This window comes from Stenotrophomonas humi (genome assembly GCF_001431415.1).
Lineage (GTDB): Bacteria > Pseudomonadota > Gammaproteobacteria > Xanthomonadales > Xanthomonadaceae > Stenotrophomonas > Stenotrophomonas humi.
This window is the reverse complement of record NZ_LDJI01000010.1, coordinates 1-57,671: the sequence shown is the minus strand read 5'-3', so window position 1 is coordinate 57,671 and position 57,671 is coordinate 1. Positions and strand designations below refer to the sequence as shown.

46 protein-coding genes (1 of these 46 running past the window's edge) are annotated in these 57,671 nt (G+C 64.1%); 21 read left to right on the top strand and 25 right to left on the bottom strand.

The genetic code is table 11. The features are described from left to right. Window positions 1-78, bottom strand: the 5' portion of a protein-coding gene (locus ABB26_RS05615) for a glutamate--cysteine ligase (protein WP_057632695.1). Its footprint begins 1,287 nt before the window's first position; 78 of the gene's 1,365 nt are visible here — the first part of the coding sequence; its start codon is at window positions 76-78; its stop codon lies beyond the left edge, outside the window. Between the two features lie 208 nt (window positions 79-286). Here ABB26_RS05615 and ABB26_RS05610 point away from each other — a divergent pair, with 208 nt between their 5' ends. The 3 genes from ABB26_RS05610 to ABB26_RS05600 all read left to right on the top strand — a co-directional run bounded on the left by ABB26_RS05610 (window position 287) and on the right by ABB26_RS05600 (window position 2,902). Continuing rightward, entirely contained in the window at window positions 287-985 is a 699-nt protein-coding gene (locus ABB26_RS05610; protein WP_057632694.1) for a VIT1/CCC1 transporter family protein, read from the top strand. A gap of 4 nt (window positions 986-989) precedes the next feature. Then, window positions 990-1,823: a helix-turn-helix domain-containing protein gene (locus tag ABB26_RS05605; RefSeq protein WP_057632693.1), complete on the top strand. Its 834-nt coding sequence runs from the start codon at window positions 990-992 to the stop codon at window positions 1,821-1,823. Window positions 1,824-1,927: 104 nt separating this feature from the next. Next, window positions 1,928-2,902 carry an MBL fold metallo-hydrolase gene (locus tag ABB26_RS05600; protein ID WP_057632715.1) on the top strand — a complete coding sequence of 325 codons (975 nt, stop codon included), beginning with the start codon at window positions 1,928-1,930 and terminating at the stop codon, window positions 2,900-2,902. A gap of 292 nt (window positions 2,903-3,194) precedes the next feature. Here ABB26_RS05600 and yihA read toward each other — a convergent pair whose 3' ends face one another. Continuing rightward, window positions 3,195-3,830 carry a ribosome biogenesis GTP-binding protein YihA/YsxC gene (gene yihA / locus ABB26_RS05595; RefSeq protein ID WP_057632714.1) on the bottom strand — a complete coding sequence of 212 codons (636 nt, stop codon included), beginning with the start codon at window positions 3,828-3,830 and terminating at the stop codon, window positions 3,195-3,197. 215 nt (window positions 3,831-4,045) lie between these two features. On the opposite strand from yihA, the gene ABB26_RS05590 reads away from it, so the two are divergent. From ABB26_RS05590 to ABB26_RS05575, 4 genes are all read left to right on the top strand, one after another. After that, the gene (locus ABB26_RS05590; protein WP_057632692.1) at window positions 4,046-4,831 is read left to right on the top strand and encodes a c-type cytochrome; all 786 of its coding nucleotides are present in this window, start codon (window positions 4,046-4,048) and stop codon (window positions 4,829-4,831) included. Window positions 4,832-4,926: 95 nt separating this feature from the next. Next, window positions 4,927-5,571, top strand: coding sequence for a thiol:disulfide interchange protein DsbA/DsbL (locus ABB26_RS05585; protein ID WP_057632691.1), 645 nt, complete (start codon window positions 4,927-4,929; stop codon window positions 5,569-5,571). 126 nt (window positions 5,572-5,697) lie between these two features. Then, window positions 5,698-6,513 carry a thiol:disulfide interchange protein DsbA/DsbL gene (locus ABB26_RS05580; protein ID WP_057632690.1) on the top strand — a complete coding sequence of 272 codons (816 nt, stop codon included), beginning with the start codon at window positions 5,698-5,700 and terminating at the stop codon, window positions 6,511-6,513. A gap of 70 nt (window positions 6,514-6,583) precedes the next feature. Continuing rightward, on the top strand, window positions 6,584-7,321 hold the full coding sequence (locus tag ABB26_RS05575) for an endonuclease/exonuclease/phosphatase family protein (RefSeq protein WP_211261940.1): 738 nt from the start codon (window positions 6,584-6,586) through the stop codon (window positions 7,319-7,321). Window positions 7,322-7,327: 6 nt separating this feature from the next. On the opposite strand, the gene ABB26_RS05570 is transcribed toward ABB26_RS05575, so the two are convergent. Further along, window positions 7,328-8,206 (bottom strand): EamA family transporter, encoded by an 879-nt coding sequence (locus ABB26_RS05570; protein ID WP_057632689.1) that lies wholly within the window; start codon window positions 8,204-8,206, stop codon window positions 7,328-7,330. Between the two features lie 73 nt (window positions 8,207-8,279). Here ABB26_RS05570 and ABB26_RS05565 point away from each other — a divergent pair, with 73 nt between their 5' ends. Then, window positions 8,280-8,750, top strand: a complete 471-nt coding sequence (locus ABB26_RS05565) for an Lrp/AsnC family transcriptional regulator (RefSeq protein WP_057632688.1) — start codon at window positions 8,280-8,282, stop codon at window positions 8,748-8,750. Between the two features lie 52 nt (window positions 8,751-8,802). On the opposite strand, the gene ABB26_RS05560 is transcribed toward ABB26_RS05565, so the two are convergent. After that, window positions 8,803-9,213, bottom strand: coding sequence for an ExbD/TolR family protein (locus tag ABB26_RS05560; RefSeq protein ID WP_057632687.1), 411 nt, complete (start codon window positions 9,211-9,213; stop codon window positions 8,803-8,805). A gap of 350 nt (window positions 9,214-9,563) precedes the next feature. Between ABB26_RS05560 and ABB26_RS05555 the strand changes: the two genes are divergently transcribed. Together ABB26_RS05555 and ABB26_RS05550 are read left to right on the top strand one after the other, a co-directional pair. Beyond that, on the top strand, window positions 9,564-11,507 hold the full coding sequence (locus ABB26_RS05555; RefSeq protein ID WP_057632686.1) for a transglycosylase SLT domain-containing protein: 1,944 nt from the start codon (window positions 9,564-9,566) through the stop codon (window positions 11,505-11,507). Between the two features lie 94 nt (window positions 11,508-11,601). After that, window positions 11,602-12,822, top strand: coding sequence for a multifunctional CCA addition/repair protein (locus ABB26_RS05550; RefSeq protein WP_057632685.1), 1,221 nt, complete (start codon window positions 11,602-11,604; stop codon window positions 12,820-12,822). 127 nt (window positions 12,823-12,949) lie between these two features. On the opposite strand, the gene ABB26_RS05545 is transcribed toward ABB26_RS05550, so the two are convergent. The 6 genes from ABB26_RS05545 to ABB26_RS05520 all read right to left on the bottom strand — a co-directional run bounded on the left by ABB26_RS05545 (window position 12,950) and on the right by ABB26_RS05520 (window position 19,895). Beyond that, a complete protein-coding gene (locus tag ABB26_RS05545; protein ID WP_211261939.1) occupies window positions 12,950-14,008 on the bottom strand; it encodes a S41 family peptidase in 1,059 nt (352 codons plus the stop codon). Between the two features lie 218 nt (window positions 14,009-14,226). Further along, entirely contained in the window at window positions 14,227-15,294 is a 1,068-nt protein-coding gene (locus tag ABB26_RS05540) for an acyltransferase family protein (RefSeq protein WP_057632683.1), read from the bottom strand. 11 nt (window positions 15,295-15,305) lie between these two features. Continuing rightward, the gene (gene nagA / locus ABB26_RS05535) at window positions 15,306-16,448 is read right to left on the bottom strand and encodes an N-acetylglucosamine-6-phosphate deacetylase (RefSeq protein WP_057632682.1); all 1,143 of its coding nucleotides are present in this window, start codon (window positions 16,446-16,448) and stop codon (window positions 15,306-15,308) included. Then, window positions 16,448-17,476 carry an SIS domain-containing protein gene (locus tag ABB26_RS05530; protein ID WP_057632681.1) on the bottom strand — a complete coding sequence of 343 codons (1,029 nt, stop codon included), beginning with the start codon at window positions 17,474-17,476 and terminating at the stop codon, window positions 16,448-16,450. The genes nagA and ABB26_RS05530 overlap by 1 nt, the downstream gene beginning before the upstream one ends. Before the next feature lie 6 nt (window positions 17,477-17,482). After that, on the bottom strand, window positions 17,483-18,559 hold the full coding sequence (locus ABB26_RS05525) for a LacI family DNA-binding transcriptional regulator (protein WP_057632712.1): 1,077 nt from the start codon (window positions 18,557-18,559) through the stop codon (window positions 17,483-17,485). A 43-nt stretch (window positions 18,560-18,602) separates the two neighbouring features. Then, window positions 18,603-19,895 (bottom strand): sugar MFS transporter, encoded by a 1,293-nt coding sequence (locus tag ABB26_RS05520; RefSeq protein ID WP_057632680.1) that lies wholly within the window; start codon window positions 19,893-19,895, stop codon window positions 18,603-18,605. A 369-nt stretch (window positions 19,896-20,264) separates the two neighbouring features. Between ABB26_RS05520 and ABB26_RS05515 the strand changes: the two genes are divergently transcribed. The 8 genes from ABB26_RS05515 (at window position 20,265) to ABB26_RS05480 (ending at window position 38,508) form a co-directional block, all read left to right on the top strand. Further along, the gene (locus tag ABB26_RS05515; protein ID WP_245626141.1) at window positions 20,265-21,299 is read left to right on the top strand and encodes a glucokinase family protein; all 1,035 of its coding nucleotides are present in this window, start codon (window positions 20,265-20,267) and stop codon (window positions 21,297-21,299) included. Between the two features lie 89 nt (window positions 21,300-21,388). Beyond that, the gene (locus ABB26_RS05510) at window positions 21,389-24,082 is read left to right on the top strand and encodes a TonB-dependent receptor (RefSeq protein ID WP_057632679.1); all 2,694 of its coding nucleotides are present in this window, start codon (window positions 21,389-21,391) and stop codon (window positions 24,080-24,082) included. A gap of 177 nt (window positions 24,083-24,259) precedes the next feature. Next, on the top strand, window positions 24,260-26,566 hold the full coding sequence (locus ABB26_RS05505; protein ID WP_057632678.1) for a family 20 glycosylhydrolase: 2,307 nt from the start codon (window positions 24,260-24,262) through the stop codon (window positions 26,564-26,566). A 408-nt stretch (window positions 26,567-26,974) separates the two neighbouring features. Beyond that, window positions 26,975-28,075, top strand: coding sequence for a glucokinase family protein (locus ABB26_RS05500; protein ID WP_083490700.1), 1,101 nt, complete (start codon window positions 26,975-26,977; stop codon window positions 28,073-28,075). 74 nt (window positions 28,076-28,149) lie between these two features. Further along, window positions 28,150-30,876, top strand: a complete 2,727-nt coding sequence (locus ABB26_RS05495) for a TonB-dependent receptor (RefSeq protein WP_245626140.1) — start codon at window positions 28,150-28,152, stop codon at window positions 30,874-30,876. An 837-nt stretch (window positions 30,877-31,713) separates the two neighbouring features. Further along, window positions 31,714-34,362, top strand: coding sequence for a TonB-dependent receptor (locus ABB26_RS05490; RefSeq protein WP_057632676.1), 2,649 nt, complete (start codon window positions 31,714-31,716; stop codon window positions 34,360-34,362). Window positions 34,363-34,489: 127 nt separating this feature from the next. Further along, window positions 34,490-36,037 (top strand): outer membrane protein assembly factor BamB family protein, encoded by a 1,548-nt coding sequence (locus ABB26_RS05485; protein WP_057632675.1) that lies wholly within the window; start codon window positions 34,490-34,492, stop codon window positions 36,035-36,037. Window positions 36,038-36,153: 116 nt separating this feature from the next. Continuing rightward, window positions 36,154-38,508, top strand: coding sequence for a beta-N-acetylhexosaminidase (locus ABB26_RS05480; protein WP_057632674.1), 2,355 nt, complete (start codon window positions 36,154-36,156; stop codon window positions 38,506-38,508). A gap of 348 nt (window positions 38,509-38,856) precedes the next feature. Here ABB26_RS05480 and ABB26_RS05475 read toward each other — a convergent pair whose 3' ends face one another. Both ABB26_RS05475 and ABB26_RS05470 read right to left on the bottom strand, forming a co-directional pair. After that, window positions 38,857-39,240, bottom strand: coding sequence for a VanZ family protein (locus ABB26_RS05475; protein ID WP_425477244.1), 384 nt, complete (start codon window positions 39,238-39,240; stop codon window positions 38,857-38,859). Next, window positions 39,237-40,421 carry a class I SAM-dependent methyltransferase gene (locus ABB26_RS05470; protein ID WP_057632672.1) on the bottom strand — a complete coding sequence of 395 codons (1,185 nt, stop codon included), beginning with the start codon at window positions 40,419-40,421 and terminating at the stop codon, window positions 39,237-39,239. Before ABB26_RS05470 ends, ABB26_RS05475 begins: the two co-directional genes overlap by 4 nt. A 54-nt stretch (window positions 40,422-40,475) precedes the next feature. Between ABB26_RS05470 and ABB26_RS05465 the strand changes: the two genes are divergently transcribed. Further along, window positions 40,476-41,213: a pteridine reductase gene (locus ABB26_RS05465; RefSeq protein ID WP_057632671.1), complete on the top strand. Its 738-nt coding sequence runs from the start codon at window positions 40,476-40,478 to the stop codon at window positions 41,211-41,213. 19 nt (window positions 41,214-41,232) lie between these two features. Here the strand turns inward: ABB26_RS05465 and folK are convergent, their stop codons facing one another. The 11 genes from folK to ABB26_RS05410 form a co-directional block, all read right to left on the bottom strand. Further along, window positions 41,233-41,727 (bottom strand): 2-amino-4-hydroxy-6-hydroxymethyldihydropteridine diphosphokinase, encoded by a 495-nt coding sequence (gene folK / locus ABB26_RS05460; protein ID WP_057632670.1) that lies wholly within the window; start codon window positions 41,725-41,727, stop codon window positions 41,233-41,235. 122 nt (window positions 41,728-41,849) lie between these two features. After that, complete coding sequence (locus ABB26_RS05455) at window positions 41,850-43,376, bottom strand: response regulator (protein ID WP_057632669.1); 1,527 nt, start codon at window positions 43,374-43,376, stop codon at window positions 41,850-41,852. A 5-nt stretch (window positions 43,377-43,381) separates the two neighbouring features. Then, entirely contained in the window at window positions 43,382-43,822 is a 441-nt protein-coding gene (locus ABB26_RS05450) for a response regulator (protein ID WP_057632668.1), read from the bottom strand. Next, a complete protein-coding gene (locus ABB26_RS05445; RefSeq protein WP_057632667.1) occupies window positions 43,819-45,636 on the bottom strand; it encodes a sensor histidine kinase in 1,818 nt (605 codons plus the stop codon). Before ABB26_RS05445 ends, ABB26_RS05450 begins: the two co-directional genes overlap by 4 nt. A 202-nt stretch (window positions 45,637-45,838) precedes the next feature. Then, window positions 45,839-46,753: a phosphogluconate dehydrogenase (NAD(+)-dependent, decarboxylating) gene (gene gnd / locus ABB26_RS05440; protein WP_057632666.1), complete on the bottom strand. Its 915-nt coding sequence runs from the start codon at window positions 46,751-46,753 to the stop codon at window positions 45,839-45,841. Next, on the bottom strand, window positions 46,738-48,000 hold the full coding sequence (locus ABB26_RS05435; RefSeq protein WP_057632665.1) for a hypothetical protein: 1,263 nt from the start codon (window positions 47,998-48,000) through the stop codon (window positions 46,738-46,740). Before ABB26_RS05435 ends, gnd begins: the two co-directional genes overlap by 16 nt. A 26-nt stretch (window positions 48,001-48,026) precedes the next feature. After that, a complete protein-coding gene (locus ABB26_RS05430; protein ID WP_057632664.1) occupies window positions 48,027-48,581 on the bottom strand; it encodes a DUF2242 domain-containing protein in 555 nt (184 codons plus the stop codon). 112 nt (window positions 48,582-48,693) lie between these two features. After that, window positions 48,694-50,868: a carboxy terminal-processing peptidase gene (locus tag ABB26_RS05425; protein WP_057632663.1), complete on the bottom strand. Its 2,175-nt coding sequence runs from the start codon at window positions 50,866-50,868 to the stop codon at window positions 48,694-48,696. 207 nt (window positions 50,869-51,075) lie between these two features. Continuing rightward, on the bottom strand, window positions 51,076-52,086 hold the full coding sequence (lipA, locus tag ABB26_RS05420) for a lipoyl synthase (protein WP_057632662.1): 1,011 nt from the start codon (window positions 52,084-52,086) through the stop codon (window positions 51,076-51,078). Window positions 52,087-52,102: 16 nt separating this feature from the next. Continuing rightward, window positions 52,103-52,771, bottom strand: coding sequence for a lipoyl(octanoyl) transferase LipB (lipB, locus tag ABB26_RS05415; protein ID WP_275452812.1), 669 nt, complete (start codon window positions 52,769-52,771; stop codon window positions 52,103-52,105). 23 nt (window positions 52,772-52,794) lie between these two features. Next, complete coding sequence (locus ABB26_RS05410) at window positions 52,795-53,073, bottom strand: DUF493 family protein (RefSeq protein ID WP_057632710.1); 279 nt, start codon at window positions 53,071-53,073, stop codon at window positions 52,795-52,797. On the opposite strand from ABB26_RS05410, the gene ABB26_RS18910 reads away from it, so the two are divergent. Further along, the gene (locus ABB26_RS18910) at window positions 53,072-53,266 is read left to right on the top strand and encodes a hypothetical protein (protein WP_152982563.1); all 195 of its coding nucleotides are present in this window, start codon (window positions 53,072-53,074) and stop codon (window positions 53,264-53,266) included. The genes ABB26_RS05410 and ABB26_RS18910 overlap by 2 nt on opposite strands. Window positions 53,267-53,312: 46 nt before the next feature. Here the strand turns inward: ABB26_RS18910 and ABB26_RS05405 are convergent, their stop codons facing one another. Both ABB26_RS05405 and ABB26_RS05400 read right to left on the bottom strand, forming a co-directional pair. Continuing rightward, complete coding sequence (locus tag ABB26_RS05405; RefSeq protein ID WP_057632660.1) at window positions 53,313-54,290, bottom strand: CsgG/HfaB family protein; 978 nt, start codon at window positions 54,288-54,290, stop codon at window positions 53,313-53,315. A 288-nt stretch (window positions 54,291-54,578) separates the two neighbouring features. Next, window positions 54,579-56,186, bottom strand: a complete 1,608-nt coding sequence (locus ABB26_RS05400; protein ID WP_083490699.1) for a CsgG/HfaB family protein — start codon at window positions 56,184-56,186, stop codon at window positions 54,579-54,581. Between the two features lie 267 nt (window positions 56,187-56,453). On the opposite strand from ABB26_RS05400, the gene ABB26_RS05395 reads away from it, so the two are divergent. Beyond that, the gene (locus ABB26_RS05395; RefSeq protein WP_057632709.1) at window positions 56,454-57,512 is read left to right on the top strand and encodes a lipid A deacylase LpxR family protein; all 1,059 of its coding nucleotides are present in this window, start codon (window positions 56,454-56,456) and stop codon (window positions 57,510-57,512) included. Window positions 57,513-57,671 lie beyond the last annotated feature (159 nt).

Genomic DNA, 57,671 nt, shown 5'->3' with positions numbered 1-57,671 from the left:
TTCGCCCGAGGCAATGTTCTGGACCAGCTGGTCGCGGTCGGTGATGGGGGTATCGGCGACGTGGCTGGGGCTCGACAAGGGGAGGCTCGCAGGAATCTGGTTTGGGGTGGGATGTGGGGCCGGAGCCCGGCATCGCAAGGGCGCACTATATCGCGGCCCCCCTTGCCATCATGTCACCGTGGCGGGTTTCAGCATCCTACCGACGCTGGCTTGACTGGCCCGGCCGCTGCAACTGCGCCTGCGAGTCGTTCCGGCGCAGGCCGCCGAGCCGTCCTAAACTGCACGCATGAGCCGATCAAGACATCCGGAAGTCCACCGCTCCGACCGTGTAGGTTGGCTGCGCGCCGCGGTACTGGGCGCCAACGACGGCATCGTCTCGGTGGCCGGTCTGGTGGTGGGCATCGCCGCCAGTGGCGCGCCGGCCTCGACGGTCCTGGCCACGGGGGTTGCCGGTACCGTCGCCGGCGCCATGTCGATGGCCGCTGGCGAATATGTCTCCGTGCAGTCACAGGCCGATGCCGAGCACGCCGACCTGACGGTGGAACGCCGCGAACTGCACGAAGATCCACGCAGCGAACTGGACGAGCTCACCGCCATCTACCGCCACCGCGGCCTGTCGCCGGAACTGGCACGCGAAGTCGCAGTGCAACTCACCGCCCACGACGCACTCGCCGCACATGCACGCGATGAGCTGGGCATCACCGAGGAACTGCGCGCGCGCCCTGTCCAGGCAGCGGCTGCATCGGCGGCGGCGTTCATCGCGGGCGCCGCGCTGCCGGTGCTGACCGCGCTGCTCGCACCGCATGCGCATGTGGCGCAGATCACCACCGCTTCCACCCTGGTCGGCCTGTGCATCACCGGCGCGCTGGCCGCGTATGCCGGCGGAGCAGCCCCGGTACGTGGCGCGCTGCGGGTGATGTTCTGGGGCGCACTGGCGATGGCGGCAGCCGCGGCCATCGGCAGGCTGTTCAACACCGCGCTGTGAACCGATGAGCCGCCAGCCTCCCGCCAATGCCGCGTTGCTTGCACAGATGGCCACACTGGCTGACTGCCAGCGTGCCGATGGTTACGCCTGCATCACCGCGCGCCGCGAACACGGTGCATCGTCGGTGGAGATCCCACAGCCGCAGTTCGCCATCCTGCTGCAGGGACGCAAGCAGGTGCGTACCGCGCAGCAATCGCTGGAACTGGCGCCGGGCGATATCTTCCTGGTCAGCCGCCGCTGCCGCATCGACGTGGTCAACATCCCCGATCCGCACAGCGGCCTCTACCTCAGTGCGATCGTGCCGTTCTGCGCCGAGGCACTGAGCGCGGCACGCACCTTGTGGAACGAACCCCTGCCCGACGCCGGCGCTGCGCTGGCGCAGCTCGCGCTGGCCGACCACGGCGCCACGCTGCTGCAGTGGCGGCAGGCGCTGGAATCGGGCAACTACATCGAAGCACGGCTGGCACTGGCGGCATTGGCGCTCGCCTTCTGCCGGCGCGGCCACGGCAGCCTGTTGATTCCGCCGGAGCCCGGCCTGGGTGAACGCATCCGAGACCTCGTCGCGGCACAACCGGAACGCGATTGGCAATCACGCGACTTCGAGCAGCAGCTGGGCTTGAGCGGCGCGACGTTGCGGCGACGCCTGGCCAGTGAACGGCTTGGCCTGCGCGAGTTGATCAGCGATGCGCGGCTGGCCCATGCGATGCAGCTGCTCTACACCACGCAGCTGCCACTGAAGACCGTCGCCGCGCGGGTGGGCTATCGCTCGCTGGGCAGTTTCAACAAGCGTTTTTCCACGCGCTACGGCCTGGAACCCGCTGCCATCGGCAACAGTTGAACCGCACGCGAGCGGTTCGCGCGCCATTGTGAGCGGACTGCAACCCCCGTCACCGGCAGCATGAAGGTCCCGCGGCGACGCCGCCCCCCCCCATGGAACCCGTCATGCATTCTTCCGCCGTCCAACGTCTCGCTGTCGCACTGCTGCTGAGCGCCTGCGCCAGCACCACGCTTGCGGGCACCACGCACACACCGCAGCAAGTGCCTGGCGTCTATCACCAGCAGATCGGGCAGCTGCAGGTCACCGCGTTGTTCGACGGCACCGTCGCACTGGGCCGGCAGGAACTGGTGGGCATCGACCCTGGCGCCGTCACCCGGCTGCTCGACCATCGTTATGTGCCCGAAGACAACAAGGGCCTGCAGACCGCCGTCAACGCCTACCTGGTGCAGCGTGGCAATCACCTGACCCTGGTTGATGCCGGCACCGCGCAGTGCTTCGGCCCGGGTCTGGGCCAGGTGCTGACCAACCTGCGCGCCGCCGGATATACGCCCGACCAAGTCGATGATGTTCTGCTGACCCACGCCCATCCTGACCACCTGTGCGGCCTGCTCGACACACACGGCAAGCTCGCCTTCCCCAAGGCGACGGTGTGGCTGTCCAAAGCCGACGCCGATTACTGGCTGGACCCGGCCAGTGAGAGCACCGCACCGCAGCCGCTGCGCTTTGCATTCAAGCTGGCCCGCGATGCGGTGGCACCGTATGCCGCCACAGGTACGCTGCGCCGCTTCGCCCCCGGCGATGCATTGCCTGCCGGCGTCACCGCGCTGGACAGCCACGGCCACACGCCCGGGCATGTGTCGTATCTGGTGGACGGCGGCGCCGGCCAGCAACTGCTGGTGTGGGGCGACATCGTGCATTTCCATGCGGTGCAGTTCACCCGCCCGGATGCCTCTTACGAGGCCGACAGTGATCGCAATGCAGCCATCGCCAGCCGCCGCCACACGATGGCCGAGGCTGCCGGCAATGGTTGGTGGGTCGCCGGTGCGCACCTGCCGTTCCCGGGTCTGGGTCACGTCCGCCGCGAAGACGATGCCTTCGCCTGGGTACCGGGCGAGTTCGCCCCGTTGCCGGAGAAGTAACAAGCAGGCAGGAAATCTATCCCCCGCATGCGCGACGAGAGGAGCAGAGCCTGCGAACCACCGGTTCGCAGCACCACGAACGGCCTTGCGCTGACGCAGCAACCGGGACGCGGAACCGGGGGAGGAGCAAGGCCGGAGACTGGTTGCTCAGACGGTCGTCCACCCATCAGACGGGCGACACGCTACCTAGTGTCACCAACAGCTCCCCTCATCCGCCCCTGTAGCGCACCTTCTCCCGCTTGCGGGAGAAGGGATACTTCATCGGATGGCTCAATGGCTGACCCCAGCCTTGTCAGCCTTGCGGGATCTCAGCGGCGGCGGGGGCGGGGTTCAGACCCAGCCAGCTGCCGATGACCAGGCGGGCTTCATCCACGCCCTGCTTCGATTCGCCGGAGAACAGCTGCACGCCGACGGTGTCGCCGAACGCAGAGGACAGCTCCTTGCGTACCTGCTTCAGCGTCTGCATCTGCTGGCCACGGCCAAGCTTGTCAGCCTTGGTCAGCAGCGCGTGCGCCGGCAGGCCGCGCTGTACGGCATAACCGAGCATCTGCCGATCGTAATCCCTGAGCGGATGGCGGATGTCCATCACCACCACCAGGCCCTTGAGCGCCTGGCGGGTACGGAAATACTGATCAATGAAGGCCTGCCAGTGCGCCTGCAGCTCCAATGGAACCTTGGCGTAACCGTAGCCGGGCAAGTCCACCAGGCTCGCCTGCGGCGCGACCTCGAAGAACACCAACTGTTGGGTGCGACCCGGGGTCTTGGAGACGCGGGCCAGCGCATTGCGGCGGGTCAGCGCATTGAGTGCGCTGGACTTGCCTGCGTTGGAGCGGCCGGCGAATGCGACTTCGGCCCCGTCGTCAGGCGGCAACTGCCGGCTGGTGTGGGCGGAAAGCAGGTAACGGGCATTTTCAAGAAGCTGTGACATGCGCATAGGATCGCATGTTGCGGCGCCGCGCGTCGGCTGTATCAGCCGCTGCAGGGGCCACGAGCGGCTTCTCCGACGGCAATCGGCGGGCCATGCGGACGCGGCCGACCCCGTTTTTGCTGCACTGCTGCGTTGACCCTGCCGCGAAACGGCGTTGATAATCCGGGCGATGCCGGCGGAAGCCCCGCCTGGCCCGGTCCACACGGAGCTTCCGCATGCGCCATGCTCGTGTTCTTGCCGTTACCGCACTTGTTGTACCCGTCATTGCCGCCGTAGCGTTCGCCCAGAGTTCGGTCATCCCGGTTCCGGACAACGCCCCGGTGCAGACCGCACCGTTGGAAGTGGACTTCAGCAAAACCCGCCCGGGTGACGCCAAGGCCGGTGAGGCCAAGTCGGCCACCTGCACCGCCTGCCATGGTGCCGATGGCAATTCGTCGGTGGAGATCTACCCGCGCATTGCCGGCCAGAGCGAGCGTTACATCGCAAAGGAGCTGGCGCTCATTGCCAACGGCCAGCGCAATGAAGGCGCGGTGGCCGCGATGATGCCGTTCGTGCAGGACCTAACCCCGCAGGACATGCGCGACCTCGGCGCCTACTTCGCCACCCAGAAAGCCGGTGCCGGTGTCGCCGATGACGCGGTGGTGGCTGACGGTCCGTATGCCGGCATGAAGTTCTATGAGGTCGGCCAGAAGCTCTACCGGGGCGGCGACGCCAGCCGCGACATTCCGGCCTGCATGGCCTGCCATGGCCCGGCTGGTGCCGGCAATCCAGGCCCGGCCTACCCGCATATCGGTGGCCAGTACGCCGGCTATGTCGCCCAGCGCCTGCAGCGTTACCAGGCCGGGCAGACCAGCGAGACCGACACCGCCCAGTTCAAGATCATGGAGCAGATCAGCAAGACCCTGACCGAGCAGGAAATCCAGGCGCTGGCCAGCTATGTGCAGGGCCTGCATGATCGCGCCAACGATGCCAAGGTGGTTGCCGCCGCCGCACAACCCTGACCCTGCTGGCCGCTCCGGCGGCTGGCACCGCTGCTGTCCGCAGACACGCCGGCCGCGAGGTCGGCGTCTGCTTTTTCCACTGGAGATTCGCTGCAATGAAGTTGTTGCCCCGCCTGTTCCTGCTGCTCGCTGCCGTGCTGCCGCTGACCGCCTGCGCCTCGCCCACCGCTCCGGTGCAGGGCGAGGACTATGAATTGATCGCCGCCCCCGGCCCGTTTGAGCCGCTGGCCGGCAAGATCGAGGTGGTGGAGGTATTTGGCTACACCTGCCCACATTGCGCGCATTTCGAGCCGCAGCTGGAAGCATGGACGGCCAAGCTCCCGGCCGATGTCCGCTTCACCGCGGTGCCGGCTGCGTTCGGCGGCTATTGGGATGCCTATGCCCGTGCCTTCTATGCCGCCGAGCAGGTGGGCGTGCTCAAGCGCAGCCATGCCGACGTGTTCAAGGCCCTGCATGAGCAGCGCAGCCTGCCGATGCAGAGCGTCTCGCCGCAGGAACTGGCCACGTTCTACGCCAGCTACGGTGTGGAGCCGCAGCGTTACATCGACGCCCTGCGCAGCACGCAGGTCGACGAGAAGATCAAGAAGGCCCGCGACTTCGCCGTGCGCACCCAGGTGCCGGGCACCCCGGCGGTGATCGTCAACGGCAAGTACCTGGTCCGCGCCCGTTCCTTCGACGATACGCTGCGTATTGCCGATGCACTGATCGCCCGCGAGCGCGCTGCCGGCAAGGGCCGCTGAGGCCATTACGGCGGCGCGGGCACCGCGTCGCCGGTTCAGCCATCGCCATCAATAATGGCATCATGCCCGCGCCCGCCGCGGTGTAGCGGCCTGATGCATCAACGAAACCCCGCTGGAGATCCCCCGATGAAGATCCGCTTCGCCTTGGCCCTGACGGCCCTGCTTCCGCTGATGGTGGCCTGCAAGGCCCAGGACGGCACTGCCGAAACCACCGCCCCGGCTGCCACGCCGGCTGCCGCTGAAGCCGCTCCGGCAGCTGCACCGGCCGCCACCGACACCGCGGCCCCGGCTGCTGCCGAAGGCGCCAGCACCGAAGCCGCTGCCGCCAACACCCCCGTTCCCGCCCCGGCCCGCCCGGTCGGCCCGGAGCCGGTCGCAGGTACCGACTACGTTGTCATCGAAGGCGGCCAGCCGTTCCAGCCGGCGACCGGCAAGATCGAAGTCGTCGAGATCTTCGGCTACGTCTGCCCGGCCTGCGCCCGCTTCCAGCCGCTGGTTGGCTCGTGGAAGGCCGGCCTGCCGGCTGACGTGAACTTTGTCTATGTGCCGGCCGGCTTTGGCGGTATCTGGGACAACTACGCACGCGCTTTCTACGCCGCCGAAGCCCTGGGCGTGCAGGAAAAGACCCATGACCCGCTGTATGCCGCCATCCACGTCGAGAAGACCCTGAAGGGTGAGATGGGTGTGGATTCGCCGGAAGACATCGCCAAGTTCTACGGCCAGCACGGCGTGGACGCCAAGACCTTCCTGGACACCATGAGCGGCTTCTCCGTCGCTGCCAAGGTCAACCGCGCCAAGCAGTTCGCCCAGCGCAGCAAGATTGGTGGCACCCCGTCGATCATCGTCGGTGGCAAGTACCTGGTGAAGGGCAAGAGCTTTGAAGACATGCTCCGCATCGCCGACCACCTGATCGCGCGCGAACGCGCTGCCAACGCCAAGTAAGGTATTCCTGGGGCCTCGGTTTCGAGGCCCCTGATTGCAAGCCGTGAAATCCCCCACCCAGACATTGCGGTTGCTGACGGCCAACATCCAGGCCGGTTCCAGCACCCGCCGCTACAGTGACTATGTGACCCGCAGTTGGTCGCATGCCCTGCCTGCGGGCCAGAAACGCTCCAGCCTGGACGCCATTGCCCAGCTGGCCAGCGGTCGCGACATCGTGGGCCTGCAGGAGGCCGACCCCGGCAGCCTGCGCTCAGGCTTCACCAACCAGACCCACTACCTGGCGCAACGGGCTGGCTTCAACTATTGGAGCCACCAGCCCAACCGCCGCATGGGCGGCGTGGCGTCCAGCGCAAACGGCCTGCTCAGCCGGCTGGAACCGGTGGAAGTACAGGACCATGCCCTGCCCGGCCGCCTGGGCGGACGCGGCGTGCTGCTGGCCCGGTTCGGCGATGGTGACGAAGGCCTGACCGTGGCGGTGGCGCACCTGTCGCTTGGCGTGAGCTCGCGCCTGTCACAGCTGGATTTCATCTCCGACCTGCTCAGCGACCACCCCAACGCGGTGCTGATGGGCGATTTCAACTGCACCGCCGACCGCCCGGAAATGCAGGTGCTTTACCGCAAGACCCGGCTGCAGCCACCCGGCTGTCTGGTGCACACCTTCCCCAGCTGGGGACCGGACCGCGCCATCGACCACATCCTGACCAGCGACACGCTCAAGGTCCTCGACACGCGTGCCGTACCGGCCGCGCATTCGGACCATCTGGCCGTGGAAATGGAAGTCGAAGTCCCCGACCACAGCCTGCGCTGAGCCTGGCTACGCGCCTGCGGGAATGACCGGAGGAGGCTGGCGCCGGGCCGTCAGGGTGCTGCCCACCGACGCCAATACCGTGCAGCCGATCGCCAGCCACTGCAGGCCGGTGAGCTGCTCATGCAGCAGCAACATCGCCCATAGCGCCGCCACGGCCGGCTCCATGCTGATGAGGATGCCGAAGGTCTCCTTCGGCAAACGCTTGAGCGCCATCATTTCCAGCGACATCGGGATAGCACTCGATACCACCGCGACCAATGCACCGGCCAGCAGGATCTTCGGGTTCAACAACAGGCTGCCGGCGTGCGCGACCCCGATCGGCACCACCACCAGTGCTGCCGCCGCCAGGCCCAGTGACACGCTGTGGCCCGCATGCAGGTGGCTGGCACGCTTGCCGAACACGATGTACAGGCCCCAGCACGCAGCCGCGCCGAGTGCATACATCACACCGATCGGATCCAGCGACTGTGCCCCGCCCAGTGGCAGCAACAACGCCAGCCCGACCACCGTGCAGCCCACCCAGACAAAATCGATCACCCGGCGCGAGGACCACATCGCCACCGCGAGCGGGCCGGTAAACTCGATGGCCACCGCGATACCGAACGGAATGGTGCGGATGGCCATGTAAAACAGCAGGTTCATCACGCCCAGGGTCAGCCCGTAGCGCAGGATCGCGGCAGCATCGATGCGGCTGGTATGCCAGCGCCAGGGCCGCCACAGCAACAACAGAAACAGCGCCGAAAAACCCACGCGCAACGCGCTGGTGCCCTGGGCGCCGATCAACGGGAACAACTGTTTTGCGTAGGACGTGCCAATGGCCAGTGAAGTCACCGCGCCAAGCACCGCCAGCACCGGTACAAGCGGCGCGAATCGAGAAGTCTGCATGGCGCGTATTGTATTGCGCTGGACGCGAGTGCTTGGCTCAATTGACAGCCCGTCTGCGCAACTTCCGCTCGCCATGGCCAAGCCCCCCGTTCTCGATGACTTCGACCGCGCCATCCTTGCCTTGTTGCAGCAGGACAACAGTACACCGCAACGCGAGATCGCCGAGGCCGTGTATCTATCGGCACCGGCGGTGCAACGACGCATCCGCCGGCTGCAGGACAGCGGTGTGATCGCTGCGAACACGGCGGTGCTGGATGCACGTTTGCTGGGCCGCCCACTGACCCTCATCGTCGAGGTACGGGTGATCAGCGAGCAGAAGGCCAAGGTCGCGCCATTCAAGCAGCGCGTGCAGGAAGAGCCTGCGGTGCAGCAGTGCTATTCGATCACCGGTGACGGCGACTTCCTGCTCGTGCTCAGCGTGGCATCCATGGAGGAATACGAGGCCTTGAGCGAGCGTCTGTTCGGCAGCGACCAGAATGTCGAACGCTTCCGCACCTCCGTGGCCCTGGGCACACTCAAACGCAGCTTCGCCATTCCACTGTGAGCCGCATGCGCCCGTGAACCGCGCGAGGGTTCACGGGCACACCGTGCAGCGCCTACTGCACGAACGCGATGCGTTCCATATGTGCGTTGTTGGCAGCGGCCAGCACCTGCGCCATCACTTCGTACTGCGCATCCGGAGAGGCGGCAATGCGCAGCTCCGGCAGGTTGCCGGCATGCACTTGCGCCTGCTCCGACAACCGCGACTGCACGTCCTCGCGGGCCAAGGGCTGGCCGTTCCAGTACAGCTGGTTGCCGGCATCCACCCGCAGTTCAATCGGCGGCGGTGGATCGGGGCGTTCAATGACCCGATCAGTGTGCTGTGGCAGATCCACCGGGATGGGGATGGCCACCATCGGCGCAGTGACGATGAAGATGATCAACAACACCAACATCACGTCCACCAGCGGGGTGACATTGATGTCGGCCAACGGACGTCCGGAATTGCCAGCTGCACTGAATGCCATGTCCCGTTCCCCCAGAGCGAGGCCGGCTGCCTCATCGCCGACGCTACGCCCACGGTGAGGCGGTGCCATCTGCCTTGACGTCTTCCGTTCAGCTTCCAGAAGGCGAGCCCTTCCCCATTCCCTGGGAGATACGCTGGGGGTGAGGGCAAACCGAGGTCGGCACCGGACGAACCCGCTGTGCATGCCACCAAAGCCGGCCGTAAACCCGGTTCGGCTTCGAGCGGACCAAGCTCAGCCCTTCAAGCACGCTCCTCTTGTTGTGCCCCCCAAGAAGCCACGCAGTCCGCCCCGTTCATGCAGTAGTCGGACTGTTGCTCGGCCGTTGACGCAGCGGCCGTTATGCTTCGGCCATGAAACAACTTTCCCTGATGCCATTGGCCGCGCTTGCTGTGTTTGCCTGCAGCGCCGCTTCCGCCCAGAGCCTGGATGCGCAGCGCGCGGCCATGCGTACGGCCATCGACAACGCCGAACGCGGCCAGTTCGATGCGAACGCCGCCAGCGCACTGCGCAACCACCCGCTGTACGGCTGGCTGGAATACAGCACCCTGCGCCGTAACATCGATACGCTGAGCAATACGCAGGCGCAGGATTTCCTCAAGCGTTACCAAGGCCAGGCCGTGGCCGAAACCTTCCGTTCGGCCTGGCTGCCCGCCCTGGCCCGCCGCCAGGATTGGCCGACGCTTCTGGCCAACTGGAAGCCAAGCAACGATGCCGGCATGCGCTGCGCCGAACTCAACGCGCGCCAGGCCACCGGCAAGGCCGATGCCCAGTGGACCAGCGACGCACAGGCGCTGTGGCGCAGCAGCGGTAAATCACTGCCCGACGCCTGCGACCCGGTATTCGCGGTACTGGCCAGTCGCGGCGGGCTGACGCCTGCATTGCGCTGGGAACGTATCGACGCTGCCGCCGACGCCCAACAGCCGGCGGTGATGCGTTCGGCTGCGCGTGGCCTGCCGGCCACGGAGTTGGCGCAGGCCAACGACTACGCCGCCTTCGTCGACAAACCCGATGTGCGCGCCTTGAACTGGCCGAAGAACGAACGCAGCCGCCGCATCGCCACCGATGGCCTGCAGAAGCTTGCCAAGGCCAGCCCGGATGCCGCTGAGCAGCAGTTGCCGCAATACGCGCAGGCGCTGGCGCTGACCAGCGAGCAGCAAGCCCAGGTGCGCTATGAAATCGCCCTGTGGACCGTGGCGTCGTACCTGCCCGACTCCGCGCGCCGGCTCGCGGCCGTGCCGGAGTCGGCTTACGACGAGCGTCTGCACGAATGGCGCACGCGCGAAGCGATGTCACGCGGCGACTGGCCGGCGGCGCTGGCCGCCATCCGCAAGATGCCGTCGAGCCAGCGCAACGATTCGCGCTGGCGCTGGTTCGAAGGGCGTCTGTTGGAGAAGACCGGAAGGCCGGCCGATGCCACCGCGCTGTACCGCGCCGCCGCGACCGAGCCGACCTTCCACGGCTTCCTGGCGGCGGACAAGCTCAAGCAGCCATACGCCCTGTGCCCGTGGAATCCCAACGACAGCGCGCAGTCCAAAGCCGCCGTCACGCGCGATCCGGCGCTGGTGCGTGCATTGGAGTTGAACAAGATCGAGCGCCCCACCTGGGCCGCCCGCGAATGGGCTGATGCGTTGACCCGCTTTGACGACACCCAGCGTCGCCTGGCCGTGGAAGTGGCCAGCAACGACGGCTGGTTCGACCGCGCGGTGTTTGCGCTCAAGGGCCCGCAGGAACAGCGTCTGTACACACTGCGTTTCCCGCTGCACCACGACGACACCATCCGCCGCGAAGCCTCGCGCAATGCGTTGGACCCGGCCTGGATTGCCGCCGAAATCCGCGCCGAGAGCATCTTCAACCCGAAGGCGCGCTCGCCGGCCAATGCCATGGGCCTGATGCAGGTACTGCCGGCCACGGGCGCGGCCGTGGCCAAAAGCATCGGCCTGAGTGGTTATGGTGGCGCTGCCAGCCTGTACGACTCGGACACCAACATCACCATCGGCACCGCTTACCTGCGCCAGCTGATGGACAAGTACAACGGCCAGCCCTACGTCACCATCGCCGCCTACAACGCCGGCCCCACGCCGACGGCGCGCTGGCAATCGCAGCGTCCGAACTACGATCCGGACTTCTGGATCGAGACCATCAGCTACAAGGAGACGCGCGAGTACGTCGCGCGCGTGCTGGCCTTCAGCGTGATCTACGACTGGCGCCTCAATGGCAACGCCTTGACCTTGAGTGACCGCATGGTCGGCAGGATTGATGGCGCACGGAAGAATTTCGTCTGCCCAACCCCGTAGCGCGGAGTCATGCTCCGGCGAAGCATTTCCGGGAAAAACCCTGCCGAGCGTGGCTCGGCACTCCACCTGTGCTCACTCCTGCTCTAATGCGCACATGAAGATCTATCTAGTAGGCGGCGCTGTCCGCGATGCACTGCTGGGCCTGAAGCCGGGTGACCGTGACTGGGTCGTGGTGGGCTCCACCCAGGCGGAAATGGAAGCGCGCGGCTTCAAGGCCGTGGGCAAGGATTTCCCGGTTTTCCTGCATCCGGACAGCGGCGAGGAGTACGCGCTGGCACGCACCGAACGCAAATCGGGGCGGGGCTATCGCGGCTTCGTGGTCGATGCCGACCCGTCGGTGTCATTGGAAGAGGACCTGCAACGCCGCGACTTCACCATCAACGCCATCGCCCGCGATGAAGAGTCCGGCGCACTGGTTGACCCCTGGGGGGGCGTACGCGATATCGAACAGCGAGTGCTGCGCCATGTCGGCCCGGCCTTCGTCGAGGATCCGTTGCGGGTGCTGCGTGCGGCGCGCTTCATGGCACGCTTCGCGCCGCTGGGCTTCACCCTGGCACCGGAAACTGCCGAACTGATGCGGCAGATTGCCGCCAGCGGCGAACTGGATGCATTGGTTCCCGAACGCATCTGGCAGGAGCTGCGGCGCGCACTGACCTTGCCAAAGCCTTCCGCGTTCCTGCGCTGCCTGCACGACACCAATGCGCTGGCCTCGATCCTGCCGGAAGTGGATGCGTTGTATGGCGTGCCGCAACGCGCTGAGTTCCACCCGGAGGTCGACACTGGCGTACACCAGGAAATGGTCAGCGACATGGCCGCGCAGCTGGCACCGGGCAATGACCTGATCGGCTTCGCCGCTCTCACCCACGACCTGGGCAAGGCATTGACCCCGCAGGATGAGTTGCCACGCCACATCATGCACGAGCAGCTCGGGCTCAAGCCGCTGGCCAGACTGTGCGAGCGCCTGAAGATTCCGGTCGACCATCGCCTGCTGGCCGAGGCGGTATGCCGCGAACATCTCAACGTGCACCGCATCGATGAACTGCGCGATGCAACCGTGCTGGAGCTGATCCAGCGCTGCGATGGCTTCCGCCGCCCGGAGCGCATCGCGCAGATGGCGCTGGCGTGCGAATGCGACAAGCGAGGCCGACTCGGTTTCGAGGACAGCGACTACCCGCAACGCGCCACCCTGCAACGCCTGCACGCCGCAGCATTGGCGATCAACGCCCGCGACATCGCCACCGAAGGGCTGCAAGGCCCGGCCATCGGTGAAGCATTGAAGAGGGCGCGGATCGACGCGATCAACGCAGCACGTTGATCAAGGAGTAACTACACGTATTGCCGAATCATGCTCGGTAGAGTCTTTACCGGAGACGCTGCGGCGGGGCATCGCTCCGCTCAACAGCAATCGGCTTCCTCAGTCAAAAGCGACATGGATGCACTGCTCAGCGCGATACGTTGATGGGGAGGGGAGCCACCGCCGCTTCCCGCCTTCCGGTACAGGCGGGCTGCGCCAGCAACCATTGCCGTGCTGCCCGCTCCATGTCCTCATCGTCTCTGGATGGCATATTCGGAAAGATCCTTGCACCGTCGCCCATACCGTTTCGATCCTTCATCACAGTCCCGGTCAACACCAGCAGGCTGCCATCCACCAACGTCACAGGGTTGTTGCCGGTGGAATAGCCCGCCGTGGGAAAGCCAAAACTGCGGCTGTTCCGGCGCCCGCGCAAAGCCAATACGATCGCTTCGCCGGAGCTTGCAGTGCGTCCGGACTGCAACACGGCAACCGGCGATCCAGGCCGCTTGAGAACATAGCCCTCCGCACCCAGTGCAACGTGTACCTGATGACCCGCTCCCACCGTCCCATTGCGGTAGTACCAAGGCTGCGTGTTGCGACCATCACTGAAGTAACCAACAGGCGTCGACTCCTCAACACTTCCATGCAGGAGCGGCCCGGCCCCGAGCAGCATTGGCCACATATTGCCACCACTGTTCTGACGCAGATCCAGTATCCAGCCACAGCGGCTGCCATCGTCCTGTCGACGTATCGCGGCCTGTAGATTCAATGCCCATTGGCGTCCACCTGCCGATTGTTGGGCCTCAGAGAGCCTGCGATCTGTCAGATATGGACCAACACCAATCATTCCAAGCCGAGGATCCAGCGTCACCGTTGTGGATGCGACAACAGGTTCGCTTGAGCTTGCCGTCCCCTGCTGCAGAACACTCACGCGTTTGCTTCTGCTGTCGACCTCGTCCGCAGACAGCCATCGCCCATGGCCCGCGGTTGCACGCCGGATGGCGTCATCCAGCAGTACTCGTTGCCGCTGTGGGTCGGGGGTATTTGCAAGATCGCGGCGCAACCCGCGCCAATCCACGTGATCGCGGTGCAGCGCGGCCCGCTCAAGCAACGTCAGCATCTGCTCACGTGCCGACACAGTCGGCAGCTGTGCGTCGGCAGAAAACGCCAACGCAATTGCTGCCAACCCAAAGAACGGAAACAACACCCCTCGCCTCTCAGCAACCATCGCGTCTGCTCCATGACTGGTCAGGCGGCAGCATAGGATGAAGTCATATGTCGCCACAGCATGCCTTTCGACAGGGTGCAGACCCTGCAACTGCAGCCACAAACGCCACAGCAACCCTGTAATGCCGAGCCACGCTCGACAGAGGCTAAACCGGGAGCGCATCAGCGGAGCATGGCTCCGCTCTACCGTCGAGGTTGTTAGACCTTCAGATAGATCCTGCGCCGGTCCATCCACGCCATCGGCAACCACCACAGCGCGAGGAACGCCACCGCCATCGCCAGTGACGCGGCCTGGGCGCCAGCCAACGGGGTGATCAAGCGATCAAACACATGCGTGTACAACCAGCCCCAGCTGCCGCTGGCCATCATTGCCAGCACCATGGCCGAGGAACCGGCATAGGCGGTGATGGCGTTGACCCCGAAGCGGCGACCCAACGCAGGCCACTGCCTGCAATCAATCAGGATGTGCGCCAGCCACAGCGCGGCGAGCGCCCACCCTGCGGTCCACAGCACATAGGAAGGCGTCCACAGGTTCTTGTTGAAGGGTAGCCATTGCGACCACAGCCAACCTGCAATCAACAACACCGCGGCGGTCGGCAGCAATCGCCAGGGGCGCTGCCGCAGCATGGCGCCAGCCCGCAGGCCGATCAGCGTCGAAGCCAGTGCGCCCAGCGTGGACAGCAGGCCTTCCGGATCGTGACCGAGGCCCGTGGCCGGGTCGTACTGATACAACAGCGGCCCCAGCAGCGTTGCATCAACCCGACTTGCCAGATTGAGCCAAGGCTCCAGCGAACCGCCGGCTACCAGCAATGCGGCGTAGCCGGACAACAGCACGCCAAGGCACAGCCACTGTGTGCGTGGCCGCAGCCAGATCGCAATCATCCCCGCGGCCGCAAAACACAGGCCAATACGTTGCAGCACGCCCCATGGCCGGTAGTGCGGAAGATCCAGCCACCACCACGCAAGAACATGCAGCAGCAGACCGAGACCGAGAATGCGCACCACCCGCACCAACAAGGTTCGGCTGAGTGCGGCACGATCCGCGCCCTGCTCCACTCGCGGCACCACGCCCAGCGCGATGGACACGCCAACAATCACCAGGAAGAACGGGAACACCAGATCCGTCGGCGTGCAGCCATGCCACTCGGAATGCCGCAGCGGCGCGTAAATGTAGCTCCAGCTGCCGGGATTGTTGACCAGCAGCATGGCTGCCACGGTGATGCCCCGCAGGGCATCCACCGAGGCGTAACGGGCGAGCTTGTTCATCGAGAGCTGACTCAGTCGCGCTGACCGGAAATCCAGGTCGCCTGGACCTGCATGTCCTGATCCAGCCACACGAAATCTGCCTGGTAGCCCGCTGCGATATGACCGTAACGATCATCCAGACCGAGGAACTGTGCCGGATAGGTCGAAGCCATGCGCGAGGCTTCCGCCAGCGGCAAACCGAGCAGGTTCACCGTGTTGCGCACCGCCGTGACCATGTCCAGCGCCGAGCCCGCCAGCGAACCGGCCGCATTGCGCACCACCCCATCGACGGCGGTGATCACTTCGCCATACAGCTCGAACGCGGGATTGTCCGAGCCGACCATCGGCATCGCATCCGTCACCAGGAACACCTTGCCACGCGGCTTGGCTGCCAGCGCAACGCGCAGGCTGGCCGGATGCACGTGCACGCCATCGACGATCACACCGCACCAGCTGTCGGCATCCTCCAGCGCCGCGCCCACCGCACCGGGATCGCGCCCCTGCAGCGGTGACATGGCGTTGTACAGATGCGTGAAGCCAGTGACGCCCGCATCCAGACCGGCGCGGATTTCATCATAGGTGCCGGCGGTATGGCCGGCGGCGACGATGGCGCAATTGGCCACCATCTGCTTGATGGTCTGTAACGGCACGCGTTCCGGCGCGAGCGTGATCAGGGTGACGCCGTTGTCCAGCGACGTGGCCATGCGCACTTCATCGGCATCCGGGACGCGGAACTTGCCGGCGTCATGCGTGCCCTTGCGCGCAGGCGCGATGTACGGGCCTTCCAGGTGGATGCCGAGCACGCCCGGCAGCTTCGCCGCGATGGCTTCACGCGTGGCCTGCACCGCACGCGCCATCACCTCGACGTCATCGCTGATCAGCGTCGGCAGCATGCCGGTGGTGCCATATTTGCGGTGACCGGCAACCATCGTGCGCAGCGCATCGACATCGGTCTGGTTGTTGAACAACGCACCGCCGCCGCCGTTGACCTGGGCATCGATGAAGCCCGGCATCAGCCAGCCACCGCCCAGATCCACCTGCATCTCAGCACCGGCAACGGCGGCATCATCCGCCGCCACGACCGCAACGATGCGGTCGTCCTCGATCACGACGGCAACATCGTCACGGAAGTCCTCGCCGACAAGAATGCGGCCATTGCGCAGTACGGTTTTCATCAGACCGTTTCCGTGACCTTGTTCAGATGCGGCGGCAGGTCCGGGTTGTTGCCACGGCGCAGCGCCAGCGCATTGATCGCGCGGTAGAAACTCTGGATGGTCAGCAGCGGCGCGCACAAGGCATGCGGTGCAGCAACGGTCGGCAGGCTGCCGCCCTCACCCGCCAGCCATACGTGCGCACCACGCGCGGCGAATTCTTCGGCCACCGCGCGGGTACCGGTGCCGGTTTCATCGGGCTGCGCAAACGCAAGCACCGGGAAATCCTTGCCGACCAGCGCCATCGGGCCGTGCTTCACTTCGGCCGAGCTGTAGCCTTCGGCATGCAGGCCGCAGGTTTCCTTGAACTTGAGGGCGGCTTCCTGCGCGGCGGCCAGGCCCGGGCCCCGGCCCAGTACGAACAGGTTGTGCGCTTCGACCAGACCATCGGTCAGTGCGGTCCAATCGCACTCCCATGCCTTGGACATCGCCGCCGGCAATGCATCAAGCGCGGCAATCAGCGTCGGATCGTTCTTCCAGTACGCACCCAACTGCAGGATTGCAGCCAGCGAAGCGAGGTAGCTCTTGGTCGCGGCAACACTGCGCTCGGCACCGGCGCCCAGCGGGATCACCGTGTCGGCCAGCAGCGCAAGCGGCGAATCCTCGACGTTGACCAGCGCCACCACGCGTGCGCCAGCGGCCTTGGCGGCTTCGGCATTGCGCAGCAGGTCCGGGCTCTTGCCCGACTGCGAGATCACGATGTACAGCGCACCGCGTACCTGCAGCGGTGCTTCATAGACCGAACCCACCGACGGCGATGCCGAGGCCGTCACGAGCCCCAGTTGGGTCTCGAACAGGTACTTGGCATAGGTTGCCGCGTGATCGGAACTGCCGCGTGCGCACGTCACAACGAACGGCGGCGGGCTCTGCCGCAGGTCGGTCGCAAGGGCCTGGACCACGTCACGGTTGCGGGCGAACTGGGCGGCGATGACGGAGGCGCTTTCGGCAGCCTCGCGGAACATCAGGGTTTGCGTCTCACTCGGCAGTGCCATGGATCATTACTCGGAAAGGTCGGGGGGAGTTGAAGGGGGGCGCGCGGGCTGCTGACGCAGCGGCGCGGTGGAACCACGCACCACCAGCTGCGGCACGAAGCCCTGGTTCTGCAATTGCAGGGGACTGTCGTCGTAGGCATCGCTGCGCAGCTGGCTGATCAGCAAGCGCGCGGCGTGCCGGGCGATATCGCCGGTCGCCTGCTTGGCGGTGGTCAGCGCCGGCCACGACTGGCGCGAGAACGGGCTGTCCTCGAAACCGGCGATGGACAGGTCGTACGGCACGTTCAAGCCGGCTGAATTGGCCGCCGCCAGCACGCCGGCGGCGATTTCATCGTTGGAGCCGAAGATGGCGGTCGGCGGTTCACGCAGTGCCAGCAAGCGGCGCGCACCGCGGAAGCCATCGTCGAAGGTGTAATCACCCGGAATCACCAGGTGCTTGTCCAGCGGGATGCCGTAATCCTTCAGCGCCGCTTCGTAGCCGGCATAGCGTTCGCCACTGGAATGGTGCGAGGTGCCGCCCCACAGGAAACCGATGCGCTGGTGGCCCAGCTGGATCAGGTGCTCGGTGATTTCGTAAGCGGCATCGCGGTCGTCAACGAACACGCACGGACCATCGCCCGGGTCTTCGGTGGCGGCGATGATGCGCACCGTCTTGATGCCACGCGCGTTGAGCGCGGCGACCAGTTCCGGGCGCTCGGACATCGGCGCGGTCAGCACCAGACCCGCCAGGCGCGAGCGCTGCACCCAGTCGGCCAGCTCCTCGGCCAGCATTGGCGAGGTGGAATCGCACGGGTGGATCTGCAGGCCGAAGCCGGTCTCTCGACACGCCGACAACACGCCGTTCTGCACACCGATGATGTGGTACGGATTGGGGTTGTCATACACCAGCCCGATCACGAAGGTGGTGTTGCTGCGCAGGTTGCGTGCGGACGGATCCGGTTCGTAATCCAGTTCCGCCACGGCGCGCAGTACGCGCGCGCGCGTGGCCTGCATCACCGAAGGCTCGTTGTTGATGACCCGCGAGACGGTCTTCAGCGATACCTTGGCCCGCTCGGCAACATCCTTGATGGTGGGTCTACGCATAACCGGTTCCTGCGTTGGCTTGATGGCCGCCATGATGCTCGATTCAGGCGCCACGTGCCTTGCCCGCGCTATGTCCGACCGTGCCGAAATACAGGATGTACAGGTAGCAGGGGATCATCAGCGCCGCGAACACCATCTGGAAGTCTTCCGGGTACGCGTGCTTGAGCAGGGCGAAGGCCTGCGGAATGATCGCGCCACCGGCGATACCCATCACCAGCAGGGCCGAACCGGTCTGGGTGAAGCGCCCCAGGCCACGGATGGCCAGCGGGAAAATTGCCGGCCACATCATGGCGTTGGCAAAGCCCAGCGCGGCCACGAAGCCCACCGACACGTAGCCGTGGGTGAAGAAGGCCCCCAGGGTGAACAGCACACCCAGCACCGCTGACACGGCCAGGTACTTTTCCTGCGAGATATAACGCGGGATCAGCAGCAGGCCGGCGAGATAACCCACCAGCATCGCGAACAGGGTGAAGGAAGTGAAGAACTTGGTCTGGTCCAGCGGCAGGCCAAACGCATGGCCGTAGGTGCCGATGGCATCACCGGCCATCACTTCAACGCCCACATACAGGAACAGACAGATCACACCCAGCCACAGGTGCGGGAACTGGAAGATGCTCTGCTTGGCCGCACCGCCCCCCTGACCCGGCGCGGAGTTGGATTCCTCGGCACTGACTTCCGGCAGCGGCGACATCAGCACGGCGACCGAAGCCACCAGCAGAATCGCGAACATCACCATGTAGAAGCCACGAATGCCGCCGGCAAAGCCATCGAGCAGCGCTTCACGGGTTGCCGGATCCGCTTTGGCCACTTCAGCGGCCAGGTCGCCTACCCCATGCAGTACCAGCGAGCCAAGCAGCAGCGGCGCGAGGATGCCGGCGATCTTGTTGCAGATGCCCATCAATGCGATGCGGCGCGCCGCGGTTTCGATCGGGCCGAGGATGGAGATGTATGGATTGACCGAGGTCTGCAGCAATGCCATGCCACCGCCGAGCACGAACAGGCTCGCCAGTGCGCCCGGGAAAATGCGCCAGGTGGCGAACTGACCGAACGCCGCTGCCCCGACCGCCATCACCATCAGGCTCAGGGCCAGGCCCTTCTTCATGCCGGTCCGGCGCAGGATCCATGACGCTGGAATCGCGAGGAAGAAGTACGAGAGGTAGAACACCATCAGCACCAGGAATGCGGAAATCTCGCTGACCTGGAAAGCCAACTGCACGAAGGTGATGAGCGGCCCGTTGAGCCAGGTGAAGAAGCCAAGGATGAAAAACAGCACGCCGACGATGGCGATGGACGACGCCGTACCGGTACGCGGCGAAGAAGCGGGAACAGCAGACATGGGCAAGGCTCCTGCAGATGCGGGAAACGGATCAGGCCGTCAGGTGATCATGTGGGAACAACGTTGTCACATTTATTGTTTGCTGCCGACAGGTTTGTCAACAATGCGTGTCGGCTAGCAGAACACCGCAATACGCCCACAAACCGGCGCAAGGCCGGACCGCTCAGGGTTTACCCCCCAAAACCCTTGATGCAACGTTGATGACGTTATCGAATGCAACAAATACGGTGATTGCAGAGTTTGCGCGGAAGCGCTGCAGTGCAGCATCGAAACTTGCAATTATTCGTTGACATCGTTGTCAGAAGGATTACAGACTCGGCCCCCGAATGGCGTCCTGTCGGGCGCTGGCCATCGCCATAGGGAAATCGAGTGACCGCTGTCGTCCCCCCGCTGCAGACCACCCGTTACGACTGCGCCGCCCGGCCGTTCTTCGCCGCCGACGTCGGCGGCACCCATGTCCGCGTCGGCTTGATCCAGCCGGGCGTGGGTGAAGGGCACGCCATCGACGTGCTGTCCTACCGCAAATACCGTTGCGCCGATCACCCCAGCCTCAGCGCGATCCTTGCCGACTTCGCCAGCCATACCAATGCGGTAGCCGACTGCGTCATCGCCACCGCCGGCTACGCACTGCCGGACGGTACCGTGATCACCGCCAACCTGCCCTGGCCGCTGTCGTCCAACCGCATCCGCCAGGACCTGGGGTTCGAGGCGGTGCATCTGGTCAACGATTTCGAAGCCGTCGCCCACGCCGCCGCGCACATCAGTGCGAGCCAGGTGCTGCAGCTCACCGGCCCGGCCGACGCGCCGCGCGGCCCCACCTTGGTCATTGGCCCGGGTACCGGCCTGGGTGCAGCGGTGTGGATTCCGGTTGGCAACCGCTCCGTCGTATTGGCTACCGAAGCCGGTCAGGCGTCGCTGGCCGCGACCACCGAACTGGAAATGGCCGTGTTGCAGCAGATGTTGCGCGACCGCAGCCATGTCTCGATCGAACAGGCCTTGTCCGGCCCCGGCCTGCTCAATCTTTACAACGCGCTGTGCGCGGTGCGCGGCACCACGCCCACGCATGCAACGCCCGATGCCGTGAGCGCCGCCGCCTGTGATGGCAGCGACCCGCTGGCCGTGGAAACCCTGCAGCTGTTCTGCGGAATCCTCGGCTCCACCATCGGCGACATGGCCCTGCTCTATGGCGTGCAGGGCGGCATCTATCTGGCCGGCGGCATCCTGCCGAAGATCAGCCAATTCCTTTTGAACAGCACCTTCGTCGAACGCTTCCTCAACAAGGGGCCGATGACCAAGGCGTTGCAAAGCATTCCCGTGAAGCTGGTAGAGCACGGGCAACTGGGCGTCATCGGCGCCGCCAGTTGGTATCTGGAAAAGACGGCAACCAAAGCCTTCGCAGCATAAGCAACAGATCCACCAGCAAGACAGCAGTAAAGCGACACGAACACCGCGGCACGCCAGTGCCATCCAACCCGATGTTGAGGAGAGACAACATGCATCGCAAGACCCTGCTTTCTGCAGCGATCGTCAGCTGCCTTGCTTTCAGTGCCCACGCGCAGGAAGCCGCCCCCACTGCGACCGATCTGGACACCGTTACCGTCACCGGTATCCGTGGCTCGATGGAAAAGTCGCTGGACACCAAGCGCGAAGCCAATTCGCGCGTTGAAGTGGTCACCGCTGAAGACGTCGGCAAGCTGCCGGCGCACAACGTGGCCGACACCCTGCAGCGCCTGCCGGGCGTGAACATCAGCTCTTCCAGCGCCGACGAAGGCGGCTTCGACGAAGCCGACCGCGTCAGCCTGCGCGGCACCAGCCCGAGCCTGACCCAGACCCTGATCAACGGCCACAGCGTCGGTTCGGCCGATTGGTTTGTGCTCAGCCAGGGCAGCAACGTGGGCCGTAGCGTCAGCTACACCCTGCTGCCGTCCGAGCTGGTCAGCTCGGTGGAAGTGAACAAGTCCTCGCAGGCCAAGCTGCAGGACGGCGGCACCACCGGTACCGTCAACATCATCACCCGCAAGCCACTGGAATTCGCCAACCAGATCACCGCTGAAGCTTCGATCGGCGCAGTGCGTTCGGATTCGGCTAAGTCCAACGATCCGCAGCTGTCGGGCCTGTTCAACTACAAGAATGACGAAGGCACCTTCGGCGTGATGGTGCAGGCTTTCAGCCAGAAGCGTGAACTGCGCCGCGAAGCACAGGAAATCCCGTCGGGCTTCTTCCAGATCGACCCGAAAGGCACGGTTGCACAGAGCAATCCGGACCTGGCTGGCGTATACGCCCCCAGCCTGTTGGGCTCGACCCTGTTCGAACAGACCCGCGAGCGCAAGGGCGGCCTGGTCGCACTGCAGTTCAAGCCGGCCGACAACCTGACGCTGGGCCTGGAAGGCTTCAGCTCGAAGATGGACGCCAACAACTACAACCGCAACTTCATGTTGTGGGGCTCGTCCATCATGGGCGACGTGAAGGACGACGACGGCAACGTCACCCGTCCGGGCCAGGCGCCGGATGCGGGCTACGTGGTCAAGAATGGCGTGCTGACCAACGCCAACTTCACCGGCCAGGCCGGTCGCGACTATGCCGTGTACGACATGATCTACCGCGAAGCCACCGCCAAGAGCAGCTACATCACTGCCGATGCGGATTGGCAGATCAATGACACCCTGAACGCCAAGTTCCAGGCCGGCAGCACCAAGGGCACCGGCTCGACCCCGCGTCAGTTCATTGCTGAGGTGACCGCTGCCAACGGCGGCGGCGCAAACTGGACCACGCACGGCGCCGGCAAGCCTATCGACTGGAACGTCGGCGGCGACATCAGCCCGGCCGGCGTCACCAGCTTCGGCACCTGGGGCAACCAGGAAGTCACCGCCGAGGACAAGGAGAAGTGGTTCACCGCCGACTTCAGCCAGTACTTCGACAGCGGCACGCTGAGCTCGATCGATTTCGGCGTGCGTTATGCCGACCACAAGCGCGAAGCGCTGTCGCCGGAAGGCGCCAGCCCGGGCGATATCTGGTCTGAACTGAAGAACGGCGCCACCGCCAACTTCCCGGGCGGTTTTGCCGGCGGCATCGGCGGCAACTTCCCGCGCAAGCTGTGGTACTTCACCCCGGGCGCACTGAAGGACGCCATCCTCAACAATTCCGACTGGCTGTCCAACAATGACGGCCCGACCGGTCGCCACAACTACGGTGCCGAGTGGAAGGTGGAGGAGAAGAACTTCGCCGGTTACGTGCAGGCCAACTTCGTGGGCGACCGCTGGAGCGGCAATGTCGGCCTGCGTTACGTCAACATCGACCAGGACATCAACACCTACCAGGCTGTCGCTGATATCGCCAACGCCGACGTCAGCAGCCTGTTCGGCAAGTGGAAGGCACTGGCCTACAACAACAAGCACGACCGCATCCTGCCGAGCGCGAACATCAAGTTCGACATGAGTGACGACCTCGTGTTCCGCTTCGCCGCGTCGCAGACCCAGACACTGCCGGACTTCTCGGCACTGGGCGCTTCTTCGTGGGGCTCGGACCTGAGCCGCGTGGGCGGCGGCGGCAACCCGAACCTGAAGCCGGTGCTGTCGACCAACTTCGATGCCAACATCGAGTGGTACTTCATGCCGCGCGGTCTGTTGTCGGTGGGTGCGTACTCGATGAACCTGAAGGACTATGTGGCCTTCGGTACCGAAACGCAGATGCTGTTCAGTGAGCTGACCAACCAGCTGGAGGCCTACCAGGTCGCCGTGCCGGTCAATTCCAACGGCAAGGTCACCGGTGTCGAAGTCGCCTATGAACAGCCGATCGGCGACAACTTCGGCGTCAACGCCAACTACACCTACGCCGATGGCAGCACCTCGCACACCTGGGCCGATGGCAGCAACAACCTGCTGGGCACCTCGAAGAACACCTACAACGTGGGCGGTTACTTCGAGAACGACACCTTCGGTGCACGCGTCAGCTACACCTACCGTTCGTCGTTCCTTATCGGCCTGAAGGGCCCGAGCCCGTACTACCAGGACGACTTCGGCACCCTGTCGCTGTCGCTGAGCTACAAGGCAACCGATTGGCTGAGCGTCAGCTTCGATGCCCTGAACCTCAACAACCCGACCCTCAAGTACTACCAGAGCTCGGTCATCCCGAGTGCGTTCTATGAGAACGGTCGTCAGTACTACCTGAACTTCCGCTTCAAGTACTGAGCCATCCCGGCACGCAGCATCGCCGGTTAGTGTGACGCGCCGGGCCTGGATCATTCCGGGCCCGGCGTTTTTTTTGCAATGACGCTACGCCTCCCTGCCGAGCACAGCTCGGCACTACCATCAGGCCTTGCATACGCTTTCACCGAACATCCAAAGAACAGAACAGGAGCTCCGCCCATGACGAAGTCCCTCAAGCGCAGCCGCGCGCCTTGGCTCAGCAGCTGCGTGCTGCTTGGCCTTTCCGCCCTGCAGGCACATGCGGCCGATACTGCCGCCACGCCGTCGCTGGTCCCCTTGCCGGCCAACTACCAGGCAACGACCGGAAAGGACTTCGTACTGAAGGGCTCGGACCTGGTCGGCGGCAACGACGAGGCCGCACACCGCGCTGCCGGCCAGTTCGTGCAGATGCTGGCGCGCAATGGTGGCCCCACGCTCGCCGTGGCCGACAACGCCAGCAAGGCGAAGATCCGCTTCCGCCTCGATCCATCGGCCACCAACACTGCTGAAGGTTATGAACTGAAGGTCTCCAACACCGGCATCGACGTCAGTGCCGGTGACGATGTTGGCCTGTTCTACGGTGCCGTCACCGCCATGCAGCTGCTCACCGGTGACAACCCGGGGCATGTTGCCGCAGCCACCATCAAGGACACGCCGCGCTTCCCGTGGCGCGGCTTCATGCTCGACTCGGCACGCCACTTCCAGAGCATGGACGAGATCAAGAAGATCCTCGATGCAATGGCGCAGCACAAACTCAATACCTTCCATTGGCACCTGACCGACGACCAGGGCTGGCGCATGGAAATCAAGCGTTACCCCAAGCTCACCGAAGTGGGCAGCTGCCGCGTACCGCTCGGCGATGCCGGGGTTGATGCCGCCACCGGCCAGCCGCGTACTTATTGCGGCTACTACACGCAGGATCAGATCCGCGAAATCATCGCCTATGCCGCACGGCTGCATATCCAGGTGATTCCGGAGATCGACGTCCCCGGCCATGCCACTGCCGCCATCGCCGCTTACCCGGAGCTGGGCGTCACCGACCAGAAGTTGATCACTTCCAGCGAATGGGGCGTGCTGCCAAACCTGTTCAACACCGAAGAAAGCACGCTGCAGTTCATCGAGAACGTGCTGGAAGAGGTGATCGCCATGTTCCCGGCCAAGTACGTGCATGTGGGTGGCGATGAAGCGGTGAAGGATCAGTGGATCGCATCCAAACGCGTGCAGGCGCACATGCGCGAACTCGGCCTGAAGGACGAGATGGAAATGCAGAGCCACATGATCAAGCGCCTGGAGAAATTCCTGGAGCAGCATGATCGGCGCCTGATCGGCTGGGATGAAATCCTCGAAGGCGGCCTGCCGCCGGAAGCCACGGTGATGTCGTGGCGCGGCACCGAAGGTGGCCTGAAAGCCGCCAGCGAAGGCCACGATGTGGTGATGTCACCGGTCACCCACATGTACATGGATTACCTGCAGACCGAGTCGCCGTACGAAGTGCCCGGCCGCCCGACGACCATTCCGCTGCAGAAGGCCTATGAGTTCGAGCCGGTGCCGGCCGAACTTGCCGCCGACAAGCGTTCGCACATCCTTGGCCTGCAGGCCAACATGTTCAACGAGCACACGCGCAATGATGTTCGTCTGGAACACAACCTGTTCCCGCGTCTGGCCGCGGTTGCTGAAACCGGCTGGAGCCCGCAGGACAAGCGCAATTTCAGCAACTTCCTGCAGCGCCTGCCGCGCCAGCTGCAGCGCTACCAGGCCATGGGCATCCGCTACGCGCAGACGCCGTTCCAGGTGGACGTGCTGGACAAGGGCGACCATGTCACCGGCACCGCCGATGTCACGCTCGTCAATCCGCTCGGCTACCCGGTGCACTACACGCTCGACGGCAGCGATGTCACCGCCAACGCGCCGCTGTACAGCCAGCCACTGCAGCTGAAGGTTCCCAGCGAAGTACGCGCCGCTGCGTTCTTCGACGGCAAGCCGCTGGCGGCAACGCGTGCCTATGACTTCACTGCCGAATCGCTGTTGACGCGTGATGACACGCAGCTGGGCCTGTGCCCGAACGGCGGCAAGCTGCTGCTGCGGCTGGAAGACGATGGTCCGGCGGAAGGCGAGCGCGCCATCTTCAACGTCAACATTTTCAACCCATGCTGGTTGTGGTCGGACGTGAACCTGGCAGGCATCAGCAAGGTGAAGGTGCGGGTGGGTCGCATTCCGTACAACTTCCAGCTGGCCCACGACGAGCCGTCGCGCAAGTTCGCGCCGGCACGCAGCAGGCACGGTGAGTTGGAGATCCTGGCCAACTGCGAAGGCAAGCCGCTGGCCTCGGTGCCGCTGCCGGCGACCCCGGGCGCCGATGGCTTCGTGGAGCTGGAAGCGGCCATCACCGCACCGGCAACGCGCGGCGATCTGTGCGTGCGCTTCACCGGTGATACCCGTCCGAACATGTGGACGCTGGATTGGATCAAGCTCGAACCGGGCAAGTGATCGCCGCCGCGTGATGCATGCAGAAGGCCACCCTCGCGGTGGCCTTCTGCTTTGTAGGGCGCAGCCATGCTGCGCTGAGGCTTTCCTCGGCAATGCCCCTGCCTAGCGAGCCTCGACACTACCGGCCGCTGTTGTCATCCGGCTGCGCCAGTTGACCTGCCAAAATTTTCACGCGATCAACAAGATTCCTCTCAGAGCGCCAATCCCCGCCATTGCAATTTCATATGAAATAAAAATTTCCCTGCAAATCATCTAGATAGATAGCAATCACCGGCAAGTGTCATCTTGAAAATTTTTTGCATAGCAGCTTGACATCGTTGTCACATAGCAATGACACTCCCGATACCGCGACACCAACAGGCGTCGTGCGAACTCCCGGGGGATTCCGTGGTTGCCAGGTTGAACACCATGTCCAAGCTGACCACCTCCACTTCAGCCGCCTTGCTGGCCGCCGACGTGGGCGGTACCCATGTCCGCGTGGGCCTACTGCAACCAGGAGAGGATGCGGGCGCGCCGCTGTCGATGCTGGCCTATCGCCAATACCGCTGCGCCGACTACCCCAGCCTCAGCGCGATCCTTGCCGAGTTCCCGGTCGAGCGGTCGACGCTGGCCGCCTGCGTCATCGCCACCGCTGGCTACGCACTGCCGGACGGCACCGTGATCACCGCCAACCTGCCCTGGCCGCTGTCGTCCAACCGCATCCGCCAGGACCTGGGGTTCGAGGCGGTGCATCTGGTCAACGATTTCGAAGCCGTCGCCCACGCCGCCGCGCACATCAGTGCGAGCCAGGTGCTGCAGCTCACCGGCCCGGCCGACGCGCCGCGCGGCCCCACCTTGGTCATTGGCCCGGGTACCGGCCTGGGTGCAGCGGTTTGGATTCCGGTTGGCAACCGCTCCGTCGTATTGGCTACCGAAGCCGGTCAGGCGTCGCTGGCCGCCACCACCGAACTGGAAATGGCCGTGTTGCAGCAGATGTTGCGCGACCGCAGCCATGTCTCCATCGAACAGGCGCTGTCCGGCCCCGGCCTGCTCAACCTCTACAACGCGCTGTGCGCGGTGCGTGGCACCTCGCCCACGCATGCGACGCCCGATGCCGTGAGTGCCGCCGCCTGTGATGGCAGCGATCCGTTGGCTGTGGAAACCCTGCAGCTGTTCTGTGGAATCCTCGGCTCCACCATCGGCGACATGGCCCTGCTCTATGGCGTGCAGGGCGGCATCTATCTGGCCGGCGGCATCCTGCCAAAGATCAGTCAATTTCTTTTGAACAGCACCTTCGTCGAACGCTTCCTCAACAAGGGACCGATGACCAAGGCGTTGCAAAGCATTCCCGTGAAGCTGGTAGAGCACGGGCAACTGGGCGTCATCGGCGCCGCCAGTTGGTATCTGGGACGCAGGGAAACCGACCCCGGCGCACCGCCTTCCGCAGTAACGCAGATGCATGTGGCGGCCCGTCCATGCATGGATTCCCACCCAGCAGCTGCCGGCCAGCACGCCGGATTCCATCAATGATGAGGAGAGACATCATGAGGTACCGCAAGTCCGTACTATCCGCCGCAATCGTCACGTGTTTGAGCTTCCCGGCCATGGCCCAGGACGCACAGCCCGATGCGACCGACCTCGACCGCGTTGTCGTCACCGGCATCCGCGCCAGTCTTCAGCAGTCGCTGGAAACCAAGCGCAACGCCGATGCCATCGTCGACGTCATCACCGCAGAAGATGTCGGCAAGTTCCCGGCCACCAACGTGGCCGAGGCGATGACCATCATCCCCGGTGTCACCATCGACCGTGCTTACGGCCAGGGTGAGAAGGTTTCCATCCTTGGCACCGACCCGGCACTGAACCGCACGCTGCTCAATGGCCAGTCCATCGCCTCGGGCGACTGGAACATGTCCGACTTCCCAACCCGTACCTTCAACTACTCGCTTCTGGCACCTGAGCTGGTCGGCAAGGTGGAAGTATTCAAATCGCCGGAAGCTCGCCTGGATGAGGGCTCGGTTGGCGGCACCGTCAACATCTCCACGCGCAAGCCGCTGGACATGCCGGAAAAGATCAGCGTCAACGGCCGCGTCAGCTTCAGCCGCAACGACCGCGTCGACAAAACCGACCCCAGCGCATCGGCCGCTTTCGGCTGGAAGAATGATGCTGAAAACTTTGGCTTCATCATTTCGGCGCAGTCCGCGCGCGAGAGCATCCGCCGTGACGGTATCGAATCCTACGGCACCGTAAAGGCCAAGGATTACCTCAATGGCAACGGCTCCTGGGGTTCGGTCAACAACACCAACACCGACTGGTCGGTCCCGGCCAACCCGGACGGCAGCCAGCCGAAACTGCCCGGCACCTGCCAGGGCGCCTGTGCCGATGCACTGAAAGCAAACCCGGAGGCCGTGGGTCCCGGCTCGATGAGCGCACACTTCTTCGAACAGAAGCGCGAGCGCGACACCTTCTCCGCGTCGCTTCAGTTCAAGCCGGTCGAACAACTGGATATCGAACTGAATGCGTTGAAGATTGATGCCAACTTCGATCACATGGCGCAGTCCATGTTCGCTTGGCCGGGCAATGCCTATGGCGGCCTGATGACCTTGACCGACGTCACCATCGAAAACGGTTTGATGACCAGCGGCACCAACAAGGGTGGCCGCATGGCGTTCGATCTGCAGAATCGTCGCGCCAAGGTGGAATCTGAAACCTACGACATCAAGGCAACGTGGAACGACGAGCGCTGGTTCCTCTCCACCCATATCGGCCATACCAAGGCCGAAGGCGGCCCGGAACAGGTCTACGGCAGCTTCCTGGGCAGCGCGGACTACACGTGGTCAATCGCTGGCGGCCCGAAGAATCCGGGCAGCCTGACCTTCCACGGCGACAATCCGTTCACCAACCCGGAACAGTTCAAGATGGACGGCGGCTACGCCAACCCGTGGCACACCAACCCGCCGGCAGAAGGCAACTGGGCTTCGGGCTGGGGCGGCAACCTGGTTGAGAAGCCGACGCTGGACAAGGAAACCTACGGCCAGATCGATTTCGGCCTGAAGCTGGATTCACCGGTGTACATGATCCGAGCCGGCTACAAACAGCGCTCGCATGAAACCGGGCAGATCCAGCGCGGCGTCGTGCTGGCTTCGATCCAGGGCTACGGCGACGCCACTGCGGACATGTTCAATCCGCGTCCGCTGCCGGGCAATTATCTGAGTGGCTTTGGTGGCTATGGTGATCTGGCCAACCGTTTCACGATCGACGGCTGGGCGTTGGCCGATTACGTCAAGAGCAACAAGTGGCTGGCACCCTGGCAGGACGCGCCGGTTCCGACCACGCTGGGCAACGGCGAGTTCGCCCGCAACACCTGGACCATCGAGGAAGACATCAAGGCTGCCTATGTGCAGGCTGATTTCAGCTTCGATCGTCTGCGCGGCAACATCGGCCTGCGTTATGTGCAGACCGATGTCGGCAGCGGCGCCTATGCGTGCACAGTCAATGTCCCGGCGTGTCCGGAAGACAAGTACGAGTGGAAGGTCAAGCCGAGCAAGTACAACAACGCCCTGCCAAACTTGAACCTGGCCTTCGACGCCAGCGAAGACCTGGTGCTGCGTTTCTCTGCCGCCAAGACCATGGCACGCCCAAGCTATGCGGACCTCTCCAGCTACATGTGGTTGTCCGACCAGCAGCTGACCGGCGGCGGCGGCAATCCGGATCTGAAGCCGTATCTGTCGACCAACCTGGATTTCTCGGCCGAGTGGTACTTCTCGAAGGATGCAATCCTGGCCGGCTCGGTCTTCTACCGTGACATTTCCGACTACATCCTGATGGCCTCGCGCAAGGAAACGCATTGGAACATCAACCAGAGCCGTGAAGACTCCTACCTGGTGGACCGCCCGCAGAACGCTGGCGATGCAAAGATCAAGGGCGTTTCACTGGCATGGCAGCAGAACTTCGGCATGGGCTTCGGCATCGTCGCCAACTACACCTACTCCGATGGTGAAGCGACCAACGGGCGTCCGCTGCCGTTCAACTCCAAGAACCAGTTCAACATCGCCCCGTTCTTCGAGAACGACAAGTTCGCGGCACGCGTGACCTACAACTGGCGCGACAAGTACTTCACCAACGTCAGCGGCGGTCGCGACCTGTGGACCATGGACTACACCTCGGTTGATGCGTCGCTGTCGTACAAGATCACCGACAACCTGACCGTGGCGCTGGAAGGCATGAACCTGCTTGATGAGAAGTACCACAGCTACTCCGGTACCGAGCAGCTGTTGCGCGGCGCTTACCTGAGCGGTCGTCGCTACAACGCTTCGCTGCGCTTCGCCTTCTAAGCCGGCACCAACCGCTTCACCTGTTTTCCGCTGTTTTTCTCCTCCAGCGGGCCTGGGTTTTCCAGGCCCGTTTTTTTTGCTTCAACTTTCGGTAAAGCCACTCCCACCACGTTCGTGCCCTGCGTGTGAAGCGGTGCGATTACGGCGGGCGATGCCAGCGCAAGGCCATCGCTCATCCCGCCCGATGGCCCGTAACTCCCTTTCGCCACTGCCTTTGAGCGAGCGCCGACAAACGCGCCCACCGGCACACCTACAGCGGAAGAACGGAATTCAAATTATCAATGAATTCATCATGAACAATATTTTCATTTTGAAAACAAACTTTTCACGTTCGCCGCCATCCAGCGTGAAATAGAACTCGTTTTCACGAAGAAAATTGCATAAAAAAAGCGAAATTCAGATGAAAACAGCGTCGCGCCGCCATGAATTTTCAATGAAAATTATTTTTGCAAAATGCGCCACTTTGATAGCAAACTCCCTGCGCAGCTGAACAACAGTCATTACGCGTTCAACCCGCCATCGAGGCACGACGTGGACAAGCAGGCGCCGCCCTTCATCACCCATGCAACTCCCGCCGCGCGTCCCGCGCGCCGCCATAACGCGGCAATTCGGGCGCTGATGACGCTTGCCTTCAACACTGCCCAACCACCGCACGACCCTCGGGTGAACGGCAGCACTGCCAGTCACTGACAGCCACGCACGCAGTTCGTTCGTCGCCTTACCCCGCTTTCAACGCGGCGCCATCCGGCCGCTGGACTTCTCCGCGCACCTATCGGCGCGGAAACAACTGGACGGCATCTCCATGTCGACCATCCATCAGCAAAGGGAGAGAGACCTTTGAACCATCGCAAGTCACCGCTAACCGCGGCCATCGTCAGCTGTCTGGCGCTCAGCTTTTCCGCTGTCGCCCAGGATACGAAGCCGGATGCCACCGAGCTTGATCGTGTTGTCGTCACCGGCATCCGCGCCAGCCTCCAGCAGTCACTGGAAACCAAGCGCAACGCCGATGCCATCGTCGATGTGATCACCGCCGAGGACGTGGGCAAGTTCCCCGCCACCAACGTCGCTGAAGCGATGACCCTCATCCCCGGCATCGCCATCGATCGCGCTTTCGGCCAGGGTGAGCGCGTCAGCATCCTCGGCACCGACCCTTCACTCAACCGCACCCTCCTCAACGGCCAGACCATCGCCTCCGGCGACTGGAACATGTCCGACTTCCCCACCCGTACTTTCAACTACTCACTGCTGGCACCGCAGCTGGTGGGCAAGGTCGAAGTATTCAAGTCCCCCGAAGCGCGCCTGGATGAAGGCTCGATCGGCGGCAGCGTGATGATCTCCACCCGCAAGCCACTGGATCTGGACAGGCCGTTGACGATCTCCGGCCAGGTCGGCGTAACCCGCAACGAAGTCGCAAGCTCCACCGATCCGAACGCCGCACTGCTGGTGGGCTGGAAGAACCAGGCCGAGAATTTCGGCGTGGTGTTCTCCGCCCAGCGTGACGAAGAGAACATCCGCCGCGAAGGCTTCGAGTCGTTCAATGTCATCACCGCCAGCGCGTTCAACGCCTCCATCGCCAACGGCAACTGCGCCGGCGCGTGCGCCGATGCCATCCGTGCCAACCCCAACGCCATCGGCGTCAACTCCGCAGGCGCGGCCTTCTTCGAGCAGGAACGCAAGCGCGACATCTACACGCTGAGCCTGCAGGCCAAGCCGGTGGACAAGCTCGACATCGAGTTCAACGCGTTCGCCATCGATGCCAGCTATGACCATCAGGCGCACCCGATGTTCATCAACCCGGGCAACAATTTCAACAGCGCGGACAAGCTGACCGACATCACCATCAAGGATGGCATCGTCACCGGCGGCAAGATGAAGAACGCGCTGTCGATCTTCGACCTGCAGAGCCGCTGGGCCACCACGGAGTCGCGCACCTATGACCTGAAGGCGGCGTGGAACGACGAACGCTGGTCAGCCAGTGCACAGCTGGGCAGCACCCGCGCCGACGCTGGCCCGCGCCAGTTCTACAGCGAGTTCCTGGCGCGCACCGACTATGCGTGGCAGGTCAGGGATTCGGACAGCAACCCATTCGAAGTGAGCTTCCCGAACGGCAACCCGTTCAACGATCCTTCGCTGTTCCGCTTTGATGGCTGGGCAGGCAACGTCGTCGAGAAGCCGACCGTGGACAAGGAGAAGTACGGCCAGGTCGACTTCGGCCTCAAGCTCGAGTCGCCGGTGTACCTGCTGCGTTTCGGTTACAAGCAGCGTGACCACTTCGTCGGCCAGGTACAGAAGGGCTTCGCGCTCAACACGCCGGCCACCAACAACGCCGGTGAATTTGGTCCGCGCCCGATGCCCGGCGATTACCTGTCCGGGATGGGCAACGGCGGCGCACTGTCAGACCGCTTCACCGTCGATCCCAAGAAGCTGTACGACTGGATCACGAGCGGTGCATGGTTGGCTCCGGGCGCAACGATGCCGGCGCTGTCACCCTTCAATTCCGGTGAGTTCGCCCGCAACACCTGGTCAATCGAAGAAGACAGCAAGGCCGCATATGCCCAGGCGGACTTCAGCGTTGATCGCCTGCGCGGCAATGTCGGCGTCCGCTACATCCGCACCGAAACCGTCAACGAAGGTTACACCTGCGCCAGCAACCTGAATCCCTGCCCCCAGTGGCAGACCATCGTGGAGGGCAAGAAGTACAACAGCACGCTGCCCAACCTCAACCTGATCTACGACCTCAACGAGGACATGGTGCTGCGCTTCTCGGCGGCAAAGGTCATTGCCCGCCCCAACTACGCGGACATGTCCAGTTACATCTGGCTGACCGACCTGAACCTGTCCGGTGCCGGCGGCAATCCTGACCTCGATCCGTACAAGTCCACCAACTTCGACTTCTCCGCCGAGTGGTACATGTCGGAGAACGCCATCCTGGCAGCATCCCTGTTCTACCGCGACGTCAAGGACTACATCCTCAACCAGTCGCAGAAAGAAACGCACTACAACATCAACCAGAACCGCAACGACGTCTATGACGTGACCCGCCCACAGAACGCGGGCAACGCCAAGGTGCGTGGCTACTCCCTGGCATGGCAGCAGAACCTGGGTGCCGGCTTCGGCATCGTGGCCAACTACACGTTCTCCGATGGCGAGGCCGACGATGGGCGTCCCCTGCCGTTCAACTCAGAGCACCAGTTCAACATCAGCCCGTACTTCGAGCAGGGCAACTGGAGCGCTCGTGTCACCTACGGCTGGCGCGACAAATACTTCACCCGCATGGCGGCAGCCAATACGCAGGTCTGGACCGATGACTACGGCTCACTGGATGCATCCGTCGGCTATCGGGTCAACGACAACCTGGCGATACAACTCAACGCGATGAACCTGCTCAACGAGAACTATCGCAGCTACTTTGGCAACAAGGCACTGACCAACGGCCTGTACACCACCGGCCGCCGTTACATGGCGTCACTGCGATTCGATTTCTGATCCTCGCATAGTAGATGTGGCAGCACGGCGGGCCCGATACATCGGGCCCGCTTCATCCTGAAACACGACCACAACGTTCACTTCAACACCGCGCCACCCCGCCGTCACTCCCAGCCAGGTCCGTACGATGTCCAACGACAACGCCACCTCGATCGCATCGCTCCGTGCACACCGCCCCTGGTGGTTGATGCTGGCTGCCAGCGCTCTGTCGGTGAGCACCGCGCTGGCGGCCGCGGAGCCCGATCTTTCCGGCTACTGGCTTGGCGATATCGGGAGCAAGCGCGAACGCGTGGTCATGGGCCTTGAGTTGCAGGCCGATATCAACGGCCGCTACGACATGAAGCTCGATCTGCCGGTCTCGCATCTGCAGGCGCTTCCTCTTCACGGCAAGGCCAGCATCGAAAGCGACACGCTGGTGCATGACGGCCTGCACATGAGCCTGCGCCACAACGGTGAAAGGCTGACTGGAACGCTGTTTGGCAATGGCGAATCCGTCAGCCTGGAGCGTGCAAATCGCGGACATCTTCCGCTGCCCGCAACGCCACCGAAGGATCTACCCACCCTGCCCGGTCCGCACTGGACGACGCGCCTCAGCGGGCAGATATTCGCCTCACCTGTCATCCATGACGACATCGTCTATGTGGGAACCACCGGCGGCACTTTCAGCGCGGTGAACCTCGCCGACGGCAACCTGCGTTGGAGCAGCGCAATCGGCCATCCCATTCTCGGTGCTGCGCTGGTGACCGACGAGGCGGCGTTCGTGGTCAGCGATGGCGGCTATCTGCATCGGCTCGAACGCAGCACCGGGCGCGAGCAATGGCGCGCCTCCATCGAGGACTCCCGCACCAGCCGCGAGTTGCCGCATCCGCAGTCTTCCGCATGGGAATGGCAAGCGCCACGCCCGTTGCTGGTCGATGGCGTGCTGTATGTTGGCGGCAGCGATGGCTGCGTCCAGGCGTTCGCTGCGGCCACCGGTGCCAGCATCTGGAGGACGCAACTGCCAGGACGCATTCAACACGGCCTCTCGTTCGTTGATGGCACCCTGCATGTCGCCACCGAACCCGGCGAGCTGCATGCGCTGCACGCACGTAGCGGGCGCAAGGCATGGACTTATCCGTTGTCGATGCGACCGGGTTCCGCACCTGTCGTCCACAACGGCCGTGTCTTTATCAATGACCGCAGCGGCGTGTTGCACGCCGTCGACGCGCGCAGCGGCCGTGCTCTGTGGCTGACGCAGTTCTGGACGTCATGGATTGAATCGGAGCCTTCCTTCGACAACGAAACGCTCTATATCGGCGCGTCTGATCTTCGCAAGATCACCGCCATCGATACCGCTACCGGCCGCGTGCGCTGGCGTACCGACGTCGGTGGCTGGAGCTGGGGCACGCCGTTGGTGGTGAACGATCACCTGATCGTCGGCACCGCCGCCGGCCAACCGTATTTCCTGCAGCATGTGGCCGGAATCAGCGTGATCCGGCGCGACGACGGCGTGCTTGTATCGCACTATCCGTTGCCGCCGGGACGCGGCTTCCAGTGGGGCATTGCCGGCAGCATCACAGGCGATGCACAGATGCTGGTCGCGGCCGATATTGAAGGAGTACTGATGGGGTTTGAACTGGACGCGATGATCCGCAATTCTTCAATGTCATCGATCAGTACGACGCACACCCCGTGACACCCTTGTAGCACCCCGTTGCTGTGCCCTCCCCCATGGGTAGCACCACCACATCAACGTCTGACAACGCAGCACCCGGGCCTGGAAACAAGGCCCGGCTTCACAAACAAGGAATCATGATGACCCGACACCGACTTTCCACCCACACCCTGCACGCCGCGATGCTGGTTGCCCTGGCTGCCACCAGCACACAGGTCTTCGCTGCGCCGACGGCAACATCTGCCCAGGTACAACCGGTGGAATCGACCCGTGCCAGCATCATTCCGCGTCCGGTATCGGTGCAGCCGGCGGCCGGACGTTTCACTGTTGATGGGTCCACCCGCGTTGTCGGCAGCGGTGACACCGGCACGGTCGCCACGCAGTTCACGGCGCTGTTGGCCGATACCACCCCGCTCAAGCTGCAGGTCGGCAGCCAGAAGGCCGGCAAGAACTCCATTGAATTCCGCCGCGTCGCCGCACGCGAAGGCGACTCTGCTGAAGCCTATTCGCTGCATGTGGACAGCAACGGCGTCGTGATCGAAGCCAGCGATGACCGCGGCCTGTTCTACGGCGCGATGTCGCTGTGGCAGCTGCTCGCCGGCACCCCCTCCAACACGGTCAGCCTGGCGGCGATGCGTATCGAGGACGCACCGCGCTTCAGCTGGCGTGGCTTCATGCTCGACTCGGCCCGCCACTTCCAGAGCATCGAGCAGATCAAGACGCTGCTCGACGCCATGGCAACGCACAAGCTCAACACCTTCCATTGGCATCTCACCGATGACCAGGGCTGGCGCATGGAGATCAAGCGCTACCCGAAGCTGACCGAAATCGGCGGTTGCCGTTCGGCCGCTGGCGAAGCGGGCATCAATCCGGACGGCACGCCACATCTGTACTGCGGCTTTTACACGCAGGAACAGATCCGCGATGTGGTGGCGTATGCCGCCGCACGTCACATCACCGTGGTCCCGGAAGTGGACGTTCCCGGCCATGCGCAGGCCGCAGTTGCCGCTTATCCGGAACACGGTGTGGTGGATGGGCCGACCCAGCCTTCCGCCAACTGGGGTGTCAACCCGTACCTGTTCAATCCGCGCGATGAAACGCTGCAGTTCCTGGAAAACATCCTGGCCGAAGTCATGGAAATGTTCCCGGGCAAGTACATCCACATCGGTGGCGATGAAGCGGTCAAGTACCAGTGGCAGGATTCGCCGCAGGTGCAGGCCTACATCCGTGAGCTGGGCCTGAAGGACGAAGAAGCATTGCAGTCGCACATGCTGAAGCGTCTGGAGAAGTATCTGGAAGCACACGACCGCAAGCTGATCGGCTGGGACGAGATCATCGAAGGCGGCCTGCCACCGGAAGCCACCGTGATGTCCTGGCGCGGCATCGAGGGCGGCATTGAAGCGGCCACGCACGGCCACGATGTGGTGATGACCCCGGGCAATACGCTGTACCTGGATTTCCTGCAGACCAATCTGCCGGACGAACCGCCGGGCCGCCCCAAGTTCACCTCGATGCAGCGCATCTACGCGTATGACCCGGTGCCTGCGCAGTTGAACGAAGCACAGCGCAAGCATGTGCTCGGCGTGCAGGCCAACATGTGGACCGAGCACACGCGCAATTACGAGCGCCTGCAGCACAACCTGTTTCCGCGCATGTCGGCGCTGGCCGAAATTGCCTGGACGCCGCTGGAGCGCAAGAGCTATGACGATTTCCTGGCGCGCCTGCCGGCACAGCTGCAGCGCTACAAGGCGCTGGACATCGCCTATGGCCAGACCGCGTTGTCGGTGGCGATGAAGCGGCAGGATGATCGCGCCGGCGACAAGGTGACGGTGGAGCTGTCCAATCCGCTGAGCTATCGCGACATCCGTTACACCACCGATGGCAGCACGCCCACCGCACAGTCACCCAGCTACGGCGGTGCACTGACCTTGCCGGTTCCCACCGAACTGAAGGCGCAGACGTTCTTCAACGGCGTGCCCTTGGCCGACAAGCCCAGCAGCTGGAACTTCGATGCGGCCTCGCTGTTGAGCCGTACCGACAAGACCCTGGCGCAATGTCCCGAAGGTGGCCGCCTGCTGCTGCGGTTGGAAGACGACAATCCGCTGGAGGGCCCGCGCGCCAACTTCGACGTGACCATCTTCAACCCGTGTTGGCTGTGGGAAGACGCACAGTTGGCCGATATCGGTTCGATCAAGGTACGTGCCGGTCGCATTCCCTACAATTTCGGCCTGCTGAAGCCGGAGGAAGCCAAGCGCGGCTACCGCAAGCCAGTGGCAAGGTATGGCGAGTTCGAAGTGCGCGCCGGTTGTCACGGTCGCGTGCTGGCCAGCGCGCCATTGCCGGAAAAGCCGGGCAAGGACGGTTTCATCGAGCTGGAAGCACCGCTGCGTGCAGGGCCGGAACAGGTCACCGACCTGTGCATCACCTTCAGTGGTGATACCCGACCGCAGATGTGGGTGCTGAACAGGATCGAGCTGCAGCCAGCGCACTAGTTCCCGGGAAGGCGCGGTGCGGAACGTGAGGTACTCTCCACCCCCCGTCCCGCATCGCGCCGTCTTTTACCGCTGTCACGGGTGCCGGGCACGGCACCGTGAAGCGGGACCCTAACAGGCCGGAAAGGCGACAGGAAAGTACTTCCCGTGTGCAACAACCACAGGGGCCGCCGCTTCAACGTGGTTGCAGGCGCAACCACGGATACGGTTGCCCAGTGAACGCATTTCTGCGCGGCATCCCACCGACAGCCGATACAGCAGCCCCATCCACAGGGATGACTCACTGCGATCCCCGTAGCGGGACCGGGCCATGCGATGTCGCCAGCATGGCGTGTCGCGTTCGCCGGCTCAGCGCGGCTGCAGACGCAGCAGCAGATCACGCAGCGGCGTGAATGCCGTCAGCATCCCCGCCAGCACGCCAACACTGTTGGCCAACGCATCCATCGGATCGGCCATGCGCGTCTCAGTCAACGCGCCCTGCAAGCCTTCGATGCCAATCCCCATCACCACCAGGCCCAGTGCCACCACGCACAGCGCGCGACGTGTGGCGAACAGCTGCACCGCGCTGCCGGCCAGCAGGAAGTACGCAAGGAAGTGCTCGACCTTGTCGCTGTTCTGCGGCAGCGCCAGGGGTGGCGGTGGGACCAGGCACACCACGATCACCCCCAGCACCGCCGTACACCACAGCAGCAGCCAGAATTTCTGCCGCCGCAGCGGCTTGAGCGCTTTCACAGGCGCCAGGTCATATCGCCGAGCAGGAACGACATGGACATGTCCACATCGCGACTGAAGGCCATCACCTGGAAGCGCTCGCCCATCTCGGTCGGCAAGGTCAGCCGCTTGAGCTGGCCGCGCAGGCGCATACGCCCTACTTCGTCACTGCGTTCTTCGGCTTGTTCCAGCAGCTGGGTAATGCCGTTGCCGAGCAGGAAATTGGTCTGGCTGCAGTAACCGGCAAGATCAAACCCGGCATTGGTGCCCGCTTCGGCCAGCGCGGTGAAATCCACCGAAGCGGTGATGTCCTGCAGCCCTGGCCACAGGTAGACATCGTTGTGTACGCGATGCCGATAGAACGCCCGCAACGTGCCGTCGGTGCGATCATCCTGGTAGAACTCCGCACGCGTGTAGCCATAGTCGACAAACAGCATCGCGCCGCGTTGCATGCCACCGGCCACGGCCTGGATCCAGTACGGCAACTGCGGCAGCACTTCGGAACGGTAATCCTGAGCGAAAGGTCGCTCCAGGTAACGCTCGATGTGCCGCACCGCTGCCGACGTCAACGCATCGGCCGGCTGTGCGCCGCGCACGAAGCGGCCTTCACCATCCAGCTCCACGGTTTCTTCGTAGATCTCGCCTTCGTTGACCAGGAAACGGGGCGTTGGCAACGCATCGATCACTTCATTGGCGAACACCAAGCCATCCCAGTCGTCCTCAAACGGGCGGTCCAGCCATTCCACCAACGCGAACACCGGCGGGATCAGGGCCTTCTCAAGACGTTCGCGCTGACGCTCGCGCAGATCGGCACTGGGTTCGAGAATGGCATAGCGTGCGGGCAGCGCATCCAGTTCCAGCAGCCGCTTGAGCATGATCTCGGCGAAGGCACCGCTGCCGCCTCCCAGTTCCAGCATCCGCGCCTGCGGCCCCAGCTGCTGCAGCACTGGCGCCACCACGTTGGCGGTGGTGGCGGCAAACAACGGCCCCAACTCCGGCGAGGTAACGAAGTCACCGGCTGCGCCGAATTTGCTGGCACCGGCGCTGTAGTAGCCCCAACCCGGGGCATACAGGGCCAGTTCCATGAAGCGTGAGAACGGCACCGCACCACCTTGGGCGAGGATGTCCTCACGCAGGTGCGTCGCCAGCTGGTCGCTGTGCGCAAGCGCGTCAGGGTCGGGGGTGGGCAGGTCGGAATGCATGGGAATGCGGTTTGCGAGGACAATGCACAGGATAGCCGAGTGAGGAAAGCGCAGATGACAGAATCCCAACGGGTGGCCCTGGTCACCGGAAGTGCCCGCCGTATCGGCGCCACCATCGCCCGGCACCTGCATGCCCATGGCTACCGGGTGGCCCTGCATGCACACCTGTCCTGCGAGGAGATGCAGTCGCTGGCCTTCGACCTGGAAAGTGAACGCCCCGGCAGCGTGTTGACCGTGGAAGCGGACCTGCGCGATCCGACCACGCTGCCGGACATGGTGGAACAGGTGGTCAGCCATTTCGGCCGGCTCGACGCGCTGGTCAACAACGCCTCCAATTTCTTCCCCACCCCGTTTGGACAGGTGGAAGTGGAACAGTGGGACGAGCTGCTGGCGGTCAATGCGCGTGCACCGTTCTTCCTGGCCCAGGCCGCGGCACCGCACCTGATCAAGCAGCGCGGCGCCATCGTCAACCTGACCGACCTGCATGCCACCCAGCCGCTGCGCGAGCATCCGGTCTACAGCACGGCCAAGGCCGCGCTGGAAATGGTCACGCGTTCACTGGCACTGGAACTTGCCCCCCATGTGCGGGTCAACGCGGTCGCACCGGGCGCCATCCTGTGGCCGGAGCAGGGCAAGAGTGAGCAGGCCAAGCAGAAACTGATGGAACGCACGCCCATGGCGCGCATCGGCACACCACATGAGATCGCCTCGGCGGTGCGCTGGCTGCTGGATGACGCCGGTTACATCACCGGGCAGACCCTGCGCCTGGATGGCGGGCGCACGCTGACCTGAGTTTTCTGCGCGCGCAGCGTTACCCCCACCCTTCGAGCGCCACCACATCGAAGGCCTGCCCGTACTGCGGATGCTCACGCCACATCTGCGCCAACGTCAGCTTGCGGACAGGGTCGACAAACTCCGGGGCGATGTCGGCCAATGGCTTGAGCACGAAGGCATGCTTCAACTCCGGCCGGGGGATGCGCAGGTTCTTGGGGCCTTCCACCACCAGATCGCCGTAATACACCACGTCGATATCCAGGGTGCGGTCGCTGAAGCGCGGGCCGGAACGGTCACGGCCGTGCGCATCCTCCACTGCGTGCAACCAGGCGTCCAGTTCGATCAACGGCAATCCGGTTTCCAGCTTCACCGCGTTGTTGAGAAAATCCGGCCCATCGAAGCCCACCGCTGGCGTGCGGTAAGCCGGTGAAACCTGGATATCGCCGAAGCGTTCGCGCAACACGGCCACGGCCAGTTGCAGGTAACGCTGTGGTTGGAGATTGCTGCCCAGACTGAGGAGCACGGTGGTCATGGAGTGGATTGCCTACGGGCCGGCCCGCGCCGGACGGGGCGAGCCATGGCCCCGCATCGTGGTGGGGATGCACATGATAGGGCAGCGAGCGCGCAGGCCGACATCCACCTGCGCCTCTGGGCTTACTCCGCGCCCAATGCGTCGGCCACCGCGCGGAATACCCGCTGCATCTCCAGTGGCTTGGGCAGCACATGCACGCTGATGCCGGGCGGTGCCTGGCCATCGACGAATGCCGGCATCTGCGCGTCCTCCAGCACGATGGCCGGCCCGCGATATCCCATGGCCTGCATTTCCCTGAGCAACTGCTCGGCCGACAGCAGCGGGATACCGCTGTCCACCAGCACCACGTCGGGCAGGCCGGCATCCTGCATCAGCCGCATCGCCGCTGCACCATCGCTGGCAAGGCGCATCCGATAGCCCTGGCTCGACAGTGCATTGCCCAGCAGCGACAACCGTGTGGCTTCATCGTCCACCACCAGCAGGCGCTCGCCGCGTCCAGGCCGGATGGTACTTGGCACCGGCGCCGTATCCTCGATGGAGGCTGCCATCTGCAGCGGCAACAGCAGGTCGAAGGTGGTGCCGCGGTCCAGGACGCTGCTTACTTCGATCCGGCCGCCAATGCTGTCGACAATGCGGTGGCAGGACACCAGCCCCAGACCGGTGCCCTTCGGCTTGGTGGTGAAGAACGGGCTGAACAAGCGCTGCAGCGTGACCTCGTCCATACCGATGCCTTCATCACTCACCCGGATGCGCACCTGTTCGTCGCCCTGCGCATCACGACAGTGCTCGGCCACCAGACTCAACTTGCCACCGTCAGGCATGGCCTGGATGGCGTTGAGCGCCAGGTTCAACAGCACCTGCTGCAATTCGGTGTAATTGGCATCCACCGTCATCCGGTCATCGGACACCTCAAGGTGCAGCTCCACGTCGCGTGGCAGGCTGCTCTTGAGCAACATCCCAACGGCCTGGAACAAGCGCTGCAGCACGATGCGCTCGCTGCGCTGGCTGGAGCCGCGCACGAACGACAGCATCGAATCCACCATCTCATGACCACGGCGACCGCATTCGGCGATCACGTCGGCCAGACGCGTGATCTTGGGATCAACGCTGCGGTCGCGGATCAGGTCCGGCACGATCAACAACGGCTGCAGGATGTTGCGCAGGTCGTGTCCCAGCCCGGCGGCCAGCAACGCCAGGCTTTCCAGACGCTGTGCACGCATCAATTCATCTTCCACCCGCAGCCGCTCGATCTCGCTGCGTGCCTCGCGGATGGCGCGCACCACCGCCGAGGGCAGCCGCGCCGGCAGGTGCTTGATGATGTAATCGTTGGCACCTTCCTGCAGCGCATTCACCGCCGTCTCTTCACCCATCGTGCCGGAGACAAAGATGAAGGGAACCCGTGGATACATTTCACGCAGAATGCGCAGCGCCTGGTAGCCGGAGAACCCCGGCATGCTCAGGTCCGACAACACGATGTCCGGCATCCGCTCGGAAAGCGCACGGTACATGCACGCTTCGTTGTCCACGCAGTCAAAGCTGGCCTGCAGCCCGGATTCGAGCAGCTGATCGGCGATCAACTCCGCATCTTCGGGCGAATCCTCCACCAGCAGAATCCGCAGGGGCCCCAGCGCTGTATCCCGGTTCGGCATGGGGTTTACTCGGTTTCCGGTGATTGATTGATGACCGCCCAGAACACGCCGATCGCCTTGACCGCCTTGAAGAACTGCTCGATATCCACCGGCTTTACCACGTAGGCATTCACTCCCAGATCCCAGCTGCATGCCAGATCACTCTCTTCGCGCGAGGACGACAGGATCACCACCGGCAGCCGCTTGAGCTCTTCTTCGGCGCGGATGCGTTGCAGCACTTCCAGCCCATCCATCCGGGGCATTTTGATATCCAGCAGCAGGACCGCCGGCAAGCCTTCCTCACGGTTGGCGAAGTTGCCCCGGCGCAGCAGGAAGTCCAGCGCCTCCACACCATCCTCGACATGCACGATGGGATTGGCAAGATTGGCCTCACGCAACGCATCCATCGCCATTTCGGCGTCGGCGGGGCTGTCTTCGGCAATCAGGATCGTACGCAGCGGGCTCATATCGAAGCATCCTTGTAAGTGAGTTCGGAAACGGGAGGAACGATGAAACTGAAAGTGGCCCCCTTGCCCACCTGTGCCTCGGCCCAGACCCGGCCGCCATGGCGGGTTACCACACGGCGTACGCTGGCCAGGCCAATACCGGTACCGGCGTATTCCGACGCTTTGTGCAGGCGCTGGAAGACACCAAACAGTTTGGAGGCGTACTGCATGTCGAAGCCCGCACCGTTGTCACTCACCGAGAACTGGTGACTGCCATCGGGCAGATGCTGCGCTGATACGTCAATCACGGCCTTGTCGCGACCGGCGGTGTATTTCACCGCATTGCCAAGCAGGTTCAACCACACCTGCCGCATCATGTTCTCGTCGGCCACCAGCACCGGCAGCGGGCCGATGTTCCATTCCACGTGCCGGTAGGTGCCGTCCATGCCAGCCTCGGCTTTCAGATTGGAATCCAGCAGCGCGCGCGTATCGGCCACCAGCGATTGCATGTCCACCGGCTGCATCCGCATCGCACCACGCCCCAGCCGTGAGTACACCAGCAGATCGTCGATCAGTTCGGCCATGCGCTGCGCCGATTCGCGGATCACCTGCAGATAGTGGTGGGTTCTTTCATCGGCAGCCTCACCCAGGTGCTTGCCAAGCTTGTCGGAGAAACCGGCCACATGCCGCAACGGCGCCCGAAGGTCGTGCGACACCGAGTAACTGAAGGCTTCCAGCTCACGGTTGACGTCGGCCATCTGCTCGACCTTGCCTTCCAGCTGGCGGTTCAGCTCCTCCACCCGCACCTGCACGGCACGCTGCAGGGTGATGTCGCTGATCGTCATCAGCACTACTTCGTCATCCACGTCCGGCAGGTGCATGCGCCGCGCATTGATCAGCATGGTGCGCGCCATGCCATCCACGCCATGCTGTTCATGCTCGAAATCCCACAGCTCGCGGCCGCGCAGCAGCACGTCGGCCAAGCGCTGACGGATGATGGCATCGTCCCACGCACCCTCGCCTATATCCTGCAGCTGGCGCTGGCCAACCTCGGCACTGTCCATGCCATACAGCTCGGCGAACGCCGTGTTGTGCAACACCACGCGCAGTCGTTCATCCAGCAGGACGATCGGCTCACGCACCGTCTGCAGTACCGCATTGGCTCGGGCGCTGGCCCGGCTGAGGCGCTGCTCGGCCTTTGCACGGCTGCCGATCTGGCGCTTGAGCAACCACAGCACCAGGGCCAGCAACAGCAGCTGTACCACCAGCGCAGACCAGGTCACCACCGACGACAGATGTTGCTGGCGCCGGGCCTTGAGCGTGCGCTCGGCGAGCAGCTGGTTCTCGCGCTGCTGCAGTTCTTCCACCAAGGGCCGGATCGGGTACTGGAAGGTCATTTCCTCGATCAGTGCCTTGCGCTCCGGCGAATCGGTGCTGCGCGCGATCTGCCGCGCCAGGTCCATGCGGTGGTCGAGCAACGATTCAATCCTGCCCAGCCGCACCAGCTGGTCGGGACTGTCGTTGAGCAGCCGCACCAGCTCGTTCAGATCGTGGGTGGCGCGATCGCCACGCAACAGCCGCTGCTGCAATGCCGGCGACTGCACCCCCAGCGAAAGGGTCAGCGCGGCGGACTCGGTATCGCGGATGCCGGCATGCAGGCTGTACAGGCGCGCACCGACGGCCTGGGTATGCGCCAGCCAATTGGCCGCGTTGATGCTTTCGTGGGACAGCCGCTGCAGCGTCAGGGCCGGCACGATGATGATGAGCAGGGCAGCCAACGCGAGCCCGATCAGGCGCCAGCGGCCCCAGTCCTCATCGGTCAGTCGCAGCGCCATCCCTTCCCCTTTGCACGGGCCGGCCCGCAGCGACTGTGGGCCGGCGTGTCATCAACGGTGGTAACAGGCGGCCAGCGGCGTCGCCACTGAAACGACAGCATTACTGACCTCTCAGGACAGGATTGCACGAAATCCTGAAGGTGTGAACGGCCTGTGATGTCCGTCTGTGACCGTGTTCCTGCAAACGGTTACATGGTCAGATTCACTGGCTCCCGCCACTGGGCTTGATCGCATGTCCGCCAAACTCGTTGCGCATGGCCGCGAGCATGCGGTCGGTGAACGAATTGTCCTCACGCGACCGCAGTCGCTCCAGCAATGACAGCGTGATCACCGGTGCCGGGACATCCAGCTCAATGGCCTCGCTGACGGTCCACCGCCCTTCGCCCGAATCCTCCACATAGGGCGCAATGCCGGCCAGGCCCGGGTTGCGCTTCAGGGCGTCGGCGCTGAGGTCCAGCAACCACGACCGCACCACGCTGCCGTGGCGCCAGACCTCGGCCACCTGCGCCAGGTCCAGCTCCAGGTCGGCCTTCTTCTGCATCAACGCGAAGCCTTCGGCATAGGCCTGCATCATTCCGTACTCGATGCCGTTGTGGACCATCTTGCTGAAGTGGCCGGCGCCGACCGGTCCCACGTGCGCCCAGCCACGGTCCGCCGCTGGCGCCAATGCCTTGAACAGTGGCGTCAGCTGCGTCACCACCGCCGTCTCGCCGCCGATCATCAGGCAGTAACCTTCCTGCAGCCCCCACACACCGCCACTGGTACCGCAATCGACAAAGCCCACCTGCTGTTCGGCACAACGCGCTGCGCGTCGCAGTGAATCTCGGTACCAGGAGTTGCCACCATCGATCACCACGTCATGTGGCGACAACAGGGGCAGCAGCGCATCGAGTGTGGCATCCACGACCTTGGAGGGCACCATCAGCCACAGCACACGCGGCGCCGGCAGCGCCTGCACCAGCGCCTGCAACGACTCCACCGCGGCGATGCCGTTTTCAAGCACCTGCGCGCGCGCCTGCTCGCCCGGATCAAAGCCGGTGACGGTGACGCCTCCACGCTGCAGCCGCTGCGCCATGTTGGCGCCCATGCGCCCCAGCCCGATCATGCCCAGTTCCATGTTCCATCTCCGTTGGTTGTGTCGCCAAATACATTGCCGCAGGCGCGCAGATGCGCGTCCACCCAGCGCCGGTAAAGCGTGGTGTGCAGATTGTGCAGGGCCAGGTCGATACTGAAAGGTGTGCGCGGATTACGGTCGAGCAAGCGGGCAATGTGATACCCCAAAGGGCGCACGCCCTTGGGATGCACGTAGAGCATCAGCTCGCGATAGACCGGATCGGCCAGCAACGTGTCGATACGCGCCAGCACCTGCTGCTGCTCCGGCGGCAGCGCCGCGCGCAGGACCGGGTCACGCTCATACAGCAGGCGCTCGAAGCGGCGCCAGCCAGCGCCCGGCATCTGTTGCGACAGCTCCCATACCTGCCGGTTCACCGCGTCGTAGTGCGCAAAGCCACCGTGCCTCGCCAGCGCCTGCGCGGCGGCGGCACTGAGATCGGTGATGACGAAATTCTCGGCCTGGTTGTGGATGTCATCCAGATACTTCCTGTCGAACACATGCGCGATAAAACCCGGTGCACCCATGAACGCCTGCCGCCCCATGGCTGAGGTACGCACCGCCTTGCCATCGGCAAAGAATTCACCGGCACTGTGGCCCAGCAGGATGCTGTCGGTCTGGTGCAGGGTGAGGAACGTACCAATCGACAGCTCACCAGCGCTGAACTCCCGGTCGAACAACGCATCGCCATACAACTCACGCTGCGTTGCCAGTTGCGCAACCTGTCGCCCCACGCCGCATTCGGAACGCACATGCCCGCGGTAGAACGCATCCAGTGCCTGTGAATTCGTGGCCACCGGCGCATAGCCACGGCCAAAACTACGGAAACGCTGCCAACCCTGCGTCTTGGCGCCGCCCAGGCCAAAGCCTATCCAACCCAGCTGCACGGCCGAGAAGCGATAGCCGCGGTTGTCCTGCAGCCGCGTGGCAGCCGTGCGCGTCGCATCGCCCAGCCTGAACAGATACGCACACACGCTGGCCGGTTGCTGCAGTACCTCGGCAGCCAACCGTTCGCGCTGCAGCGGACCGAAGTTCCGTGGTACCTGCAACTGCAGATCGCGATGCGCCCGTGCATCGGCCAGGGACGCGCGCTGACAGGGCGTGCCGCCTGCAATCAACGGTTGCGTGACGGCACTGTCGCTCACCTGCCAGCCGAGTTCGCGCAACAACGCCATGCCACACCCGCCACTGGCCGATACGCTCGATGCGCATGCGCCGCACAATGCAACTGCCCACAGCGCGCGGCCTGCCATTCGACCCAGCACACGCACCTGGTGCCTCACTGGATGGGCGCCCCGCTCGTCGGTGCGGGTGACATCTCATCAACGTATTGCTGCAGGCGCTCGAAGAAATTGCGGTAGAACAACGCATCCTGCACCGTGCTGCTGGCCACCCGCACCAGCGAATCATCGTTGCTGCCGAACGGCAGCGATACCGAGCCCAAGGCACCGACGCCAACGCTGGCCGACGTCGGCGACTTCTTCAGCGCATAGCGGTCCTGCACCGCACTGACGAATACCTGCGCCTTGCCGTCGCCACGCGCCGCGCACGATACCCGCAGCACTAGCTGCTCATGCACTTCGTCCTTGGGCTGGAAATTCTTGTTGCCTTCGACATTGGCCGCATCGGCGCGGGCGATGGCGTAGCCCTGCCCCAGCAGCACCCGACGTGCCGCCTCGCAGGCCTGCGCGGGCGCAACATCGAGGTTGCGTGCGTAGGTGTCGCCGGAATCGAAGGATTCACGCAGCAAGGTGCTGTTGCTGGCTTTGCTGGTGCAACCGGCAAGGACCAGCGGCAGCAACAGCATGGCTGCATGCAGTGGATGCGTGCGCATGGGCTCTCCACATTTACCGAAGACCCAAAGCATAACGCCGCCAACGTACACGGACGTTGACGGCGTCATTCACATCGGAGCCGGCGTTGGGCCTGGGCTCAGCGAACTTGGCTCAGTCGGCCCAGCGCCCTGGACCGGTGGACTGCGGCAGCACCTGCGCCGACAGCGGGCCGTCCTTCTCCAGCAGGTTCAATGCATCGGCCAGGATCGATGCCGACTCCTTCAACAGCGGGTCCGGACGCTTTTCGGCAGCCTTTTCGCGGGCGGCATCCTTGACGATGTCGCGCTCGTTGCCGGTCAGGCCGTCGTCACTGCTGTCCTCGGCCAGCGGATCCAGCGGCAGGCCCAGGTCCTTGCGGATCTGCTGGCGCTGCTTGCGCTGCGCTTCCTGCTTGTCACGCTCGGTGCGGCGCTCGGCTTCGTTGAGCGACACGTACTTCTTGGCGGCCTCGGTGCGGAACTGCTGCACATCTTCTTCCCACCACTTGAACTCGCGATCGCTCTGGATACGCTGCGCATGGCGTGATTCCAGGCGCGGCAGGATCGGTGCGAAGTTGCCGTAGCGGGTGTGCGGCACTTCGGCGATGCGGGTCCACGGCAACGCATTGTCGTAGGTGCTCTCGCCGAACTCGCTGGCGTCGACGCTGGCCGGGAAGGCCAGGTCCGGCACCACGCCCTTGTGCTGGGTGCTGGAGCCGCTGACGCGGAAGAACTGGGCGATGGTCAGCTTCACCTGGCCAAAGCGTTCCTTCTCGCTGGCCGGCCAACGGTCCAGCGGCACGACGTTCTGCACGGTGCCCTTGCCGAAGGTGGCTTCACCAATGACCAGGCCACGACCGTAATCCTGGATGGCGCCGGCAAAGATCTCCGAGGCCGAAGCCGAGCCACGGTTGATCAGCACCGCCAACGGTCCGTCCCAGGCCACGGCCGGGTTGCGATCGCTGTTGACGGTGACGCGACCGCCGGATTCACGCACCTGCACCACCGGGCCCTGCTCGATGAACAGACCGGTCAGTTCAATGGCCTCATCCAGCGAACCACCGCCGTTGTTGCGCAGATCCAGCACCACGCCGTCGACCTTGTCGGCCTTGAAGCCCGCCAGCAGCTTGGCCACGTCGCGGGTAGCCGACGCGTAGTCGGTAGCGTTGCGGCGACGGCCTTCGAAGTCCTGATAGAAGGTGGGCAGTTTGACAATACCCACGCGACGCTCGGCCTCACCGGGCGCGCCCGGGATGGTCATCGTCTCGCCCTTGGCAGCCTGCTCGGACAGGCGGATCTTCTGCCGGGTCAGGGTCAACATGCGGTGCTTGCCATCCACGCCGTCGGCAGCGGGAATGTATTCCAGCCGCACCTGGGTGTCCTTGGCACCGCGGATCTTGGAGACCACGTCGTCGATGCGCCAGCCGATCACGTCCTCGACCGGACCGGAGCGGCCCTGGCCGACACCGACGATGCGATCGCCGGCCTTGAGCGTGCCATCCATCGCCACCGGGCCACCGGGCACCACTTCGCGGATCACCACCACGTCGTCCTGGCGCTGCAGCTGGGCACCAATGCCTTCCAGCGACAGTGACATGGCTTGGTTGAAGTTCTCGGCCGTGCGCGGGGTGAAGTAATCAGTGTGCGGATCCACCGCGCTGGTGTAAGCGTTCATGTAGAACGAGAACACGTCCTCGTTCTTCAGTTCACTGATGGTCTTACCCATCGTCTCGTAACGCTTGTCCAGGGTCTTGCGGATGTCCGAGGCCGGCTTGCCGGCCAGCTTCAAACGCAGCCAATCGTTCTTGACCGACTTGCGCCACAGGTCGTCCAGCTCGGTGCTGGTCGCCCACGGCACGTCCTTGCGGTCGTAGTTGAAGCGCTCATCGATGGTGAAATCCGGCTCCTGCCTCAGCAGGCGGCGGGCGTAGGCAACGCGCTCTCCCACGCGCTCGCGGTACACCGCAAACACCTGGAACGCCGGGTCCAACTGGCCGGTACGGATCGCATCACCGGTCTGTGCGGCCAAGGGCGCGAAACGATCCACGTCCTCCTTGGTGAAGAACTGCTTGCCGCTGTCCAGCGACTCCAGGTAACGCTTGAACACGTCCTGCGAGGTCGCCGCATCCAGCGGGCGTGGACGATAGGCATAACGGCTGTCCGAAAGCAGGCCGTACACCAATCGCGACGTCGTGGTCTGGTCGAGCGTGGGGGCCGATGCCGGCACGCTGGTGTCGGCACGCGCCGACAATGCGGCAGGTACGGTCAGCGCCAATGCCAGCAGGAAAGCGGGGACTCGGTAGTTCATCAAAGTACTCGTGGCACCGGACGATAGGGGGAGATTGCGGATGGATCAGACAGCCTGACAGTGCCGAAAGTTTCAGCACTTGTCACGCCGTCCATCAGCAGCCTAGCCGCTGCGATGTAGCGGAATGTGAATCAACATGAGCAGCCCTTGACCGCCTGCAGGTACGTGCAGGCGGTCGCCGGTGGATGCGGCTAGTCCGGGGTGTGCTCAGACGGTGACGCCAGCGCCCGCGGCCTGCTGGTCGGCATGGTAGGACGAACGCACCATCGGGCCCGAGGCCACATGGGTGAAGCCCAGTGCGTAACCATAGTCCTCGAACGCCTTGTATTCCTCCGGCGTCCAGTAACGCAGCACCGGGTGGTGGTGCGCGGTGGGCTGCAGGTACTGGCCGATGGTGATCATTTCCACGTCATGCGCGCGCAGGTCGCGCAGGGTGGCCTGCACCTGCTCCAGGGTCTCGCCCAGGCCGAGCATGATGCCGGACTTGGTCGGAACGTTCGGATGCTGCGCCTTGAAGTTCTTCAACAGGGTCAACGACCACTGGTAATCCGCGCCCGGACGCACGTTGCGGTACAGGTCCGGCACGGTTTCGATGTTGTGGTTGAACACGTCCGGCGGGTTCTGCGCGAGGATCTCCAGCGCGCGCTCCATGCGGCCCTTGCCACGGAAGTCCGGGGTCAGCACTTCAATGCGGGTACCCGGCGATTTCTCGCGGATGGCGCTGATGCAATCGACGAAGTGCTGGGCACCACCGTCGCGCAGATCGTCGCGGTCGACGCTGGTCACCACCACATACTTCAGGCCCATGTCGGCCACGGTTTGACCCAGGCTGGCTGGCTCGTTCGCATCCGGCGGCTTGGGACGGCCGTGGGCCACGTCGCAGAACGAACAACGGCGGGTGCAGACCTCGCCCAGGATCATGAAGGTCGCCGTGCCATGGCCGAAGCATTCGTGGATGTTCGGGCAGCTGGCTTCCTCGCACACCGTCACCAGGCGGTTCTCACGCAGCTTGGCCTTGAGGTTGGCCACGGCATTGCCCGAGGGAATGCGCACACGGATCCACGACGGCTTGCGCAGCACCGGCACATCGGCGAACTGCACCGGCGAGCGACCGATCTTGTCACCGCCAATCTGCTTGACACCGGTCTGCAGCGGCGCGGACGGAACATCGGCCTGCACGACCTGCAGGGGAATGGAGCGCGTGGTGATTTCAGTCATGGCGTTATCGGCGGCCTCAGAGCCGCATAGTCAGGTCGGGCAATTCGGGGGTTGCAAGCAGTTCAAGGCCGAACTGCTGTGCCAGATGGGACAACAGCACCGGCTTGATCGCCTCGATGCCCGAGGGGCCGCCCAAGTCTAGCACCGAGGTCACCTGCATCCCGGCGTAGCCGCAGGGGTTGATGCGGTGGAACGGTTCCAGATCCAGCGCGGCGTTGAGTGCCAATCCGTGGAAGCTGCAGCCACGCCGCACGCGGATGCCGAGTGCGGCGATCTTGGCACCACCGACATACACGCCGGGCGCGCCTTCGAGTCGTTCAGCGCCGATGTTCCATTCGTCGAGCGTGTCGATGATGGCCTGCTCGATGCGGCACACGTAGTCGCGCACACCGATACCCAGCCGACGCAGGTCCAGCAGTGGATACACCACGATCTGGCCCGGGCCGTGATAGGTCACCTGGCCGCCACGGTCCACATGCAGCACCGGGATATCCCCGGCTGCCAGCACATGTTCGGCCTTGCCAGCCTGGCCCAGGGTGAACACCGGGTCGTGCTCGACCACCCACAGTTCATCGGCGGTGGCGTCATCACGCGTATCGGTGAAGCGCTGCATGGCGTGCCAGACCGGCTCATATGCCTGCCGCCCCAGCTCGCGCTGCACGGCAGTGCGTGGCGTGGTCGGCAACGCCGGGGCGGCGACGCAGCTGGTTACAGCGTCCACTTCACTTCCGGGTGGTTGCGCAGGGCCTCGTGCGCGGCGTCGTACTGCTCGCGGTTCTCCGCCTTGAAGGCGATGCGCACGGACACGTACTTGTCGTTGGAAGAGTGCTTCCAGCTGATGCGCTCTTCCAGCACTTCGATGCCTGCGTTCTGCAGCAGCTGCGGCAGCTCCCGCTCCAGCCCGATGTTGGCCGCGCCCATGGCGCTCAACTCGAAGGTGCCGGGGAACTGGTAGCCGTGTTCAGGGTTGTCGGACTTGATTTCCATGCCCGACATTATCGGGCCGAAAGCAGGCAAACCCAAGGCCATGGCCGGCCCACAGCCTTCCATGAACGAAAACCCTTGTGTTGCCAGCCTGCTCGGCAAAGGCCGCACCTGGAAGCAGGTGTCCGCTGGCCATCGCTGCTCTTGTCAAAGCACGGCGCTCAACGCCTCAGCCGGGCGTGACTCCACGCAATGAATGAATGAAGGGCCGCTTGCGCGGCCCTTCACGGTAAAGCCCAGGTTTACTTGGACAGCTGAAGCAGGGTGGACGACACCCAGCCACGGTTGCCCAGTTCGTCCTCGACTTCCCACATCGCGCCTTCCTTGGTGCCGGTCGGGTACAGCATCATGCCCGCTTCCAGGGTGCGCACCGGGGCGCCGGTACCGCGCGCATTGGCCAGCAGACGGCCAGCGCGGGTCACGGTCACGGCCTGCTGCGCAGCCGCGGCGGAGGCGTTCTCCGGCAACCCGCCCAGCTGGGCGATGATGTCGGTATAGGCCTGCAGGTACGCCATGGTGATCACCTGACCGATTTCGGTGTTGGCATAACCGCCAACGCCAGCTGCGCCCAGGCCGCTGCCGCCGAACAGGCCGCCGCTGGCACCAAAGCCCATGTCGCTCTTGCGGGCCGAACCTTCGGAGATGGCCACCTGCTCCGACGAACGCACGTCGGTCACGGTCAGCACCACGTCAGCGGTCTTGCTGGTGAAGTTCAGACCACCGACCACCGCGCCGGCACGACCACCGATCAGACCACCCAGCAGGCCGCCCAGGGCATTGCCGCCGGCGTTGCTGTTCTGCGAGATCAGATCGGGAATCATCACGTAATCGGCGGCCCGGATCTGGCCCTTGCCGACGTTGGAGCGACCACGCAGGTCACCACTGGCTGCCAGCTCACGCTCGAACTGGCCTGCGGCCATGCCGGCGCCACGGTCAACGAGGGTGAAGCAACGCGAACGGTTGACGAAGGCCTTGATCAGGCGCGACGGCGCAGGCAACTGCTGGCCGGTCCACCAATGCGTGGAGTCTTCCGGCTCGATCACCGAGAGCGTACCGATGGGACGCTGGCACACCGGAATCTGCGCGGCAGCTTCCTTGCGCTGTTCCTGTGCCTGGGTGCCACGGGTCTTGAACGCCGCTTCGGCCGGCTGGCTGACCAGCACCGCACCAATACCCACAGTCAAAGCCGCTGCGACGAGCGGCGAAAATACATTACGCATCACTTAACTATCCCCGTTACCTGCACCATTCGAGGTGCGTTCCTTTGGCTTAGAGACCTTGCGGCAAGATCCTGGTCCTTCGTGATACCGATCAGGCAAGCGCGGGCCGGTCGCGAGCGATCCTACAACACGGACTTTACGGTTGCCAGCAAACATCGACGGGGCCTGGCGTGCAGGCCAAGCCCCGTCTGGCGCGGCAGGAGGTCAAGCAAATCCATCACATCAACCTGAACCAGCACCTGGCGCAGAACCACGATCCGTGCCGGACCGTCCGGCGGGTGTCGTCGGTTACTGCTTGGTACCCAGCACCGCCGATGGCAACCAGCCACGATTGCCCATCTCATCGTCGACTTCGATCATTCCGCCATTACGCCCCCCCGTGGGGTAAGCGAGCATGCCCGGCTTGAGTTCAGCCACCACGGTCGCCTGGCTATCCGGCTGGGACAGCAGTCGCGCCATGCGATGCAGCATCATGGTGCCCGCGTTCCCGCTCTGGCCTGCAACCTGCTGTGCCACCTGGCCAGCGGCGCCCAACATGCCGCCCTGCTGAGCAGCCAGGCCCATCGCAGCCTGCGCCACGCCAGCACCGACACCCTGGCCTGCAACCTGCTGCGCCACCTGGCCGGCGGCGCCAACCATGCCGCCCTGCTGAGCCATCAAACCCATCGCAGCCTGCGCCACACCAGCACCAACACCCTGACCTGCAACCTGCTGTACCACCTGGCCGGCAACACCGGCCATGCCGCCCTGCTGAGCCATCACACCCATCGCAGCCTGCGCCACACCGGCGCCAATACCCTGGCCTGCAACCTGCTGGGCGACCTGGCTTGCAGCACCAACCATGCCGTCCTGCCCGGCCATCGCGCCCATTGCAGCCTGTGCCAAGCCGGCACCGACACCTTGACCTGCAAGATGCTGCACGGCCTGACCCGCCATACCGCCTTGCTGCGACATGCCATCCATCGCGTAACCGTTCCCGGTTTCGGCATGCCTCGCCTGCGGGGCTGCCGACCCTGCCTGCAACCTTGCTGCCGCGGCATTGGCCAGCCTTGCCTGCGATGCAGCCAGCGTCTGGTAGGCATCTGGCGGCGCTATCGGCGTCGCTGCCCGCGTCGCCTGCGGCACGTGGCGGTTCGCGAGCGCACCGCGCTTGTTGCCGATCTCATCGACCATCCGCTCGTAGGCCTCTTCATAGGCCTCCTTGATGACCTTACCGATCTCGGTGTTGTCCCAGCTGCCGACATTCACCCCTGCGCTGCCCTGCAGGTTGGACGCCGATACCGCCGCTGCCCAGGCCTTGTCGGTGATCTTGGCTTCGCCAGTCACGCTGATGAGCTGCTCGGACGTACGTACATCGACCAGGGTCAGCACCACTTCGGCGGTCTGCTTTTTGGTGGTCAGTTTGCCGGCCACACCCAAGGTGGCGACGTTGAACATCGCCCCCATCAAGCCGCGCTTGTTGCCGCCGTTGGATGCGCCGCCACCAAGGCTCATGCCGCCGGCATTGGCGTTCTGCGACACGATATCCGGCACCAGCACGAAGTCCGCACCACGCATCTGGCCACCGCCGATGTTCTGGTCTTCCTGCAGATGCCCGCCCATGGCCAGCTCCCGCTCGGCCTGCGCCGCAGTGAATCCAGCGCCGCGATCCAGCACGGTGAAGCACTTGGAGTCGTTGACCAGTACGCGCAGCATGCGCGTCGGTGCAGGCAGACCGTAGGTCGCCCAGACCCCCATGCCGTCATCCGGTTCGACGATACGCAGACTGCCCTGCGCCGAATTGCACTTGCCCGAAGACATTCCCAGAAAAGCGTGGCTTGGAAAGCTTGCCGTCGCCGACGCGAACGCGATGAAACCGGCTGCCAGAACGGCAGGCCGATGGATGGTGCTCTTCATGTTTTCCCCCTGTTGCCGCACTCCATGCGAAGTCGCGGATATGAAACGTCCGAACCAACTGAAACCGCCGCCGTCATCCTGCGGCGTCACATCTTAATCACCAACATTAACAGTTAATAATAATAAATAGGTAACGTAAGAGCCGATTCTCGACCCGGATCTCCCCCTCGACCGGTCGTGCAACGATGTGATCCATCGCAAACGGCTGCTGCCATCGCTTTGCCGTCGCTAAGCTGGGCACCATTTTTTTGCTCCGGATTGGACATGATGCTCACCCGCGCATGGCTGCCCCTGGCCCTGGCGCTCGCTGTCAGCCCGCACTTCATCACCCCGGCCCAGGCCGCAGGGCAATGTGCACAGAGCGCGCTGCACGAACATCCACCCGCGATCAATTTCCGCGTTGACAACGATCTGCTCGGCGGTGCCCAGCAGGATCAGGGCTACAGCAACGGGGCGATGTTCACCCTGGTGTCGCCAAACCTGCAGGACTACACCGACGACCCCTGCCTGCCGGGCCTGGCGCGCTGGATGAACAGCCATCTCGAGCGCCTGCATCCCGGTGAATTCGAGCAGCAGAACATGATCTTCAGCTTCGGCCAGGGGCTGTACACGCCGACCGACAACACCCGCACCGATCTGATCGAAGACGACCGGCCGTATGTCGGCGTGCTGATGGTCAACTTCGGCTACAACGCGCGCAGTGGCAATCACCTGCGCACCACCCAGCTGGCACTGGGAATGGTCGGCCCCTCCGCTCAGGGCGAACAGGTCCAGGATGCGGTCCACAGCGTGCTCGGGGACGAGAAATTCAGTGGCTGGGACAACCAGCTGCACGACGAGCCGGTGTTCAAACTGCTGCACGAACGGATGCAGCGTTGGCCGCCCAACGGCAATGCCGCCGGCTGGGGCTGGGATGCGATCAGCCACTGGGGTGGTGCGATCGGTAACCTGGCCACCTATGCCAATGCCGGTGGCGAGGTGCGTTTCGGCTGGAAGTTGCCGGATGACTTCGGCAGCTCACCGATGCGCCCGGCTGGCGAAAACACCGCACCAACGCGTTACGGCCGCGCGCAGGGATGGTCGAGTCATCTGTTCCTCACCAGCGATGCCCGCTGGGTGCTGCGCGACATCACGCTGGACGGCAACACTTTCCGTAGCAGCCACAGCGTGGACAAACGCCCGCTCGTCGGTGACATCGGCTATGGCGTGGCGGTGATGCGTGGCAAGTGGAAGTTCGCGCTTGCCCGGTATCACCGCACGCGCGAATTTGATGGGCAGAAGGAAACACCGGTATTCGGCAGTTTCACCATCAGCCGGACGCTCTGATCCCGCCGCTTTCCGCAGCGCAGGGCCGAGAGCGTGATCGATGAGTCCAGATGTGCAGCGCTTGCCCGGGCAAGCGCTGCGGCCGTTCAAGCAGCCCTTGAACCTGCCCGTTCCACCGCACACTCCCAGAAACAAAAACGGCGTCGCTGCGCCCTGCCC

Coding starts and splice junctions, on each gene's coding strand:
- ABB26_RS05610 (WP_057632694.1), top strand. CDS start 287: ATGAGCCGATCAAGACATCCGGAAGTCCACCGCTCCGACCGTGTAGGT.
- ABB26_RS05580 (WP_057632690.1), top strand. CDS start 5,698: ATGAAGATCCGCTTCGCCTTGGCCCTGACGGCCCTGCTTCCGCTGATG.
- ABB26_RS05510 (WP_057632679.1), top strand. CDS start 21,389: ATGCATCGCAAGACCCTGCTTTCTGCAGCGATCGTCAGCTGCCTTGCT.
- ABB26_RS05450 (WP_057632668.1), bottom strand. CDS start 43,822: ATGAGCCCGCTGCGTACGATCCTGATTGCCGAAGACAGCCCCGCCGAC.
- ABB26_RS05530 (WP_057632681.1), bottom strand. CDS start 17,476: ATGGCACTGCCGAGTGAGACGCAAACCCTGATGTTCCGCGAGGCTGCC.
- ABB26_RS05570 (WP_057632689.1), bottom strand. CDS start 8,206: ATGCAGACTTCTCGATTCGCGCCGCTTGTACCGGTGCTGGCGGTGCTT.
- ABB26_RS05425 (WP_057632663.1), bottom strand. CDS start 50,868: ATGAACTACCGAGTCCCCGCTTTCCTGCTGGCATTGGCGCTGACCGTA.
- folK (WP_057632670.1), bottom strand. CDS start 41,727: ATGACCACCGTGCTCCTCAGTCTGGGCAGCAATCTCCAACCACAGCGT.
- ABB26_RS05500 (WP_083490700.1), top strand. CDS start 26,975: ATGTCCAAGCTGACCACCTCCACTTCAGCCGCCTTGCTGGCCGCCGAC.
- ABB26_RS05585 (WP_057632691.1), top strand. CDS start 4,927: ATGAAGTTGTTGCCCCGCCTGTTCCTGCTGCTCGCTGCCGTGCTGCCG.
- ABB26_RS05520 (WP_057632680.1), bottom strand. CDS start 19,895: ATGTCTGCTGTTCCCGCTTCTTCGCCGCGTACCGGTACGGCGTCGTCC.
- ABB26_RS05550 (WP_057632685.1), top strand. CDS start 11,602: ATGAAGATCTATCTAGTAGGCGGCGCTGTCCGCGATGCACTGCTGGGC.
- ABB26_RS05470 (WP_057632672.1), bottom strand. CDS start 40,421: ATGCATTCCGACCTGCCCACCCCCGACCCTGACGCGCTTGCGCACAGC.
- ABB26_RS05600 (WP_057632715.1), top strand. CDS start 1,928: ATGCATTCTTCCGCCGTCCAACGTCTCGCTGTCGCACTGCTGCTGAGC.
- ABB26_RS18910 (WP_152982563.1), top strand. CDS start 53,072: ATGCCCGACATTATCGGGCCGAAAGCAGGCAAACCCAAGGCCATGGCC.
- ABB26_RS05590 (WP_057632692.1), top strand. CDS start 4,046: ATGCGCCATGCTCGTGTTCTTGCCGTTACCGCACTTGTTGTACCCGTC.
- ABB26_RS05565 (WP_057632688.1), top strand. CDS start 8,280: ATGGCCAAGCCCCCCGTTCTCGATGACTTCGACCGCGCCATCCTTGCC.
- ABB26_RS05410 (WP_057632710.1), bottom strand. CDS start 53,073: ATGGAAATCAAGTCCGACAACCCTGAACACGGCTACCAGTTCCCCGGC.
- ABB26_RS05495 (WP_245626140.1), top strand. CDS start 28,150: ATGGCCCAGGACGCACAGCCCGATGCGACCGACCTCGACCGCGTTGTC.
- ABB26_RS05525 (WP_057632712.1), bottom strand. CDS start 18,559: ATGCGTAGACCCACCATCAAGGATGTTGCCGAGCGGGCCAAGGTATCG.
- lipA (WP_057632662.1), bottom strand. CDS start 52,086: ATGACTGAAATCACCACGCGCTCCATTCCCCTGCAGGTCGTGCAGGCC.
- ABB26_RS05455 (WP_057632669.1), bottom strand. CDS start 43,376: ATGCCGAACCGGGATACAGCGCTGGGGCCCCTGCGGATTCTGCTGGTG.
- ABB26_RS05480 (WP_057632674.1), top strand. CDS start 36,154: ATGATGACCCGACACCGACTTTCCACCCACACCCTGCACGCCGCGATG.
- ABB26_RS05555 (WP_057632686.1), top strand. CDS start 9,564: ATGAAACAACTTTCCCTGATGCCATTGGCCGCGCTTGCTGTGTTTGCC.
- ABB26_RS05560 (WP_057632687.1), bottom strand. CDS start 9,213: ATGGCATTCAGTGCAGCTGGCAATTCCGGACGTCCGTTGGCCGACATC.
- ABB26_RS05395 (WP_057632709.1), top strand. CDS start 56,454: ATGCTCACCCGCGCATGGCTGCCCCTGGCCCTGGCGCTCGCTGTCAGC.
- ABB26_RS05400 (WP_083490699.1), bottom strand. CDS start 56,186: ATGAAGAGCACCATCCATCGGCCTGCCGTTCTGGCAGCCGGTTTCATC.
- ABB26_RS05540 (WP_057632683.1), bottom strand. CDS start 15,294: ATGAACAAGCTCGCCCGTTACGCCTCGGTGGATGCCCTGCGGGGCATC.
- ABB26_RS05465 (WP_057632671.1), top strand. CDS start 40,476: ATGACAGAATCCCAACGGGTGGCCCTGGTCACCGGAAGTGCCCGCCGT.
- ABB26_RS05430 (WP_057632664.1), bottom strand. CDS start 48,581: ATGCGCACGCATCCACTGCATGCAGCCATGCTGTTGCTGCCGCTGGTC.
- ABB26_RS05445 (WP_057632667.1), bottom strand. CDS start 45,636: ATGGCGCTGCGACTGACCGATGAGGACTGGGGCCGCTGGCGCCTGATC.
- nagA (WP_057632682.1), bottom strand. CDS start 16,448: ATGAAAACCGTACTGCGCAATGGCCGCATTCTTGTCGGCGAGGACTTC.
- ABB26_RS05505 (WP_057632678.1), top strand. CDS start 24,260: ATGACGAAGTCCCTCAAGCGCAGCCGCGCGCCTTGGCTCAGCAGCTGC.
- yihA (WP_057632714.1), bottom strand. CDS start 3,830: ATGTCACAGCTTCTTGAAAATGCCCGTTACCTGCTTTCCGCCCACACC.
- ABB26_RS05405 (WP_057632660.1), bottom strand. CDS start 54,290: ATGCGTAATGTATTTTCGCCGCTCGTCGCAGCGGCTTTGACTGTGGGT.
- ABB26_RS05435 (WP_057632665.1), bottom strand. CDS start 48,000: ATGGCAGGCCGCGCGCTGTGGGCAGTTGCATTGTGCGGCGCATGCGCA.
- gnd (WP_057632666.1), bottom strand. CDS start 46,753: ATGGAACTGGGCATGATCGGGCTGGGGCGCATGGGCGCCAACATGGCG.
- ABB26_RS05605 (WP_057632693.1), top strand. CDS start 990: ATGAGCCGCCAGCCTCCCGCCAATGCCGCGTTGCTTGCACAGATGGCC.
- ABB26_RS05485 (WP_057632675.1), top strand. CDS start 34,490: ATGTCCAACGACAACGCCACCTCGATCGCATCGCTCCGTGCACACCGC.